The organism is Streptomyces mayteni (genome assembly GCF_054783955.1).
Window position 1 is genome coordinate 1 of record NZ_BAAGPR010000055.1, and the last position, 51,546, is coordinate 51,546.

General features: G+C 74.5%; 47 protein-coding genes. 20 read left to right on the plus strand and 27 right to left on the minus strand.

Annotated features, from left to right (window positions below):
- Positions 1-5,938, plus strand: a 5,938-nt coding sequence (locus ACYVPE_RS22890) for an amino acid adenylation domain-containing protein (RefSeq protein ID WP_461035558.1), incomplete at its 5' end; no start/stop codon positions are given.
- Here the strand turns inward: ACYVPE_RS22890 and ACYVPE_RS22895 are convergent.
- Positions 5,904-6,320 carry a hypothetical protein gene (locus tag ACYVPE_RS22895; protein WP_461035559.1) on the minus strand — a complete coding sequence of 139 codons (417 nt, stop codon included), beginning with the start codon at positions 6,318-6,320 and terminating at the stop codon, positions 5,904-5,906. The genes ACYVPE_RS22890 and ACYVPE_RS22895 overlap by 35 nt on opposite strands.
- Before the next feature lie 67 nt (positions 6,321-6,387).
- Between ACYVPE_RS22895 and ACYVPE_RS22900 the strand changes: the two genes are divergently transcribed.
- From ACYVPE_RS22900 to ACYVPE_RS22915, 4 genes are all read left to right on the plus strand, one after another.
- Positions 6,388-7,086, plus strand: a complete 699-nt coding sequence (locus ACYVPE_RS22900) for an NAD(P)H-binding protein (protein ID WP_461035560.1) — start codon at positions 6,388-6,390, stop codon at positions 7,084-7,086.
- 122 nt (positions 7,087-7,208) lie between these two features.
- On the plus strand, positions 7,209-7,886 hold the full coding sequence (locus ACYVPE_RS22905; RefSeq protein WP_461035561.1) for a lytic polysaccharide monooxygenase auxiliary activity family 9 protein: 678 nt from the start codon (positions 7,209-7,211) through the stop codon (positions 7,884-7,886).
- Positions 7,887-8,119: 233 nt separating this feature from the next.
- A complete protein-coding gene (locus ACYVPE_RS22910; protein WP_461035562.1) occupies positions 8,120-8,713 on the plus strand; it encodes a TetR/AcrR family transcriptional regulator in 594 nt (197 codons plus the stop codon).
- A gap of 108 nt (positions 8,714-8,821) precedes the next feature.
- Positions 8,822-11,176 (plus strand): MMPL family transporter, encoded by a 2,355-nt coding sequence (locus tag ACYVPE_RS22915; protein ID WP_461035563.1) that lies wholly within the window; start codon positions 8,822-8,824, stop codon positions 11,174-11,176.
- A gap of 61 nt (positions 11,177-11,237) precedes the next feature.
- On the opposite strand, the gene bla is transcribed toward ACYVPE_RS22915, so the two are convergent.
- Both bla and ACYVPE_RS22925 read right to left on the minus strand, forming a co-directional pair.
- Entirely contained in the window at positions 11,238-12,167 is a 930-nt protein-coding gene (gene bla, locus ACYVPE_RS22920) for a class A beta-lactamase (RefSeq protein WP_461035564.1), read from the minus strand.
- 180 nt (positions 12,168-12,347) lie between these two features.
- Positions 12,348-14,279, minus strand: coding sequence for a penicillin-binding transpeptidase domain-containing protein (locus ACYVPE_RS22925; RefSeq protein WP_461035565.1), 1,932 nt, complete (start codon positions 14,277-14,279; stop codon positions 12,348-12,350).
- Positions 14,280-14,400: 121 nt separating this feature from the next.
- On the opposite strand from ACYVPE_RS22925, the gene ACYVPE_RS22930 reads away from it, so the two are divergent.
- Both ACYVPE_RS22930 and ACYVPE_RS22935 read left to right on the plus strand, forming a co-directional pair.
- Positions 14,401-15,306 carry a LysR family transcriptional regulator gene (locus tag ACYVPE_RS22930; protein ID WP_461035566.1) on the plus strand — a complete coding sequence of 302 codons (906 nt, stop codon included), beginning with the start codon at positions 14,401-14,403 and terminating at the stop codon, positions 15,304-15,306.
- Positions 15,303-16,214, plus strand: a complete 912-nt coding sequence (locus tag ACYVPE_RS22935; protein WP_461035567.1) for a serine hydrolase — start codon at positions 15,303-15,305, stop codon at positions 16,212-16,214. The genes ACYVPE_RS22930 and ACYVPE_RS22935 overlap by 4 nt, the downstream gene beginning before the upstream one ends.
- Before the next feature lie 21 nt (positions 16,215-16,235).
- On the opposite strand, the gene ACYVPE_RS22940 is transcribed toward ACYVPE_RS22935, so the two are convergent.
- Both ACYVPE_RS22940 and ACYVPE_RS22945 read right to left on the minus strand, forming a co-directional pair.
- A complete protein-coding gene (locus tag ACYVPE_RS22940; RefSeq protein WP_461035568.1) occupies positions 16,236-16,565 on the minus strand; it encodes a branched-chain amino acid transporter permease in 330 nt (109 codons plus the stop codon).
- Complete coding sequence (locus ACYVPE_RS22945; protein ID WP_461035569.1) at positions 16,558-17,265, minus strand: AzlC family ABC transporter permease; 708 nt, start codon at positions 17,263-17,265, stop codon at positions 16,558-16,560. The genes ACYVPE_RS22940 and ACYVPE_RS22945 overlap by 8 nt, the downstream gene beginning before the upstream one ends.
- A gap of 63 nt (positions 17,266-17,328) precedes the next feature.
- Between ACYVPE_RS22945 and ACYVPE_RS22950 the strand changes: the two genes are divergently transcribed.
- Positions 17,329-17,787, plus strand: a complete 459-nt coding sequence (locus ACYVPE_RS22950; protein WP_461035570.1) for an Lrp/AsnC family transcriptional regulator — start codon at positions 17,329-17,331, stop codon at positions 17,785-17,787.
- Here the strand turns inward: ACYVPE_RS22950 and ACYVPE_RS22955 are convergent.
- Positions 17,771-18,712, minus strand: a complete 942-nt coding sequence (locus ACYVPE_RS22955) for an NAD(P)-dependent oxidoreductase (protein WP_461035571.1) — start codon at positions 18,710-18,712, stop codon at positions 17,771-17,773. The two genes, ACYVPE_RS22950 and ACYVPE_RS22955, sit on opposite strands and share 17 nt — an antisense overlap.
- A gap of 104 nt (positions 18,713-18,816) precedes the next feature.
- Between ACYVPE_RS22955 and ACYVPE_RS22960 the strand changes: the two genes are divergently transcribed.
- Entirely contained in the window at positions 18,817-19,650 is an 834-nt protein-coding gene (locus ACYVPE_RS22960) for a MerR family transcriptional regulator (protein WP_461035572.1), read from the plus strand.
- 21 nt (positions 19,651-19,671) lie between these two features.
- Here ACYVPE_RS22960 and ACYVPE_RS22965 read toward each other — a convergent pair whose 3' ends face one another.
- The gene (locus tag ACYVPE_RS22965) at positions 19,672-20,766 is read right to left on the minus strand and encodes a serine hydrolase domain-containing protein (RefSeq protein ID WP_461035573.1); all 1,095 of its coding nucleotides are present in this window, start codon (positions 20,764-20,766) and stop codon (positions 19,672-19,674) included.
- A gap of 136 nt (positions 20,767-20,902) precedes the next feature.
- Between ACYVPE_RS22965 and ACYVPE_RS22970 the strand changes: the two genes are divergently transcribed.
- Positions 20,903-21,025: a putative leader peptide gene (locus ACYVPE_RS22970; protein WP_461035574.1), complete on the plus strand. Its 123-nt coding sequence runs from the start codon at positions 20,903-20,905 to the stop codon at positions 21,023-21,025.
- Positions 21,026-21,146: 121 nt separating this feature from the next.
- A complete protein-coding gene (locus tag ACYVPE_RS22975; protein WP_461035575.1) occupies positions 21,147-21,743 on the plus strand; it encodes an OsmC family protein in 597 nt (198 codons plus the stop codon).
- A 4-nt stretch (positions 21,744-21,747) separates the two neighbouring features.
- Here ACYVPE_RS22975 and ACYVPE_RS22980 read toward each other — a convergent pair whose 3' ends face one another.
- The 7 genes from ACYVPE_RS22980 to ACYVPE_RS23010 all read right to left on the minus strand — a co-directional run bounded on the left by ACYVPE_RS22980 (position 21,748) and on the right by ACYVPE_RS23010 (position 28,410).
- Positions 21,748-22,575: a DUF1684 domain-containing protein gene (locus tag ACYVPE_RS22980; protein WP_461035576.1), complete on the minus strand. Its 828-nt coding sequence runs from the start codon at positions 22,573-22,575 to the stop codon at positions 21,748-21,750.
- Positions 22,572-24,212 carry a dipeptide ABC transporter ATP-binding protein gene (locus ACYVPE_RS22985; RefSeq protein WP_461035577.1) on the minus strand — a complete coding sequence of 547 codons (1,641 nt, stop codon included), beginning with the start codon at positions 24,210-24,212 and terminating at the stop codon, positions 22,572-22,574. Before ACYVPE_RS22985 ends, ACYVPE_RS22980 begins: the two co-directional genes overlap by 4 nt.
- The gene (locus tag ACYVPE_RS22990) at positions 24,209-25,078 is read right to left on the minus strand and encodes an ABC transporter permease (RefSeq protein ID WP_461035578.1); all 870 of its coding nucleotides are present in this window, start codon (positions 25,076-25,078) and stop codon (positions 24,209-24,211) included. The genes ACYVPE_RS22985 and ACYVPE_RS22990 overlap by 4 nt, the downstream gene beginning before the upstream one ends.
- Complete coding sequence (locus ACYVPE_RS22995; protein WP_461035579.1) at positions 25,078-26,022, minus strand: ABC transporter permease; 945 nt, start codon at positions 26,020-26,022, stop codon at positions 25,078-25,080. The genes ACYVPE_RS22990 and ACYVPE_RS22995 overlap by 1 nt, the downstream gene beginning before the upstream one ends.
- Positions 26,019-27,677 (minus strand): ABC transporter substrate-binding protein, encoded by a 1,659-nt coding sequence (locus ACYVPE_RS23000; protein WP_461035580.1) that lies wholly within the window; start codon positions 27,675-27,677, stop codon positions 26,019-26,021. The genes ACYVPE_RS22995 and ACYVPE_RS23000 overlap by 4 nt, the downstream gene beginning before the upstream one ends.
- A gap of 202 nt (positions 27,678-27,879) precedes the next feature.
- On the minus strand, positions 27,880-27,951 hold the full coding sequence (locus tag ACYVPE_RS23005; protein ID WP_425086191.1) for a putative leader peptide: 72 nt from the start codon (positions 27,949-27,951) through the stop codon (positions 27,880-27,882).
- Positions 27,952-28,023: 72 nt separating this feature from the next.
- Positions 28,024-28,410: a VOC family protein gene (locus tag ACYVPE_RS23010; RefSeq protein ID WP_461035601.1), complete on the minus strand. Its 387-nt coding sequence runs from the start codon at positions 28,408-28,410 to the stop codon at positions 28,024-28,026.
- Positions 28,411-28,552: 142 nt separating this feature from the next.
- Between ACYVPE_RS23010 and ACYVPE_RS23015 the strand changes: the two genes are divergently transcribed.
- The 3 genes from ACYVPE_RS23015 to ACYVPE_RS23025 all read left to right on the plus strand — a co-directional run bounded on the left by ACYVPE_RS23015 (position 28,553) and on the right by ACYVPE_RS23025 (position 30,514).
- Complete coding sequence (locus tag ACYVPE_RS23015) at positions 28,553-28,798, plus strand: hypothetical protein (protein ID WP_461035602.1); 246 nt, start codon at positions 28,553-28,555, stop codon at positions 28,796-28,798.
- A gap of 74 nt (positions 28,799-28,872) precedes the next feature.
- Positions 28,873-29,676, plus strand: a complete 804-nt coding sequence (locus ACYVPE_RS23020; RefSeq protein WP_461035581.1) for a hypothetical protein — start codon at positions 28,873-28,875, stop codon at positions 29,674-29,676.
- Positions 29,677-29,854: 178 nt separating this feature from the next.
- On the plus strand, positions 29,855-30,514 hold the full coding sequence (locus tag ACYVPE_RS23025; protein WP_461035582.1) for a hypothetical protein: 660 nt from the start codon (positions 29,855-29,857) through the stop codon (positions 30,512-30,514).
- A 485-nt stretch (positions 30,515-30,999) separates the two neighbouring features.
- Here ACYVPE_RS23025 and ACYVPE_RS23030 read toward each other — a convergent pair whose 3' ends face one another.
- On the minus strand, positions 31,000-31,593 hold the full coding sequence (locus ACYVPE_RS23030; RefSeq protein WP_461035583.1) for an RNA ligase family protein: 594 nt from the start codon (positions 31,591-31,593) through the stop codon (positions 31,000-31,002).
- 142 nt (positions 31,594-31,735) lie between these two features.
- On the opposite strand from ACYVPE_RS23030, the gene ACYVPE_RS23035 reads away from it, so the two are divergent.
- Both ACYVPE_RS23035 and ACYVPE_RS23040 read left to right on the plus strand, forming a co-directional pair.
- Positions 31,736-32,359, plus strand: coding sequence for a DUF2975 domain-containing protein (locus tag ACYVPE_RS23035; protein ID WP_461035584.1), 624 nt, complete (start codon positions 31,736-31,738; stop codon positions 32,357-32,359).
- Entirely contained in the window at positions 32,359-32,583 is a 225-nt protein-coding gene (locus ACYVPE_RS23040) for a helix-turn-helix domain-containing protein (RefSeq protein ID WP_461035585.1), read from the plus strand. Before ACYVPE_RS23035 ends, ACYVPE_RS23040 begins: the two co-directional genes overlap by 1 nt.
- Here ACYVPE_RS23040 and ACYVPE_RS23045 read toward each other — a convergent pair.
- Positions 32,574-33,005 carry a winged helix-turn-helix transcriptional regulator gene (locus ACYVPE_RS23045; RefSeq protein ID WP_461035586.1) on the minus strand — a complete coding sequence of 144 codons (432 nt, stop codon included), beginning with the start codon at positions 33,003-33,005 and terminating at the stop codon, positions 32,574-32,576. The genes ACYVPE_RS23040 and ACYVPE_RS23045 overlap by 10 nt on opposite strands.
- A gap of 74 nt (positions 33,006-33,079) precedes the next feature.
- On the opposite strand from ACYVPE_RS23045, the gene ACYVPE_RS23050 reads away from it, so the two are divergent.
- Entirely contained in the window at positions 33,080-33,910 is an 831-nt protein-coding gene (locus ACYVPE_RS23050) for an SDR family NAD(P)-dependent oxidoreductase (protein ID WP_461035587.1), read from the plus strand.
- 53 nt (positions 33,911-33,963) lie between these two features.
- On the opposite strand, the gene ACYVPE_RS23055 is transcribed toward ACYVPE_RS23050, so the two are convergent.
- The 3 genes from ACYVPE_RS23055 to ACYVPE_RS23065 form a co-directional block, all read right to left on the minus strand.
- On the minus strand, positions 33,964-34,998 hold the full coding sequence (locus tag ACYVPE_RS23055) for an RNA polymerase sigma factor (RefSeq protein ID WP_461035588.1): 1,035 nt from the start codon (positions 34,996-34,998) through the stop codon (positions 33,964-33,966).
- Positions 34,999-35,006: 8 nt separating this feature from the next.
- Positions 35,007-37,877 (minus strand): excinuclease ABC subunit UvrA, encoded by a 2,871-nt coding sequence (gene uvrA, locus ACYVPE_RS23060; protein ID WP_461035589.1) that lies wholly within the window; start codon positions 37,875-37,877, stop codon positions 35,007-35,009.
- Between the two features lie 165 nt (positions 37,878-38,042).
- A complete protein-coding gene (locus ACYVPE_RS23065; protein WP_461035590.1) occupies positions 38,043-38,684 on the minus strand; it encodes a TetR/AcrR family transcriptional regulator in 642 nt (213 codons plus the stop codon).
- 54 nt (positions 38,685-38,738) lie between these two features.
- On the opposite strand from ACYVPE_RS23065, the gene ACYVPE_RS23070 reads away from it, so the two are divergent.
- Positions 38,739-39,440 (plus strand): SGNH/GDSL hydrolase family protein, encoded by a 702-nt coding sequence (locus ACYVPE_RS23070; RefSeq protein ID WP_461035591.1) that lies wholly within the window; start codon positions 38,739-38,741, stop codon positions 39,438-39,440.
- Positions 39,441-39,660: 220 nt separating this feature from the next.
- Positions 39,661-40,656 (plus strand): helix-turn-helix transcriptional regulator, encoded by a 996-nt coding sequence (locus ACYVPE_RS23075; protein WP_461035592.1) that lies wholly within the window; start codon positions 39,661-39,663, stop codon positions 40,654-40,656.
- Here the strand turns inward: ACYVPE_RS23075 and ACYVPE_RS23080 are convergent.
- Positions 40,597-41,889, minus strand: a complete 1,293-nt coding sequence (locus tag ACYVPE_RS23080; RefSeq protein WP_461035593.1) for an amidohydrolase — start codon at positions 41,887-41,889, stop codon at positions 40,597-40,599. The genes ACYVPE_RS23075 and ACYVPE_RS23080 overlap by 60 nt on opposite strands.
- Before the next feature lie 153 nt (positions 41,890-42,042).
- Here ACYVPE_RS23080 and ACYVPE_RS23085 point away from each other — a divergent pair, with 153 nt between their 5' ends.
- Positions 42,043-42,219: a thiazolylpeptide-type bacteriocin gene (locus tag ACYVPE_RS23085; RefSeq protein ID WP_132821261.1), complete on the plus strand. Its 177-nt coding sequence runs from the start codon at positions 42,043-42,045 to the stop codon at positions 42,217-42,219.
- Between the two features lie 46 nt (positions 42,220-42,265).
- Here ACYVPE_RS23085 and ACYVPE_RS23090 read toward each other — a convergent pair whose 3' ends face one another.
- The 7 genes from ACYVPE_RS23090 to ACYVPE_RS23120 all read right to left on the minus strand — a co-directional run.
- A complete protein-coding gene (locus ACYVPE_RS23090; protein ID WP_461035594.1) occupies positions 42,266-44,185 on the minus strand; it encodes a TOMM precursor leader peptide-binding protein in 1,920 nt (639 codons plus the stop codon).
- On the minus strand, positions 44,182-44,937 hold the full coding sequence (locus tag ACYVPE_RS23095) for an ABC transporter permease (RefSeq protein WP_461035595.1): 756 nt from the start codon (positions 44,935-44,937) through the stop codon (positions 44,182-44,184). The genes ACYVPE_RS23090 and ACYVPE_RS23095 overlap by 4 nt, the downstream gene beginning before the upstream one ends.
- The gene (locus ACYVPE_RS23100; protein WP_461035596.1) at positions 44,934-45,935 is read right to left on the minus strand and encodes an ABC transporter ATP-binding protein; all 1,002 of its coding nucleotides are present in this window, start codon (positions 45,933-45,935) and stop codon (positions 44,934-44,936) included. The genes ACYVPE_RS23095 and ACYVPE_RS23100 overlap by 4 nt, the downstream gene beginning before the upstream one ends.
- Positions 45,936-45,967: 32 nt before the next feature.
- Positions 45,968-47,068, minus strand: a complete 1,101-nt coding sequence (locus ACYVPE_RS23105) for a metalloprotease (RefSeq protein ID WP_461035597.1) — start codon at positions 47,066-47,068, stop codon at positions 45,968-45,970.
- Positions 47,065-48,120 carry a lantibiotic dehydratase C-terminal domain-containing protein gene (locus ACYVPE_RS23110; RefSeq protein WP_461035598.1) on the minus strand — a complete coding sequence of 352 codons (1,056 nt, stop codon included), beginning with the start codon at positions 48,118-48,120 and terminating at the stop codon, positions 47,065-47,067. The genes ACYVPE_RS23105 and ACYVPE_RS23110 overlap by 4 nt, the downstream gene beginning before the upstream one ends.
- Positions 48,117-50,954, minus strand: coding sequence for a lantibiotic dehydratase (locus ACYVPE_RS23115; protein WP_461035599.1), 2,838 nt, complete (start codon positions 50,952-50,954; stop codon positions 48,117-48,119). Before ACYVPE_RS23115 ends, ACYVPE_RS23110 begins: the two co-directional genes overlap by 4 nt.
- Before the next feature lie 17 nt (positions 50,955-50,971).
- The coding region (locus ACYVPE_RS23120) for a nitroreductase family protein (RefSeq protein ID WP_461035600.1) at positions 50,972-51,546 on the minus strand (575 nt) is incomplete at its 5' end.

The following is a 51,546-nucleotide window of genomic DNA, read 5'->3' on the forward strand; positions in this document are numbered from 1 at the left end:
CGCCGCCTCCGGCGGCGCGGCGCGGCCGGCCGACGCCGACCCCGCCGCGGCCGAAGCCGCCGCGCCCGGTGGGCCGCCCGTTCGCGGCGTTCTGCGGCGCCTCGTGGGGGAGGCGTTGCGGCGGCCGCCGCAGGAGGTCGGGGACGACGAGTCGTTTCTCGGCATGGGGCTGGACTCGCTCACCGCCGTGGATCTCGTGCGGCGGTTGGAGGCCGAGCTCGGCCGGACGCTGCCGGCCACGTTGTTCTTCGAGCACCGGACGATCGCCGAGCTGGCCGCCCGGCTGGCGGCCGAGCCGCCCACCACTGCCGAGCCGCCGGCGCCCCACCGCGGCGCGGCGACGCGGCTGCCCCTCACGCCGGTGCAACGCGCCTTCCACACCAACGGCCGGCTGTACCCGGACGTCACCGCCTACGCCTATGTGCGGCAGACCGTCGAAGGCCCCCTGGACAGCGGTCTGCTCGGCCGGGCGTTCGCGGTGGTCGCCGAGCGGCACCCGATGTTGCGGCTGCGGATCGACGACGACCACCAGCGCGTGGTGCCGCCCGAGCCGCATCCCGCGCCGTCCTGGTACGAGGTCCGGGACGCGGATCGGCCGCTCGCCGCGCTCGAAGAGGCGCTGTGCAACGGGCCGTTCGACCTGGCCGTCGAGGCACCGGTGCGCGCCGTGCTGGTGCGGGAGCGGGCCGACGTGGCCCAGTTGCTGCTCCTGCTGCACCACGCCGCAGCCGACGGGTACAGCCTCAACGTGCTGAGCGAGGAGCTGTGGTCGGTCTACACCGCCCTCGCCCACGCCAGGGCACCCGAACTGCCGCCACTCGCGGCCGACTTCGCGACGGATGTCGTCGCGGCCACCGAGGCGGAGCGCGCCACGCCCCGCTTCGAGGAGGACCGCAGGTACTGGCGGGACCGGCTCGCCGCGCCCGCCCCGCACGCCCCGCACGCCCCGCACGCCGGCCCGCCCGAACTGCCCTGGGACGGCGACCCCACCGCACCACCGGCCGCGCCGCTCGCCGCGCACGAGTCGGCGGCCACCGACCCCCGACTCACCACCGTGCTCCGCGAGTTGGCCGCCGCCCACGGTGTCACGCCGTTCCACCTGCTGCTCGCCGCGTACGCGCGCTGCCTGGCGCGGTGGAGCGGGCGGCGCGAGATCGCGGTCAACGTGGCCCGCGCGCGCCGCGAGAACCTGCCGGCCACGGCCGCCCGGCTGGTCGGTCCGCTCGCCGACACGTTGCCGCTGCTGGCCGCCGTCGATCCGGACGAGCCGCTGCCCGCGCTGGCCCAACGGCTCCGCGCTACCTGGCTGGAGGCCGAACGGCACGCCCGGCTCGGCAGCCTCGACATCGCCAGGCTGCTGCCCCCCGCCGGCGCCGGGCCGCGCACCGCGTCGCCGGCCGGGTTCAGCTTCGCCCGCTTTCCCGTCTCCGTGGACCCGGACTGCCCGGTCACCGTCCGGCCGACCGCCGCCCGCACCGCGTCCGCCGCCACCCGCCTGGGCCTCCTCTGCTGGGAGAGCGACGGCGCCCTCCGGTTCTCCTGGAACTACCCGGCCCAGCTGTTCGAACGGGCCACCGTGGCGCGGCTGGCCGACGAGTTCCTTGCCGAACTCGCCCAACTCCCCGAGCCCACCGAGGAGATCGGGCCGCGCGGCGGGATCGTCGAACGCCTCGGCGCCCGGTTCCTGGCCGCCGCCGACGACGTCGCGGTGGACACCGGCACGACCACCCTGACCTACGGCGCGCTCGACCGCGCCTCCGCCGCGCTCGCCGCCCGGCTGCGCGCCCGCGGCGTCGCGCCTGGGGACCTGGTCGGCCTGCTGGTCGAGCCGGGCGCGGACACCGTCGTCGGCGTCGTCGGCGTCCTGCGCGCCGGCGCCGGATGGGTACCGCTCGACGCCACCCACCCGGCCGCCCGCCTGGCCGAGCAACTCCGCCGCACGTCGGCCACCACCGTCGTCTGCCACGCCGCCACCCACGGCACCGCCGCCGCGCTCGACGGCGTGACGGCGGTGGCCGTCGACGACCCCACACCAGCGCCGGCCACCGGCGGAGCCGGCCAGGACCCCGCCCCCGACGCCATCGCCTACACCCTCTTCACCTCGGGCTCCACCGGCCACCCCAAGGCCGTGCCCATCACCCACCGGGCGATGGCGAACTACCTGGACTGGGCCGTCGACACCTTCGGCTACCGGCCAGGGGACCGGCTGGCCCAGACCGCCTCCGTGTGCTTCGACGCGTCCGTGCGGCAGTTGCTCGCCCCGCTGCTGGTCGGCGCCACCGTGCACACCCTGCCGCGGGATCTGGTCCGCGATCCCGAGGCGCTGCTCGACCGGGTCGTCCGCGACCGGATCACCGTGTGGAGCTCGGTGCCGACGCTGTGGGAACGGCTGCTGACCGCCGCCGAGACCCGGGTGCGGCGCGGCGGGCCGCGTCCCGACCTGGCGGCGCTGCGCTGGATCCACGTCGGCGGCGAGGCGCTCCCGGCCGACCATGTCCGCCGCTGGTACGACCTGTTCGGGACCGGTCACCGCATCGCCAACCTGTACGGGCCGACCGAGGCCACCATCAACGCCACCTACCACCTCGTCGACGCCCGCCCGGGCGACGACGTGCGCCAGCTGCCCATCGGCCGGCCCGTGGCCGGCGCCCGGGTGGCGGTGGTGGCCGAGGACGGCCGCCGCCTGGCCCCCGGCGAGGCCGGCGAACTGCTCATCGGCGGCCTCGGGTTGACGCCCGGATACCTCGACGACCCCGAGCGCACCGCGGCCGCCTTCACCGTGCTCGACGACGGCGGCCGCTGGTACCGCAGCGGCGACCGGGTCAGGCAACGGCCGGACGGCGTCCTCGAGTTCCTCGGCCGCCTGGACGACCAGGTGAAGATCCGCGGCCACCGGGTCGAACCGGGTGAGATCGAGGCCGCGTTGGCCACCCATCCCGCCATCGCGCGGGCCGCCGTGCTGCACCGGGACGGCCGGCTCGTCGCCTTCGTGGAACCCCGCGGGGACGGGCCGGCGCCGGAGCCGACGCGACTCCGCGCCCACCTGGCCGGCACGCTGCCCGAGTACCTGCTTCCCGGCCGGTTCCACGTGCTGGCCGCGCTGCCGCTGACCGACACCGGCAAGGTCGACCGCCGCCGACTCGACGCGCCGGCCGTGCCCGTTGAGGAAACGGCCGGCACGGACGCCGGCACTCCGCCGGCCACGCCCACCGAGCGCGTCCTGGCCCGGATCTGGTCCGACGTGCTCGGCGTCGCGCACGTCCACCGCGAGGACGACTTCTTCGCGCTCGGCGGCGACTCCATCCTCGTCCTGGAGGTGTTCGCGCGCCTGGAGAAGGCGAACGAGCGGGAGCGGCCTGGCGCCGCCCTGCCCAGGCCGACCGTCGTCTACCGGCACAGCACGCTCGCTGCCCTCGCCACCGCCGTCGACCAGGCCGTCCCCGCCCCCACCCCCACGCCCGCCGACCACGAGTCGGCCGCCAGCCCGTACCGCGTCACCCCCACCCAACGCGGCTTCCTGCTCGCCGAGGCCATCGCGCCCGGCTCCGGATCCGCCTGGCTCGCCCGGCTGCGGCTGCGCGGCCCGCTGCGCCCCGAGCCGTTCCAGCGCGCGGTCGACGCCCTCGTCGCCCGCCACCCCATGCTGCGCACCGTGTTCCCGGCCGGCGCCCGCCCGCCCGTCCAGCAGGAACTGCCGCCCGCGCTGCGGCTCCCGGTCGAGTTCGAGACGCTGCTGTCGCCCGAGCTGATCGACGAACGGGTCGCCGACGAACGCGCGCGCCGGTTCGAACCGTGGGCCTGGCCGCTGCTGCGGCTCCGGGTGCTGACCACCGCCCCCGAGGAGCACACGCTCCTCGTCCATGCCCACCACCTCATCGGCGACGGCTACAGCGCCGCGCTCTTCGGCCGCGAACTCCTCGCCGCCTACGACCGGTTCGCCGGCCACGGCGATCCGGCCGAACCCCCGCCGCCACGCGCCACGTTCCGCGAGTACGTCGCCCTGCTCCAGCACCACGATCCAGGCCGGGACCCTGGCCAGGACCCGGCGGCGGCCCACGCCTGGCGGGCCCGGCACGACGCCCCCTACCGACGCCCGGAACTGGGCCCCGGCGGCGGCGAGTTCGGCTCCGCCGCCCTCACCCTGGACGCCGAGCTGACGGGCCGGCTCCGCCGCCTCGCCGCCACCGTCGGCGCCACCACCCACGCCCCCGTCCTGACCGCCTACTACCGGGCGTTGGCCGCCCTCACCGGGCAGCGGGACCTCGTCATCGGACTCGCCGTCACCGGCCGCGACCACCGACTCCCCGACATCGACCGGCTGTTCGGCCCACTGGCGACCGTCGTGCCGCTCCGCCCCGCCGCGCACCCGCCCGCCACCCCCCGCCCCGCGACCTTCCAGCAGGACCTGCGGCAGATCGCCGAGGAGGCCGTCGCCGCCAGAACCCACGGCGTCGGCGGCGAGCGGCCGGCCGAGGGGCTGCCGAGGACCACCCAGTTCCTCTTCAGCCACCTGGACTTCTCCGCCCTCGGCCCGACCGCCGGCGCGACCCTGACCCTCGACTGGGACGACCATGACCCCGACCCCGAGCTGGCCGCACCGCCCGCCGGCACCGACCTGTTCCTGGCCGCCCGCCCCGTCGGCGACGGGCTACGCCTCACCGTGCGCGCCCCCGCCACCGTCCTCGACCCGCCCGCCCTCGCCGCGTTCACCCGCACGCTGCGCGACGAGCTCGCCGCCGCCGTCGCCCCGCCGCGCCGTGCCGGGGGCGGGCGCGGAACCCGGGCCGACGCCGCGCTCGTCGGCTACCTGCCGGCCCCTGGACACCTGGCGGCGCTCGCCGGACTGCCGGAACCGGCGCTGCCCCGCGAGCGGTTGCGGACCCTGCTCTTCCCGGACGGCGGCCCCCGCCTGCTCGAAGAGATCGACACGCCGCTCGGCCGCTCCGCGTTCGTCGCGCTCCCGCTCTTCGCCGACGAACTCGCCCCGGGACCCGCCCTCACCAACCACGCCGCCCGCGCCGTCACCCACGCCGCCGCCCTCGGCGCGCGCCGCGTCTCGCTGGCCGGCATGATCCCCGCGCACACCGGCTACGGCTTCGACGTGCTGCGCGCCACCAGGGGCGCCACCCCGGCGACGACGATCACCACAGGACACGCGGCCACCGCCGTCTCCGTGGTCAGGACCGTGCACGCCGCGCTCGCCGCCACCGGACACGACCCCGCCGATCCCGCGGACCTCGCCGACCTGACCGTGGCCGCCGTCGGGCTCGGCTCCATCGGCACCTCGTCCCTCCGCCTGCTCCTCACCCGCGCCCCGCGCCCGCCGGCCCACCTGCTGCTGTGCGACGTCGCCGGCAGCACGCCCCGACTCCGGGCGCTCGCCGCCGAGTTGCGCGCCGAGGGACTGGCCGGCCCGGTGGACACCGCCGAGTCCACGCCAGGACTGCCCGCCGCCGGCTACGAGGCCGACCTGATCGTCACCGCCGTCAGCGGCACCACCGCCGTCCTCGACGTCGACCGGCTGCGCCCCGGCACCGTCGTGGTCGACGACTCGTTCCCGCACTGCTTCGACACCGCCGCCGCCCTCGCCAGGATGCGCCGCCGGCGCGACGTGCTGATCCTCGGCGGCGGCCTGCTCTCCGTCGACACCACGGAACGACGCATCGCCCCCGACCTGCCGCCCGCCGCGGCCGCCGGCTACGCCGCCCAGCCCTGGCTGCCCGACACGATCGCCTCCTGCCGGCTCGAATCCCTGCTCCACGCGGCCCTGCCCGACCTGCCACCGGTCCACGGCCTGGTCGACGCCGCCCACGCCCACGCCTACTGGGACGCCACCGAGACCACCGGCGTCCGCGCCGCCCCGCTCCACCTCCTCGGCCACGCCGTCGAACCGGGCCCCGCGGCTACAGCCGGCCGAGGGCGGCCCAGACCACGATGACGAGGGACGGGGCGCACGACACGAGGCAACTCGTCGCCCAGTACCGCCGCCCGGGCAACGACCGCGCCGGAGTGCCCCTGCGCACCGCGACGTTGCTCAACGCCCAGACCGCGAGGAACCAGCCGCCGACGAGCAGCAGGACGAAGGCCGCGACGCCGATCCCGTCGTTCTCGGTCGGCTCACGGGAGGTCAACCCCAGGTCGTGGAGCGGGTAGTTGGAGAGGAAGTACCACAGCACGAAGCACGGCACGACGCCGACCACGCCGAGCACGGCGTTCACGCCGACCGGCGCGAGCCAGGCGAGTCGGCCGGGACGGGGCGTGGACCCGGTCGCGCGGGTCGCGTTCGGTGAGGACCCGGGACGCGTACCGCCGTCCGACATCCGCCACCCGCCCCAACTCGCCCCGCCGAAAAAGGCTTTGACGCCCACCGGCCCTTACCCTGATCGTATGTCCGATCTTCGCGGCCGGCCGAGCGACTACGACGACCCCGCCGGCCTGCGCGCCGCCTTCGCCGACGCCGACCGGCTGCTGCTGATCTCCTCGCCTGAGCTCGACCCGGCCCGCCGGGTCGCCCAGCACCGGGCCGCCATCGAGGCGGCCCGCGCCGCCGGCGTCGCCTCGCTCGCGTACACCAGCTTCCTCGGCGCCGACGCCCGGGCCGACGGGGTCACCGCGGCCCACCACGCCACCGAGGCCGTCCTGCGCGCCGGCGACCTCCCGCACACCCTGCTGCGTCACCCCTTCTACAGCGAGGCGTTCCTCAACGCCGGGCTGCGGGCCGCCGTCGCCGCCGGCGAGCTGCCCGACGGCACCGGCGGGCGCCGCATCAACACCGCGTTCCGCCGCGACCTGGCCGAGGCCGCCGTCCGCGTCCTGACCGAGGAGCACCACCTGGGCCGCGCCTACGACTTCACCGGCGAGCCCTGGACCCACCCCCGGCTGGCGGCGACCCTCACCCGGCTGGCCGGCAGCCGCGTCGCGCACCGGCCGCGCCCCGAGCCGGCGCCGGGAGCGCTTGGCTGGCTGGAGGAGCAGGCCAGGTCCGGGGCGCTGGAGCGGGTGACCGACGACCTGGAACGGGTGCTCGGCCGTCCGGCCACCACCCTCCACGAGGCCGTCGCCGGCATCCTGGCCGACCCCGCCTGAACCGCCGCGCCCGACGACCCGGACCGAGAACGTTTCAATCCCGTATCGCGGAGGAAAAGGACCCATCAACTGGGAGCGCTCCCAAAGCCGGACATCCACCCCCCTCCGGATCAGGAGTCGCAGTGTTAACGCATCGATACGACCGCACCGCCGCGCGCGGCTGGACTCTGCGCGCGCTCCTGGCGGCCCTGGCCGCCGCCCTGCTCCTCGTGACGCCCTGGTCGAGCCCGAACGTCTCCGCCCACGGCTCGACCTCCAACCCGGTCTCCCGCAACTACGGTTGTTGGCAGCGCTGGGGCAACGACTTCCAGAACCCGGCCATGCAGCAGCAGGACCCCATGTGCTGGCAGGCGTGGCAGTACGACACCAACGCCATGTGGAACTGGAACGGTCTGTACCGCGAGGGCACCGGGGGCAACTACCAGGCCTTCATCCCCGACAACCAGCTGTGCAGCGCCGGCCACACGCAGGACGGCCGGTACAACTCCCTCGACAACCCGGGCGCCTGGAAGACCTCGGCGATCTCCACCAACTTCACGGTCAACCTGGTCGACCAGGCGTTCCACGGCGCCGACTACCTCCGGATCTACGTGACCAGGCAGGGGTACAACGCCCAGACGGACGCGCTCGACTGGGCGGACCTGGAGCTGCGGACCTCGACCGGCAGCTACGCGCCCGCCGGCAACTACACCGCGAACGTCACCGCGCCGGGACGCTCGGGACACCACGTGGTCTACACGGTCTGGAAGGCGTCGCACGCCGACCAGATCTACTTCCTCTGCAGTGACGTGACCTTCTGAGCCACCCGCACCCCGGTTCCACTCGGGCCCCGTCCGGACGCGCGCCGCGTCCGGGCGGGGCCTCGCTCGTCGGCGCCCCTCGACACGGTGAGTGTCGGACCGGTTCGTTTGCGTTCCGGTGAGGCGAGGGCCTACTCTCGCAGCATCCACGTCATCGAAACGGTCGCGGATCGAATCGCCACCGTGTCGATGACACAGGGCTGAGCGACGTGTGCCCCCCGGAGGCGCCGGTGATGACGGTCAGGGCGGAAACCAGCAGGCGTTACAGCCGCCTCACCGCGGAGCGCGAACGGGCCCTGTTGGAAGCCACGTTGCAGATCATCAGGGAGAAGGGCTACGAGGGCCTGACCCTGGAACAGGTGGCGGCCCGCACCAGGAGCAGCAAGGCCACGCTCTACCGCCAGTGGGGCGACAAGCCCACGCTGGTGGCCAGCGCGCTGCGCGCCTCGGGGCCGATGACGGCGGCGTACGCCGACGCCGGATCGCTCGCCGGCGACCTGCGGCACTGGCTGACGCACTTCGCGGACCGGGAGTCCGACCTCCAGGTGCTGGTGGGCCTCTACCGGACGGCGCTCACCGACGCCGAGGCCCTCTCGGTGCTGCGCGAGGTCGTGATCGACCGGGACTTCGCGCCCGTGCGGCAGGCGGTGGCGGCGGCCGTCGAGCGCGGGGAGATCCCCGCCGACGGGCCCGCCGTTCCCTATCTGACGCACATGCTGATCGGTTGTCTGCTCGCCGGCCCGCTGGTCGACGCGGGCGACTGGGACCTCGACGCCATCACCAGGTACCTCGACCGGGTGATCCTCCCCGTTCTCGCCCTGCGGTAGCTCAGCGGCGGACAAGCTCCCCCCACCGGGTCGACGGCGGCACTCCCGGGTGCCGGGCCCGCTCTTTCCTCGCCAGGCCGATTTATCACCCGATAGGAGACATTCGCGGTGGCTACCCTTCTCTACCGGCTCGGGCGCTGGTCCTTCCGGCGTCGCTGGCTGGTGTCGTTCGTCTGGGTCGTGGTCCTCGGGATCGCCGGTGCCGGCATGCTCACCGGTTCCGGCGCCGCCACGACGACGTTCAGTGTGCCGGGCACCGAGGCACAGCGGGCCTTCGACCTGCTCGACGAGCGCTTCCCAGGACCGGCGGCGGACGGGGCGAGCGGCCGTGTCGTCTTCCGCGCGCCGGACGGCGAGCAGATCTCGACGGACCGGTATCGGACCGCCGTCGAGGACGTCGTCGCCGCGCTCGGCCAGAGCTCGCCCAAGGTCGCGGGGGTGACCGATCCGTTCGAGACCGAGGGGTCGGTGAGCGGCGACGACTCCACCGCCTACACCCAGGTGAGCTACACCGAGCCGGCGACCGAACTGACGGACGCCGACCGGGACGGTCTCGCCGAGGCGATGCGGGAGGGCCGGGACGCCGGCCTCACCGTGGAGGGCGGCGGCGACGCGTTCAGCGTGGAGCCCGAACTGCTCGGCCCGACCGAGGTGGTGGGCGTGGTGGTCGCGGCCGTGGTGCTGGTGGTCGCGCTCGGCTCGCTGGTGGCGGCCGGGATGCCGCTGCTGACCGCGCTGGTGGGCGTGGGGATCGCCTTCGCCGGGGTGGCGGCGCTCTCCGAGGCGCTGGGGCTCGACAGCCTGACGCCGATCCTCGCCGTGATGATCGGCCTGGCCGTGGGCATCGACTACGCGCTGTTCATCGTCTCGCGGTACAAGTACGAGCGGTCGCGGGGGCGTTCGGCGTACGACGCGATCGGCGTCGCCGTCGGCACGGCCGGGTCCGCGGTCGTCTTCGCCGGGCTGACCGTGGTCATCGCGCTGGGCGGCCTGGTCGTGGTGAACATGCCGATGCTCACCAAGATGGGTCTGGCCGCGGCCGGGGCCGTGGTGATCGCCGTCGCGGTGGGGCTCACCCTGCTGCCGGCCGTGCTGGGCTTCGCCGGCGACCGGATCCTCGGCCGGCGCGAGCGGCTCGCGGCCGACCGGTCCTGCGACCCGGCCCCCGAGCGGGCCGAGGAGACGGCGGACGAGGCGGGGGAGGCGGCGAAGGAAGAGGCGGGGGACGAGACGGCCGACGAGCCGGGCGCGGAGGGGGCCGGGGAGGCCGCGGAGGCCGGGGAGGAGACGGGCCGGCAGCCGCTCGGTGCCCGGTGGGTGCGGTTCGTGACGCGCCGTCCGCTCGCCGTGCTGCTGACCGCGATCGTCGGGCTCGGGATCGTCGCCCTGCCCACCGCCGACCTGCGCCTCGGGCTGCCCGACGACGGCTCCCAGCCGGGGTCGACCACCCAGCGCCGGGCGTACGACATGCTGGCCGACTCGTTCGGCCCCGGCTTCAACGGCCCGCTGCTCGTCGTGGTGGACGCGACCCGCGCTCAGGAGCCGCAGCGGGTCGCCGAGGGCGTCGCCGCCACGCTCGGCGGGCTCGATGGGGCGGTGACCGCGAGCCCGGCCACGATGAACCCGGCCGGCGACACCGCCACCGTCACGGTGATCCCGGCGACCGGCCCCACCACGGTCGGCACGGAGGACCTGGTCGACGCGATCCGCGGCGACGTGGCGCGGGACGCGGCAGCCGAGGGCGCTGACGTGCTGGTCACCGGGCAGACGGCGCTGAACATCGACGTCTCGCAGCGGATGCAGGAGGCGCTGGTGCCCTATCTGGCGCTGGTCATCGGGCTCGCGTTCCTGCTGCTGATCCTGGTGTTCAGGTCGATCCTGGTGCCGCTCAAGGCGGCGCTCGGCTTCCTGGTCTCGGTGCTCGCGTCGCTCGGCGTCGTCGTCGCCGTCTTCCAGTGGGGGTGGGCCGCCTCGCTGTTGGGCGTCGAGGAGCCCGGGCCGATCATGAGCCTGATGCCGATCCTGCTGATCGGGATCGTCTTCGGCCTGGCGATGGACTACGAGGTGTTCCTGGTCAGCCGGATGCGGGAGGCGTACGTCAACGGCTCGGGGCCGCGCGAGGCGGTCGAGTCCGGCTTCGCGCACGGCGCCCGGGTGGTCGCCGCGGCGGCCGTGATCATGATCAGCGTCTTCGCGGGCTTCATCGGCTCCCCGGAGGTCATGATCATGATGGTCGGTCTGGGGCTCGCGGTGGCGGTCCTGTTCGACGCCTTCGTGGTGCGGATGACGATCGTCCCGGCCGTCCTGGCGCTGCTCGGCGACCGGGCGTGGTGGCTGCCGAAGCGGCTCGACCGGGTGCTGCCGAACGTGGACGTCGAGGGCGAGGGCCTCAGGAGCACCCTGGCCGCCGCCGACGACGACCGCGCGGAGGAGAGCCGCGACGGCCTGAGCCGCTCGCGCTAGCCGGCTCCGGCGCCGGAGAGACGGTGGTCGGCGGCGCGGCCGATGACCACCGTCTCCGCCGTCAGCGGCCCAGGCCGGCCACGGCCGCGGTGGCGGCGCGGGCGATCAGGGCGTCGTCGCGGGTGGCGCCCTCCTGGTCGCGGCTGGACAGGACGGCCATGACGATCGGGTTGCCGCCGTCCTCCGGCCAGAGCACGGCGATGTCGTTCCGGCCGCCGTAGCCGGCGGTGCCGCTCTTGTCGGCGACGGTCCAGCCGTCGGGGACGCCGGCGTCGATGAGGGTCTCGCCTGTGGTGTTGGTCGCCATCCAGGTGGTGAGGAGTTCGCGTTCCTCCCGCTCCAGGGCGTCGCCGAGCAGGTAGGCCCGCAGGCTGCCGGCCAGGGCGCGCGGCGTGCTGGTGTCGCGGATGTCGCCGGGCACGGCGTCGCTCAGCTCCGGCTCGTAGCGGTCCATCTCGGTGACGTCGTCGCCGAGTTCCTCCAGCGCGGCCTCCAGTCCTTCCGGTCCGTCGAGCGCGTCGAAGAGCAGGTTGGCCGCCGTGTTGTCGCTGTACCAGAGGGTGGCGGCGCTCAGCTCGCGCAGGCTCATCCCGGTCTCGACGAAGTTCTCGGTCACCGGGGAGTTGGGGACGATGTCGTCCGCCGAGTACTCGACCACCTGGTCCATGCCCTCGACGCCGTAGCGCTGGAGCGTGGCGCCCACGGCGAGGGACTTGAACGTGGAGGCGAAGGCGAACCGGTCGTCGGCCCGGTACTCGACCTCGCGGCCGGTGCCGGTGTCCAGCGCGTAGACGCCGAGGCGGGCGTCGAACTCCCGCTCCAGGGCGGCGAACTCGCGCTCCGTGTCGGCGGCGGACACCGGGGCGACCATGGCGGCGCCCTCGGGCGAGGGCGCGGGCGCGGCGGTCTGGCCGCAGGCCGGGAGCGCGACGAGCGCGAGCACGCCGGCCAGCCGGGCGGCGTTGCGGCGCAGGCGCGGTGGGGTGGTCATGGATGGGCCTCCGGACGTGGGAAGGGAACTGCGGTGGGTGGGGTGGGGGTGGGGGGACTGCCGTGATCACCGGTCGGGACCACCCTCCGGCCGGCGGCGCGGCGCCGTCCAAGACGTCGCGGCGCCGTTCCATGCCGTTCCGGCATAGCGGGTGGAGTGGGTCCGGCTCGCTGAGCGGTCCTAGAGGGCGTTGAGGAAGGCGGCCGCGACCGGCCCGGCGTCGCTGCCGCCCGAGCCGCCGTCCTCCAGGACCACGGCGAAGGCGAGGTCGCGCTCGCCGAGGAAGCCGATGATCCAGGCGTTGGTGGAGAGTTCGCCGTCCTCGTCGGCGAACTCGGCGGTGCCCGTCTTGCCGTGCGGTTCGCCGGGGACGCCGGCCAGCGCGGAGGCCGAGCCCGCCGTGACGGTCTCGCGCATCATCGACCGCAGCGCCTCGAACGTCTCGGGGGCCAGCTCGGCCGACGCCCGGTGCGGCTCGTCCACGGCCGCCGGCACGAGCACCGGCTGCCGGAAGGCGCCCTCCGCCACGGTCGCGGCGACCGAGGCCATCACCAGCGGGCTGGCCTGGACCCGCGCCTGGCCGATCATCGAGGCGGCCAGCTCGTTGTCGCTCTCGGCCGCCGGCACCGAGCCGTCGAAGGTGGCGGCGCCCACGTCCCACGCGGCGCCGATGCCGAACGCCTCAGCGGTGCGGCTCAGCGTGTCGGGCGCGAACCGGTCGCGGTGCGCGATCAGGCCCGTGTTGCAGGAGGCGGCGAACGCCTCGCGGAGCGTGGTGTCCTCGCCCAGTTCGAACTCGTCCTGGTTCTCGAAGGACTGGCCGTCGACGGTGACGGTGCGCGGGCAGCCGAGCACGTCGTCGGGCGTGGCGCCGCCCTCCAGGAACGCGGCCGCGGTCAGCACCTTGAACGTGGAGCCTGGCGCCAGCTGCCCGCGCAGCGAGCGGTCGAAGCCGTCCGCCGGCCAGTCGGCGGCGGCCAGCACAGCTCCGGTCGAGGGGCGGACCGCGACGACGGCGCCCTCCCGCCCGGCGTCGTCGAGCGCCGCCTCGGCGGCCCGCTGGACGGCCGGGTCGATCGTCGTCTCGACGGGGCTGCCCGCCTCGCCGCCCGGCCAGTCGTGCAGGGTCTCCACCGCGGCGCCCGAGGCGCGGTCCGCGATCACCATGGCCGCCGAGCCGGTGCCGGCCAACTGCTCGTCGTACCGCTCCTGGAGTCCTGAGACGCCGGCGCCCGACTCCGGGTCGAGGCCGCCGACCACGGCCCGCGCGGCGAGCGCCAGCTGCCGGGTGCCCTCCACGGACTCCACTCCGGGCACGGCGTCCAGCTCCGCCGCGTGCTCCTGGTGGACCGCGTCCCGCAGCGTCACCACCGGGACGGCCTGCTGGGGCTCCGCCTCGGCCACCCGGTCGGCCAGGGCGTCGGTGTCGATGCCGACGTCCAGCGCCTCCAACGCGGCCCAAGCCGCTGCCTGGTCGGTCAGCTCAGCCGGCCGGACCGCGATGTCCCAGACGGTCGCCCGGCCGGCCAGCTGGCTGCCGTCCGCCGCGAGTATCGGCGCCCGCTCGGCTTCCGGCCTGGACAGCACCAGCGTCTGTCCTTCGGCCAGCTCCGGGTGGACGAGCGCCGACTCCCAGACGACGGACCAGCCGTCGTCGCCCCCGGCGTCGTTCCCTTCGTCGGGCCGGAGCAGCGCGGTCGAGTCGTAGGACCACGCGTCGAGGCCGGCCAGGGTGAACGTCGCGGTGAACGGCACGGCGAGCTTGCCCTCGTCGGTCTCGCCGTTCTCGCCGGCCGCGTCCGGCGCCGGTTCCGGCTCGCCGGTCACGGTGAACTCCACCGCCTCGGGGCGGGTGTTGTCCCGCACCGACTCCAGCAGCGAGCGGGCCGCCTCCGGGTTGTCGGTGAGCCCGGCCGCCCCTTCCTGATCGTCGGCCGCCCAGGCGTCGAGGAACCGGCGGGCCGCGTCGGCCGCCGCCGCGCGCCCGTCGTCCCCTTCGTCCCGCCGGTTGAGCGCCAGCGCCACCCCCGCCGCCAGCACGGCGAGGACGAGCGCGAGCACCGCGCCCACCCCGGCCCTGCCACGCGGCCACCCGTACCGTCTCGTGCTCATGCGATCCTCCGCGCGCTCCGGGAACCCCCGCCGTCGTACCGGCTCACTCTCCGTCCGGGCCGTCGGCGGCGTCCAAGCCCCGAACGCGCGGTTCCATGCCGCTTTGGCATAATGCGGACCCATGGATCTCGTCGGGGCGTGCCGCGCGTTCGTCAACGTGAGCGAGCGCGGCAGTTTCACGGTCGGCGCGGCGGCGGCCCGGATGGCGCAGTCCGTCGCCAGCCGGCGGATCGCCGCGCTGGAACGGCATCTCGGCGAGCGCGTGTTGGAGCGGTCGTCGCGGCCGGCCGCGCTCACCCCCTTCGGCCGGGACATCCTGCCGCTCGCCGCCCAGCTGGTGCGGCTGGCCGACCGCCTGGAGCAGGAGGCGGAGGCCGCCAGGCACGCGCCGCTGCGGCTGGCCGTGCCCGACACCTGCCCCACCGGCTCCCTGGCCCGCTTCATCGCCGAGGCCCACGGCCACGGCCTCCGCCTCGACCCCCGCCCCGCGTCGCCCGCCGACCGCGCCGAGCTGCTGCGGTCCCGCCAGGTGCGGGCCGCCCTGCTCGCCCTGCCGCCGGCCGAGGCGACCTGGACGGTGCCGCTCGGCCTCGCCGTCGCCGGCGATCCGGGGAGCGGCCCGATCTACCTGGACACCCTCCGGCCCGGCCGCGCCGACCGCGACCGGCGGCCCCGCCGCGTCTGGCTCCAGTCCGAGGACGACGTGCCGCACATCAGGGACGGCCTGACCCGGCTGCGGGACGCCGTCGGGCTACGCCCGGCGCAGCTGGCCGTCGCCCACACGGTGGCGGCCGCCACGGCCGACGTGCTGAGCCACGGCGACGCGCTGCTCTGCTCGCCCGCGCAGGCCAGGGAGCTCCGGCTGCACTGGCGGCCGCTCGGCGAGCTCGACTCCGGGTTGGCCAGGGGCTTCTCGCTGGTGGTGGCGGACGAGGCGGACGCGGACGCCACGCGCGTCAGGCAGGCGTGCGGGGACGGGATCGCCCGCTGCCTCGGCGCCACCGAGCCCGCGGGGGTGGCGCGATGAGCGGCGGCACCAACGCGGTGCTCAGGGAGCTGCGGCAGGCGCTGCGGGACGGCGGGCTGCGCGGCTCCTTCCTGGTGCGCGACCTGGAGACGGGCGACGAGCTCGGCATCGACCCGGACATCGAGTTCCCGGTGGCCTCGCTGGTGAAGGTGCCGCTCGCCCTGGCGACGCTGGAGCGCGTCCGGCTGGGCGAACTCGACGGCGCCACCGCGCTCGAGGTCGCGCCGGGGCGCGTCACCGCGCCGGGACCCACCGGGCTCAGCCGCTTCCGCCATCCGGCCCGGATCGCCGTCGACGACCTGCTCTACCTCTCCATGGCGATCAGCGACAGCGTCGCGGCCGACGCGCTGTTCGAGCTCACCCCGCCGGCCAGGGTCGCGGCGATCATGGACGGCCTCGGGCTGCGCGGCATCGTGATCCGCCACCTGATGGACGACCTGATCGGCACCCCGTGGATGCAGTTCCAGGGGGACGAGGCGCACCTGGCGCAGGCCCTGGCGATCGACGCCGGCACGGCCGGCCGGGGCCACCGGCTGCCGCACTTCGACGTGGCGCGGGCCAACATCGGCACGGCGCGCGCCTTCGTCGACCTGCTCCAGGCGGTGTGGACCACCCCATCGGAGGTTCATCCGGACGTCGCTGAGCGGCTGCGTGGCCTGATGGCGGACAACCTGCTGCGCCACCGCCTCGCGCCGGACTTCGTCTCCGACACCTCCACCTGGTCGTCCAAGACCGGCACCCAGCTCAACCTCCGGCACGAGGTGGGGGTGGTCAAGCACGCCGACGGGCAGGCGTACGCGGTGGCGGCGCTGACCGAGTCCCAGGTGGCGGCGAGCAGCCAGCCGGCCGCCGAGGCCCTGATGGGCCACGTCGCCCGCCAACTCCGCGACTGGCTCCGCGCGGCCTGAACGCTCCGCCCGAACCGCGTGTCAGCCCGCGAGGACCGTGCTGGCCAGGGTCACGTGGACGACGGTGCCGCCGAGGATGCTGAGCAGGGCGTCGCGGCGCCACAGGTGGAGGCCGACGGTGGTGGCGAGGGCCGCCAGCGGGACGAGCGCCCGGGGTTCGGTGACCGGCAGGTCGCGCAGGCAGTAGACGACCAGGATCACCATCACGCCGGCCGGCATCCTGGTGGCGAGGTGGCGGACCGTTTCGCTGGCGCGCAGCGGGGCGAGGACGGTGAAGGGGAGGGCGCGGAGCGCCCAGGTGACGGCGGCGGAGAGGGCGACCGCGGCCAGCAGGTAGGGCGTCTCAGGCATCGGCCGGCCTCCGGCGGTGGGTGACGACCCGGCGGGCCAGCAGCCCGGTGGTGAAGAGGGCGAAGGCCACAAGCAGCAGCTGGTCGGGGGCGACGAGCCGGGCGACCAGCGCGCTGAGCAGCGCGAGCAGCGGGGTGGGGAGGTCGCCGCGCCGGTCCCGGAGGGCGTCCAGCGCCAGCACGGTGAACAGGGCGGTCAGCGCGAACTCGAGACCGGTGACGCTCGCCGGGATCAGCGCGCCGAGCAGCGCCCCCGCGGTGGCGCCCCCGACCCAGTAGACGTGCAGGTACGCCTGGAGCCAGAGGACGCGCCGGCCCGACCAGCTCCCGGCGCGCTCGCCGGTGGTCAGGGCGTACGCCTCGTCGGTCAGCGCGAAGGTGCTGTAGGCCCTGGCGAGGCCGCCCTCGACCCGGTGCAGCGGGAAGGACAGCGCGTAGAAGACGTGCCGGATGTTGACCAGGAACGCGGTGAGGGCGACGGTGCCGAGCGGGGCCAGCGCGCCGACCAGGCCGACCAGCAGGAACTCGAACGAGCCGGCGTAGACGGCGAGCGTGAACAGGCTGGCGTACCACCAGTCGAGTCCTGACTGGGTGACGAGCATCCCGAACGCGACGCCGAGCGGGACCAGGCCGAGCCCCACCGTGCCGGAGTCCCGGAGGGCGGCGGCGCGGTCCTCGGGCTCGACCGTGGAGAGGGGCATGCCTGAAATTCTAGGAAGAAACGCCCCTCATATGGTTGCCATCTATGACCCTATGATCGTCAGGTGAGCAATGAAGTGAGCCTTGATGCCCTCGATCGCGACATTCTGTTTCACCTGCGCCGGGACGGCCGGCTCACCAACGTCGAGCTGGCCAGGCGGGTCGGCCTGACGCCACCGCCCTGCCTGCGCCGGGTCAAGCGGTTGGAGGAGGCCGGCGTCATCGCCGGCTACCGCGCCGTGATCGATCCCGAGGCCGTCGGCCGCGGCCTCGAGGTGCTGGTGGACGTCGAGGTCTCCGCGAACGACCTGCGGACCATCGAGGTGTTCGAGGAGACCGTGGCCGGCTACGAGGAGGTCGTCGAGTTGCGCCGGATGTTCGGCCGGCCCGACTACTTCCTCCGCGTCCAGGTCGCCGACCACGACGCCTACGACGCCTTCGTCGTCGGCCGGCTCACCGGCCTGCCAGGACTCCTGCGGGTCACCTCGCACCTGACGATGCGGAAGATCAAGACCGAGGGCTGACCGGATCTCCTGCGGCCACCTCCAGGGCCTCGGCCGCCGCCCGGGTGCGGGCCTCGACGGCCTCGATCACCGACACCATGTCGAGCCGGCCGTTGCCGAGGCCGACGCTCTCGCCGTAGAGCTCGCTCGCCAGGTCCAGGAGCGGGGTGGCGATGCCGGCGGCGCGCGCCGCGTCCGCGATCAGCCGGGTGCTGTTGAAGGCGTCCGCGGTCGCGGCCTGCACCGAGAACTCGCGCTCCACCAGCTTGGGGACCTTCACCCGGCTGAGGTCGCTGGCCAGCTGGCCGGCGTCGAGCGCGGCCCGGAACGTGCCGAGGTCGAGGCCGATCCGGTCGGCGAAGTGCGTCGCCTCGGCCAGTCCCGCGACCATCGTGTTGAGGTACAGGTTGACCGCCAGCTTCGTCAGCAGCCCGGCGCCGACCGGGCCGCAGGGCACCGTCTCCCGGCACATCGGGCCCAGCACCGGGCGCACCTCGGCGACCGTCTCCGGATCGCCGGCCAGCAGCGCGACCAGCCGGCCCTCCTCGGCCGGCCGCCGCGAACCCGACACCGGCGCCTCGACATAGCGCCCGCCCGCGGCGAGGACGTCCGCCGCGAGCCCCCGCGAGTACTCCGGCGCGTGCGAGCCCATCGAGACCAGCACCCGGCCGTCGACCAGCCCCGCGAAGCCGGGCGTGCCGCGCCCCAACACCGCGTCGAGTGCCGCCTCGTCGTACAGCATCACGATCACGATCCCGGCCCGGCCGAACACCTCGGCGACGCTGCCCGCCACCGCCGCGCCGGCCGCCCGCAGCGGCTCGGCCCGCTCGGCCGACCGGTTCCAGACCACCAGACGGGTGCCGGCCGCCGCCAGGTTCAGCGCCATCGGCTGCCCCATCACGCCGAGGCCGACGAAACCGATCTCCTCCTGGGGGGTGGCGGCCATGCTCGACGCTCCTCGCTCGCGGGGACGCCGGCAGCGTAGCCCGTGCCACGAGACCCCGGTGGCTTGACTCTCACACCGTGTGAGACGGTCGACTCGGAGACGTCATGTTCACCATCGGAGACTTCGCCCGCCACGGCCGCGTGTCGGTCCGGATGCTGCGTCACTACGACGCGACCGGACTGCTGCGCCCGGCCCATGTCGACCCCGCCACCGGCTACCGCCACTACACCGCGGCCCAGCTCGCCCGCCTCAACCGGATCATCGCCCTGAAGGACCTGGGGTTCACGCTCCAGCAGGTGCGGGACATCATCGACGAGCGGGTGGACGTCGCGGAGCTGCGCGGCATGTTGCGGCTGCGGCGCGCCGAGCTGGAGGCCACGATGGCCGCGTCGGCGCGTCGGCTGGTCCAGGTCGAGGCGCGGCTCCGATCGATCGAGAGCGAGGGGCACATGCCCACCGACGACGTCATCCTCAGGACCGTGCCCGCCGTGCGGGTGGCCGAGCTGACCGGGACCGCCGCCAGCTTCGGGCCCGACGACATCGGCCCGGTCATCGGCCCCCTCTACGAGGAGCTGTTCCGCCGCCTGGCCGCGGCGGGCGTCACCCCCACCGGGCCCGGCGTCGCCTCCTACGAGGACGCCCCCGAGGGCGGCGGCCGGATCACCGTGCACGCCGCCGTCCAGGTCTCCGCGCCGCTCCGGGACGGGAGCGCGGACGGCGACTTCCGGGTACTCGACCTGCCGGTACTCGACCAGGCGGCGACCATCGTGCACCGCGGCTCGATGGACGCGGTGGTGCCCACCGCCCAGGCCCTGGGCCGCTGGATCGACGCCCACGGCTACCGGTCGACGGGCTATCCGAGGGAGGTCACCCTGGAGTGCCCGGAGAACCGGGACGACTGGGTGACCGAGCTCCAGGCCCCGGTGACCCCGGCCTGACGGCCCGGCGCCCCACGGGGGTCAGTCCTCGCCGACCACCCGCAGGTCGTCTCCCAGGGCGGTCGCTATCGCGGCCGCCCTGGAGTGGTCGTCGAGCCGGCGCGTCAGATAGGCGGCGGCGTGCCCGTGGCGGAGCGACCACCAGGCGGCCGAGCCGCCGATGCCGCCCTTGGCTATCTTGCCGCGGTCGCGGACCAGGCCGAGCGTCCAGGTGAGCCGGGTGCCGAAGACCTCGTCGAAGCCGGTGACCTGGGAGGCGAGGAGTTCGGCGTGCAGCTCGGGGCCGAGCAGCCTCGCGACCGGGCCCGCCCCGTCGGTGAGTTCGGCGAAGAACCCGGCCATCGCGGTCGCGGTGGTGTGCAGGTTGACGGCGCCGAAGACCGACCGCCGCCAGCCGGGCGAGTTGGTCAGCGCGAGGTCGAGCGGGCCGGCGGGGATCCGGAGCCAGGGCGCCGCGTGCAGCCGCTCCGGCCAGTCGGGGTGCGCGAACTCCAGCTCCGCGACCCGCCCCGACGCGGCCTCCGGCACCCCGAACCACGCGTCGAGCCCGAGCGCCGGCCGCACCACCCCGTCGTACACCTCGCCCAACGTGGCGCCGGTGGCGGCCCGCAGCGCGCCGTCGACGAGGTGGCCGTAGGTCAGCGCGTGCTCCCCGAGCCCCGTGCCCGGCGGATACTCGGGCGCGGCCGCGGCGAGCGACGCGCGCAACCCGGCGTCGTCCAGCGGGTCGAGACCGGCGGCCTCGGCGGGGAACCGCGGCTGCCCCGACCGGTGGACGAGGATCTGCCGCAGCGTGGTGCGGTCCTTGCCGCGCGCGCCGAACTCCCGCCAGTGCCCGGCGACCGGCTCGTCGAGCCCGATGGCCCCGTCCCGGACGGCGACCAGCGCGGCGAGCGTGACGAACGTCTTCGACAGCGAGTACGGCATCACCAACGTGTCGGCGGACCAGGGGCGTTGGCGCCCCGCGTCGGCCCAGCCGCCGCCGAGCCGCACGACCTCCCGCCCGTCCCGCCAGACCGAGACGCCCGCCCCGGTCTCCCGCCCCTCGTCCACCAGCCCCTGGAAGACCTCCCGCACCCGCTCGTACCCGCTCGCGACGAACCCCTCGACATCCATGCCCCGGACGATACCCCCATGGGGTATGCGCGGCAATGGTTCGCCACGATGTCCACGGGCTGGAACGGCGCTTGACGTGCGGAGGGGCCCCTGGTTGGCTTCGGAGATATCAGGCTTTGTGCGGGGATCGGATCGCATGGGAGGACACGTCGTGGCATGTCGCTCGTGTGACGCCCCCGCCCGACTGGCCGGCCTGGCCCGGGTGTTGCGCCGCCACATCGACCTGCTGCGGGTCTCCGGCTCCCTCTGTCGCGCCTGAACTCCCGTGCCCGCGTCGCCCGTTGAGGGCGGCTCGCCGCTCACCCCCTTCTCCCCATCGCATTCCCTCTCTCGTGCCGTGCGCGCCCGCGCGCCCGGCCGTCATGGAAGGACGTCATCACGTGACCACCACCCCGCAGACGGACGAACCGATCCTCGACACCGCCGACGACCCGCAACCCGGGCTGCGCGCCTATCTGGAGGTCAAGCGCGCCGCGCTGCTCGCCAGGCGGGAGGCGGCGAAGGCCACCCCGCGCGAGGGGGCCAACCACCTCCGCGCCACCGCCACCGCCGAGTCCCGCAGCGGCGTGCGGCGCATCCGGATCCGGCACCACCAGATCATCAGCGACTCCGGCGCCGACTTCGCCGGCTACGATCTGGGGCCCGCCTCCCCGGAGATCCAGCTGGGCGTGCTCGGCAGCTGCCTCACCCACGTGTTCCTGATCCAGGCCGCCGACCTGCGGATTCCGCTGGACGCGCTGGACGTCGAGGTGGAGGCCGATCACGAACCCCGGGGTGGAACGCCGGGCTTCGAGGAGGTGCCGATCTACCCGCACCACATCACCTACACCGTGCGGGTCACGTCCCCGGCCTCGGCGGAGCGCATCCGCGAGCTGCACGAGGCCGTGGAACGCAACTGCCCGATCTACAACCTGCTGCTCAACCCGCAGCAGATCACCGGCAGGGTGGTGCTGAACGGCGGCCCGCAGGAGGGCTGACGCATCAGGCGGCGGGCCCACCCCGCTCCCTCGGCAGTCTCTCGCCCGCCTCCACCGCCACCGGCAGCCGGTTCCCCGCCGGTGGCAGTGGGCAGGTGGCGAAGTCCGTGTAGGCGCAGGGCAGGTTGACGGCCCGGTTGAAGTCCAGGGTGACGCGGCCCGCGTCGTCGGGCGGGCCGATCGACAGGGAGCGGACCGCGGCATAGGTGGTCACCCCGGACGTGGCGTCCGTGAACAGCGCCGTCAGATGCCCGGATCGGTGGCCGTTGAACACGGTGAGCCGGTGGGTGCCGCCGCCGTCCGGCGGCTCGAACTCGACCCGGCCCGGCGCGTCGTAGACGTGCTCAAGGCCCTCCGCCACGGCGCCGACCGTCACCGCGCGCGGCGCGTCGAACGGCAGGTAGCGGCCGCGCAGCGCCCACCGCTCGTCCGGGGCGTACGCCGGGGTCTCCACATGCCCGGTACGGAGGGCGTGGTCGGGGTCGCGGGGGCGGAGGATCGCCTGGCCGCCACGGATCGCGACCTCCAGGGCACGCTCCCCGTGGCGGGCGAACACGCTGGCCCGCTCGGCGAGTTCGGCGAAGACATACCGGCCGTGGACCGGGGTGCCCTCGACGTCCAGTTCCTCGCCCTCGGCCAGTTCGACCACCACCCCCTCGGCCGTGCTCGACCAGCTGCCCGGGGCGTCGTCGAAGCGGGTCGGTTCGGGGGTCAGCCAGCGCAGGCTGGTGATGGCGAGAAAACCGTGCGGGGCGGCGAGGTTCCGTTCGCGCTCGGCGTGCCACCGCGCCCAGTCGTCGGCGAACCGGGTGGCGTCCGTCCTGTCCGTCATGGGGAGGCTCCTTCGGAGACGGTGCGCGGGCCGCCGGGCACGGCGGCCAGCAGTTCCTGGGTGTAGGGGTGCCGGGGGCTGGAGAACACCTCGGCCACCGCGCCCTGTTCCACGGCCCGGCCGTGCCGCATCACCAGCACCCGGTCGCAGACCTGCCTGACCACCGCCAGGTCGTGCGAGATGAACACGTACGCGAGACCCAACTCCTCGCGCAGCTCGGCCAGCAGCGTCAGGATCCTGGCCTGCACCGACACGTCGAGCGCGGAGACCGGCTCGTCCAGCACCAGCAGCCGAGGGGTGAGCGCCAACGCCCGGGCGATGCACACGCGTTGACGCTGGCCGCCGGACAGCTCGGTCGGGCGACGGGCCCCCGCGGCGGCCGGCAGCCGCACCAGGTCGAGCAGGTCGGCGACCCGCCGCGCGCGGCCCGGGACGCCGAAGGCGCGCAGCGGTTCGGCGATCGCCTCGGCGACGGTGAAGGTGGGGTCGAGCGAGCCGTAGGAGTCCTGGAAGACCGGCTGGACATGCCGCCGCAGTCGCCGCAACCGGCCGGCCGGCACGGACGTGAGGTCCACGCCGTCCAGCACGATGCGGCCGGCGTCCGGCCGGTCGAGGCGCAACAGCAGCTGCGCCAGCGTCGACTTGCCCGAGCCGGACTCGCCGACGACGCCGAGCGAGCCGCCGCGCGGCAGCGTGAAGCTCACGTCGTCCACGGCCGTGGTGACCTGGCGTCCGCCCTGCGGCAGCCGGGTGCGGAAGACCCGCCGCACGTTCTCCACGGCGAGCAGCGGCTCGGCGGCCGGCGCCGCCTGCGTGGCGGGCGGCGCGGTCAGCGAGGGCGCCGCGGCGACCAACTCCCTGGTGTACGGGTGCGAGGGCGCGCCGATGACGGCCGCGCTCGGGCCCGTCTCCACCACCCGCCCCTCCGACATGACGGCGACGCGCTCGGCGCGCTCCGCCGCGACGGCCAGGTCGTGGGTGATCAGCAGCAGCCCGGTGCCGGTCCGCCGGGTGACGTCGGCCAGATGGTCGAGGATGTGCCGCTGCACGGTGACGTCCAGCGCGCTGGTCGGCTCGTCCGCGATCAGCAGCCGTGGCCCGCCGGCCAGCGCGACGGCGATGAGCACCCGCTGGCACATCCCGCCCGACAGCTCGTGCGGGAATCGCTCGGCCACCCGCTCGGGTTCCGGCAGCCCTGCCTCGCCCAGCAGCTCCCGCGCCCGCCGCGCGACGGCGGCCCGGCCGCGCTCCAGACCGTGGACGCGCAGCACCTCGGCCACCTGGGCGCCGACCCGCTGCACCGGGTTGAGGGACGCCTTCGGGTCCTGCGGGACGAAGCCGATCTCGCGGCCCCTGATGCCGCGCAGGACTCGGTCGGGCAGCCCGACGAGGGGGCGCGCGTCGAGCGCGACCGAGCCCGCGACCGGCTCGGTGCCGTCTGGCAGCAGGCCGAGCACGGCCAGGCCGACGCTCGACTTGCCGGAGCCCGACTCGCCGACCAGCGCGACGGTCTCGCCCGCCGCGACCGTGAGCGAGGCGCCGCGCACCGCGGGCACGCGGCCGCCGCGCCGGGTGCGGTAGGAGACGTGCAGGTCGCGGACGGCGAGCAACGGGGGTTGGTCGTTCGGTCGGTTCATGACGGGACTCCGGTGCGTTCCAGTGCGCGGGCGACGCGGCTGGTGGCCAGCACGACCAGGGCGATCGCGAGGCCGGGGAAGGTGGTGACCCACCAGGCGGTGGTCAGGTAGTCGCGGCCGTGCGAGACCATCGCGCCCAGCTCGGGCGCCGGCGGCGCCGCCCCGTAGCCGAGGAAGCTCAGCGCCGAGATCGACAGCACCGCGCCGCCGACGTCCAGCGCCGCCAACACCAGTACCGGCGGGGAGGCGTTGGGCAGCACGTGCCGCCGCAGGATGGTCGGGGTGCGGCTGCCGCCGGCGACCGCGGCCCGCACATACGCGCTGCCCCTGATCCGCAGCACCTCGGCCCGCACCACCCGCGCGAAGTTGGGGATGCCGGCGATGCCGACGGCGATCGCCACGTTGGTCGTGCCGAAGCCGAGGATGGACACCACGGCCAGCGAGAGCAGCAACCCGGGGATCACGACCAGTACTTCGACCACCCGCATCAGCAACTGGTCGAGCCAGCCCCCGAGATAGCCGGCGAGCGTCCCGAGGAACGCGCCGACGGCCAGTGCCAGCGCGACGGCCAACAGGCCGGCGACGAGCGAGACGCGGGTGCCGTGCACCACCCTGGCGTGGATGTCGCGCCCCAGGTTGTCGGTGCCGAACCAGTGCTCCGCGCCCGGCGGGACGAGGCTGCTGGCCGGATCGGTGAGCAGCGGGTCCTGGCCGGCGAACAGGCCGGGGGCGACCGTCCAGCCGAGGACGAGCAGCAGGTACAGCACGGCCAGCAGCAGCCCGGGCCGCCGGCCGACGCGCCGCGCCCACCCGCGTCCCGCCCCGCCGGCGGTGGTGAAGGACGCCGACGTCGCGTCTCCCGCCATCACGCCCCCCGCAGGACGATCCGCGGATCGACCCGCGGATAGATCAGGTCCACGGCCAGGTTGACCAGCACGTAGAGCGCCCCGGCCAGGAAGACCAGCGCGCGGATCACCGGGAAGTCGTGACCGCCGATCGCGTGGGCGGTGAGCGTGCCGAGACCCGGCCGCGAGAAGACCGTCTCGGTGATGACGGCCCCGGCGACGATCCCGCCGATCATCAGGCCGAACAGCGTCATCGCGGGGATCGCCGCGTTGCGCAGCGCGTGCGCGGTCGTGGCGCGCAGCCGGCTCGCGCCCTTGGCGCGCGCCGTCCGCACATACGGCTCCGCGAGCGCCGTGCGCAGGCTCCGGCTGAGCACCTGGGCCAGGGTGCCGATGCCGGGCAGGGCGAGCGCGAACGCGGGCAGCACCAGCTGCGCGAGATCGCCGGCGCCGTACGCCGGGAACCAGCCGAGCCCGAAGGAGAACACCTGGAGCAGCACGATGCCGGTCCAGAAGCTCGGCACCGCGTTCCCGACCACCGTGGCCGACAGCACGGCCGACCGCAGCGGCGCCTTCGGCAGCAGGGTGCCGGCCACCGCCGCCGCCACGCCGATGACCAGGGTCAACAGCAGGGCGGCGGCGGCCAGTTCGAGGGTGGGCCCGAGCGATCTGCCGAGCACGGCGCGCACCTCGTCGCCGGTGGTGAAGGAGGTGCCGAAGTCGAGCCTGGCCGCCTGCCACACGAAGTCGAGGTACTGCTCGTGGATCGGCCGGTCAAGGCCGAGTTCGGCGCGGAGCGCGTCCGCCGCGGCCGGGTCGACGGACGACGCCTCGCCGCCGCTGCCGCGCAGCATCACCGACACCGGGTCGCCGGGCACCAGGTGCAGCACCAGGAAGGACACGGTCAGCGCGGCCCACAGCACGAACAGGCCGTTGCCGAGCCGGACCAGGACGTAGCGGGTCACGGCGCGAGCCACACCTCGTTGAGCAGCGGCTTGGCCTCCAGGTCGGTGCGGAAGCCGCCCACCGCGTCGCCGAAGCCGTAGGCCGAGACCCGGTCGTAGACGGGGATCGTGTACCCGCGCTCGACGATCAGCCGCTGCGCCCGGTCGGCGATCTCGCCGCGCTCCGCCGGGTCCACCGTGGTCTGGAGGGCGTTCAGCAGCTCGTTCAGCTCCTCGTCCGGGTTGCCGTACCGCATGCTGTACGCCGGGTCGAAGGAGGAGTAGACGAGGCGCAGCACGTCGACGTCGCCCCGGGTCTGGCTCCAGGTGGTGATGTCGCCCGGGTACTCGTCGATGGTGACGTCCGGGAACGTCGCGACCGGGTCGAGGACGAGTTCGATCCCGACCTCGGCCCACTGCTGCTGGACCAGCTGGTGCTGCTGCTCGGCCAGCGGGTCGGTGGACTCGTAGGTGATGGTGAGGCTCAGCCGCTCGCCGTCCGCGTTCCGGCGGATCCCGTCGTCGCCGACCGTGTCCCAGCCCGCCCCGTCGAGGAGTTCGGCCGCGGCCTCCGGGTCGTACCTGATCTCGTCCGACTGGTCGAGGTAGCCGGGGTTGGCCGTGGTCAGCACGCCGGTGGCCGTCTCGTTGACCCCGTTGTAGACGGCCGCCACGATCGCGTCCCGGTCCAGCGCGAGGCTGAGCGCGCGGCGGGTGTCCTCGTCCCGCAACCTGGGGCTCAGCGGCAGCGGGATGTAGGGGATGGCGATGGCCGGGAGCGCGGAGGTGGCCACGGTGAACCCGGGGGTGTCCGCCAACTGGGCCTGGGTGGCGGGCTGTACGGCCTCGATGAGGTCGACCTGCCCGCTGGTGAGGGCGCCCTGCCTGACGCTGCCCTCCGGTATCGAGTCCAGCTGCACGGCCTCGACGTGCGCGGCGCCCTGGTTCTCGGCGAGCGGCGACGCCCACGCGTAGTCGTCGCGCCTGACCAGCCGCACCGAGGTCTCCGGGGTGAACTCGTCCAGCGTGAAGGGTCCGGACGCGGCGAAGTCGCCGAGGCACAGCTCGGCCGGGTCGTTGCCGAGCGAGGCGGGGGAGTACTGCACCAGCGACTGGGTGGCGGTGGCCTGGAGGAACTGCGCGTTGGGCTCCTCGAACACGACGGTGGCGGTGTGCGCGTCCTCGACCACCGTCTCCCGGTAGCCGGCCAGGAAGCTGAAGCCCTGCGGGGCCTGGACGCCGAGCTCGATGATCGCGTCGAAGTTGGCCCGGACGGCCTCGGCGTCGAACGCCGCGCCGTCGCTGAACGTCACGTCGTCGCGGAGGTGGAACGTGAAGCGGGTGACGTCGTCGCTCACCTCCCAGGAGGTGGCGAGCCACGGCAGGATCTCGCCGGTCGCCGGGTCCTGCTCGGTGAGCGTGTCGGCCAACTGCCGGCCGATCATCCGGGAGTTGAGCTGCGGCCGCTGCCGCGAGTCGACGCAGTCCGGCGCCGCGTTGAACGCGTACCGCAGCGTCCCCCCGTCGACCGGCTCCCCGGCGTCCGCCGTCTCGGCGGCGCCACCACCTCCGCCGCCGCAGGCGGTGAGCAGCACGACGAACGAGACGGCCAGCACGGCGGCGGAGTTCGACCCCCGCGATCTGGCCCGTGATCCGGGCAGGCGTGTGGACAACACGGCAGAAGGTTCCTTTCGAGGCCCGGCCCCCCGCGCGGTCGGGCGGGCAGGCCGGCGCGGCCGTCGACGAAGGACGGCAGGCGTCAGAAGATCAGGAGATCAAGCTCGGAAGAGTTCGGAAGAGCTCGGAAGAACTCAGCAGAGAGAGGACCGCGCGCGGCTCGGGGCCGGGGCGACGGTGCAGGCGCGAGGAAGACGTCCGTCAGGCGGAACAGGAGGCCGTCGTGACACGACCGAGGTCGACGTGTCGACGTGACGTCAAGAGCGAGCGCATGGGGACGAGAATGAGCCAGCCCGCGACATTCGTCAAGGGCGTGGCTCACCATGTGGACACGGTGTCCGGCGATCAGCGCGCCAGGGAGAGACAGAACTCGTTTCCCTCGGGATCGGCCAGGACGACGTTCTGCGCGTGCTCGGCCCGAACCGTCGCCCCGAGCGCGGTGAGGCGCCCCACCTCCGCCGCCAGGTCCTCGGCCAGCAGGTCCAGGTGTACCCGGTTCTTCACGCGCTTGGCCTCCGGCACCAGTTGGAACCACAGACGCGGACCGCCAGCCGCCGCCTCGACCAGAACGGTGGGATCGTCCTCCGGCCGCGTGATGCCGAGCGAACGCAGGCGCGCGAGTCCCGCGTCGTCATAGGGGGCGACCGCGTACCCGTCGAGGGCGGCGGCCCAGAAACGGGCCACGCCGGCCGGGTGCGCACAGTCGAAGACGATGTCGTGAAGCCGCGCCATCCCCCCATGGTGCGCGCGAGGACCGGACGGCGTCGCGCGAGTCACTTCGTCGTCCGGATCCTGGGCGCGGGCTACCTGGTGGTCCTCGGCCTCCAGGCGCCCGATCCTGACGGGCCTGACCACCAATCTCCTCAACCCGAAGATCGCCGTCTTCCACACGGGGCTGCTGCCGCCGCTGGCCCCGGAGGCGCTCCCCACCACAGCCGGCCTCGGGCTGCTTGTCCTGCTGCACGCCGCCCTCACCCTGACCTGGCTCGGCGGCTATGTCCACGTCGTCTCCAGGGCTCGCTCCGTCTTCGAACGGCCCTCCGTCCGACGTCTGTTGGACCGGGCCACCGGCCTGCCGCTCATCGCCTTCGGAGCGCGGGTCGGCGCGGACGTGGCCTGACGCGGGGCAACCAGAAGGGGTGTTCACCTGTCCAACAGGGTGAATTCACCTACCAACGCTCCGAGGTGCATACCGTGAGGCAACGTCGCACACGTCGGGCCGCCGCCGCGGTGGCCGTCGCGCTCGTCCCGTTCTTCCTGCTCAGCGCCGCTCCGGCCCACGCCGACGGCACGGCCATCGAACCGATCGACCTCCCCGAACTGCCCTACTGCGACGACGCCGTGGCCGACGGGTCGCTCCTCGTGGAGCTCCTCGACGTGCCCGAGGGTGCGCCGGCCACCGAGTGGCAGGAGTTCACCTACCGCGTCACCAACCTCGGTGACGAGCCGGCGGCTCCGGTGTACGCCCAGGCCGACATGTGGACGTACCCGGACGACGGCGCGGACGATCCGTTCCCGTTCGCCTTCGAGTGGAACGTCAACGGCGCCTGGCGGGAGTTGCAGTTCGAGAGCGACTACGCGAACGGCTACTTCGGCATCGTGCGGGACCTTCAGCCCGGCGAGTCCGCCGAGGCGCGGCTGCGGGGGCGTTCGCGGGTGGACCGGTCGGGTTGGGCCGAGCTGACCGCCAGGGCCAGGCACGACGTGGCCGAGGGGCAGTGCGTCACCGCGAAGGCCGAGGCGGAGCTCATCCTGGAGTCCGCCGGCCCGGGCCCCACCGAGCCCACCCCCGACGACCCGTCGCCCACCGAGCCCACCCCGGAACCGACGGCCCCTGAGCCGACCACGCCACCGGTGGACAACCGCGCCGCGCCGCGGGGCGACGAACTGGCCGACACCGGGGCCGACGCCCGCCTCCCGGTGGTGGCCGCGCTGGCCGCCGGCACCGTCGCGGCCGGCGCCGGCGTGCTGGTCGTGGCCCGCCGGCGGAACCGGTAGCGAGCCGCGCGGGCACGGCCGAGAAGATCCATCACGTCCTGCCCGCACGGCATCGTGGCGGACGACGACCGCGCCGTCGACCGCTGTGACACGGCGGTGACGCCAACCGGGGCAACCGGAAGATGTGTTCACCCGTCCCACGAGGTGTATTCACCCCCCGCATCGTGAGGTGCCCACCGTGAGGCAACGTCGCCCACGCCATGTCACCGTGGCCATCGGACTCGTTCCCTTCGTCCTGTTCAGCGCCGTTCCCGCGCACGCCGAGGGGGTGAGCATCGAGCCGATAGAGGTGGCCGAGCTGCCCTACTGCGAGGACGACGGGGAAGACGAGTCGCTCCTCGTGGAGTTCGTCGACGTGCCCGAGGGCGGGCCGGCCACCGAGTGGCAGGAGTTCACCTATCGCGTCACCAACCTCGGTGACGAGCCGATGACATCGGTGTACGCCTTCGCCGACATATGGGCGTTCCCGGACGACGAAACGGTCGACCCGTACTCGGCCGTCCTCGAGTGGAACGTCAACGGTGAGTGGCGGGAGGTGCAGTTCGAGAGCGACTACGCGAACGGCTACTTCGGCATCGTGCGGGACCTTCAGCCCGGCGAGTCCGCCGAGGCGCGCATGCGGGGACGGGGGTTCGAGGATTCGTCGGGACGGGCGGACCTGATGGCGTCGGTTCACCACCACTCGGGCCCGGAGCTCTGCCTGGACAGCGCGGCCGAAGCGGAACTCACCCTGGAGTCCACCGACCTCGGCAGCGCGCTCCGGGCGGTGGCCGCGGTGGCCGCGACAGTCGTCGTCGTGGCCGGTGCGCTGATCCTGGTCCGCCGCCGGAACCGATGACGACGCCGACCGGCTGATCGACCCGAGCCCCGGGAAGACCCGATGCGGCCGGCCGTGCCCGTCACGCGCCGGAGTGGCTGCCGCACCCAGCGGTACGCGAAGGAGGTGCTGGCCCGCATAGCGGCCAGACTCACCGATCCGGAGGCGCTGCGTGACGCGTTGGCTGTGACGCTGCGCCCACTGGCCCACCCGGGTAGTGGGCCTGACGTCACAGTGGTGACCGGCCTCGAAGGACCCGTGCGGCCGGCCCTGCCGGTCACCTGCTCCTCCTGCCTGCACGGCATCGTCGCGGGCGATCTCCTCCGCCACCCTCTCCACGGCGGTGCGGGGGCCGAGCTTGCTGACGGCCGCCGCGGCGCGGGCCGGGGTGAGGAGGGCCGTGGCCTGGAGCAGGAGCCAGGCGGGGATTCCGGCCGCGCCCTCGGGCGGCGGGAGGTAGGGGCGGGAGCCGTCGTAGCGGGCGTCCTCGGCGAAGGACGGGTGCTTCACCTTGGCCACCGGGCGTTCGCTCGACTCCGGCCAACTGCCGGCCGGCCGCAGGACGTAGCCCTCGGCGAGGTTGTCCGGCAGCTCGGGCAGGCCGAAGAGGGCCGGGACCCGGGTCGGGAAGGCCGGCGGCAGGTCCTGGAGCCGGGACAGCGGTCCGCGAGCCAGTGGCCGTCGGCCGTGGCGTCGAACAGCAGCCAGCGCGGGTCGGGCGCGTACCAGACGCCGGTCTGCACCGGCTCGGCGCCGGGCACGGCGGGCACGTCCGGGTGCGGGTAGTGGCCGCCGGCGAGTTCGCCGTAGAGCGTCACGACGACGGCGTCCGGCAGCGTCGCCGCGAAGCGGGCCGCGGCCACGGACAGCGCCGGCCAGATCCGGCTGACGCCGAAGAAGCCGTCGAGCGCGGTCTCGCCCAGCGATTCGCGCCGCTTCGCCGGGCGGATGCCCGCCGGGTCGCAGACGACGGCGAAGTGCGCGCCATGCACCTTCTCCAGCGCGATCCACTCGCGCGCTCCGACCTCGCCGAGCCGGGCCCGGGAGGGGATCTTCGGGTACGGGCGCGGCGGCGGGCCCCCGGCGGTGGTGTCGGCCATGGCGGAGATCATCGCCACGCGAACCGGCGCCGGGCAACCGGGATTTCCCCGCGGCGAAGGCGGTGGCCGGGCGCCCACTTGACCGCGCCATATCGTTTAACGATACGATCGATAAACGATATGGCGCTGAAGGGTGAGACGCATGAACGACGCATCGTGGTGGACCAGGGCCGAGAACCACGTTCTCGAAGGGACCATAGGCATCGGGCTGCTGCTCGTCGGGCTGTTCCAGGTGCTCTTCCCGGTCCTGGCCGTGGTCGGGCTCCTGCCGCTGACGGACGAGACCCGCGGGGTGCCCGTGGAAGCCCTCGCGGACGGCCCCGGCCTCGCGGCGTCGGCGTCGGCGTCGGCGTCGGTGACACTGCGCGCGGCCGACCAGGCCCAACTCGCGCTGACCGACCCCGGTCTCGTCGACCGGGCCCTGTTCGTCCTCCCCGGCCTGACCAGCGCGATCCTCCTCGTGGTGATCCTGGAGGTGCTGCTGCGGATCGTCCGCACCTTCCGGCACGGCGACTTCTTCCAGCCGCCCAACGTGCGGCGCCTGGCCGTGATCGCCTGCGCCCTCGTGCTGATCGGCCTGGTGAGCCCCCTGGTCGACGTCGTGACCACCGAACTCCTCGTCGGCGGCACGCCGGCGGAGGACGCGGTGCGCACCCTCTACGAGCTGGACGTCCCCATGGTGTTCCTCGCCCTCCTGGTGGCCGCCGCGGCCGTCGCCTTCCGGCACGGCGCCCGGCTGCGCGCCGACACCGAGGGGTTGGTCTGATGCCGTCGGAGGAACCTCACGAGATCTCCTGCCAGCTGGACCGGCTGCTGGCCGACCGCGGCATGACCCTGGCCGAACTCGCCGACCGCGTCGGCGTCACCGTCGCCAACCTGTCCATCCTCAAGAACGACCGGGCCAAGGCCATCCGCTTCAGCACCCTCAGCGCCGTCTGCCGCGAACTCGACTGCCAGCCGGGCGACCTGCTCACCTTCGGTCAGCGCTGAGCGCGCCGGTCGCGGACGGCGCGGGAGCGGGCCCCGGCGATCTCCGCCTCGTGGCGCACCGCCCAGTCGGCCAGGGCCGACAGCGGTTCGAGCAGGGTGCGGCCGAGCGGGGTCAGGCGGTACTCCACGCTCGGCGGCACGGTCGGAAACACCTCGCGCTCCACCAGACCGTCGGTCTCCAGGTTGCGGAGCGTGCGGGTCAGCATCCGCTGGCTGATGCCCTCGACGGCACGGTGCAGCTCGTTGTACCGGTGCGGGCGGCCGCCGAGCAGGATCACCAGCAGCATGCTCCACTTGTCGCCCACCCGCCGGAACGTCTCGCTGACGGGGCACGCGGCGAACTCGTCGGCCGGCACCGGGCGGGGCAGCTCGTGGGCCAGCACGGAGGGGGGCGGGGGCACATCGGTGTGCGTACCGGACATCAAACTGCCTTCTTTCGGGCCTCGTCGGGGCGGCTCACGATGGACCAGTCGATGCCGAGCCTAGGGAGGACGCCGTGCCGAACCAACCACGGAAGACCGTGATCATCAGCGGCGGGACCGACGGCATGGGCCGGGCCACCGCCCTGGAACGGCTCGCCCGTGGGGACCGCGTCACGGTGATCGGCAGCAACCAGGCCAAGGGCCGTGCGCTGGTCGAGGAGGCCGCCAACCCCGACCTGCGGTTCGTGCCGGCCGATCTGTCGTCGATCGCCGAGGTCGAGCGGGTCGTCGCCGACCTCGGCGCACGGTACGAGGCGGTCGACGCGCTGGCGCTGTTCGCCAACCGGGTCAGCCCGAAGCGGAGGGAGACGGCGGACGGCCTCGAGCACACCTTCGCCCTCTACTACCTGAGCCGCTACCTGCTGAGCCACCGGCTCGGCCCGCTCCTCGACGCCGCGCCCGCGCCCGTCGTCGTCAACGTCGCCGGGGTCGGCAACACCGCGGGCCGGATCCACTGGGACGACCCCCAACTGACGCGCCGCTACGGCCAGGTGCGCGCCCAACTCCAGGCGGGCCGGGCCAACGACCTGCTCGGCGTGGCGTTCGCCAACGCGGGTGCGGGCAAGGCGCGTTACGTGCTCTACCACCCGGGCTTCACCAGAAGCGGCCTGGACGGTCACGAGCACCCGCTGGTGCGTGGCGCGCTCAGAATCCTCGGCCGGTTCTTCGCCCGCCCCGTGGCCGAGTCGGTGCGGCCGGTCGTGGAGTGGATCGACCGGCCGCCGGCGGAGCCGCTCACCGCCGTCGACCGGGGCAGGCGGCTCGACCTGTCACTGAAGACCCTCGACCCGGACCGCGCGGCCCGACTCGCCACCTACACCGAGGAGTTGCTGGGCGGGCGCTGAGGGAACAGGGCGACGGCGCGTGGCACGACGGGTTTTTCCGGTGGGGCGCGAGGTCAGTCCGGGTCGAGATAGTCCCGCAGGACGTGGGAGCGCGCCGGGTGGCGGAGTTTGGACATGGTCCTGGCCTCGATCTGGCGGATGCGTTCGCGGGTGACGCCGTAGACCCGGCCGATGTCCTCCAGCGTGCGGGCGCGGCCGTCCGCCAGGCCGAAGCGGAGGGAGATGATGCCGGCCTCGCGGGGCGACATCTCGGTGAGCAGGGTGCGGATGGTCTCCTGGAGGAGGGAGAACGTGACCATCGTCCAGGGCGAGACGGAGTCGCCGTCCTCGATCAGGTCGCCGAACTCGGTGTCGCCCTCGTCGCCGAGCAGGGACTGGAGCGAGAGCGGTTCGCGGTCGTGGCGGAGGAGTTCGGTCAGCTTCTCGACGGGGACGTCCGCCTTCTCGGCCAGCTCCGCCAGGGTGGGGTCCGCGCCGGTGTCGCGGATCAGGTCGCGGCGGGTGCGGGAGATCCGGTTGATGATCTCGACGGCGTGGACCGGGACCCGGATGGTGCGGCCCTGGTCGGCCAGGGCGCGCGAGGTGGCCTGGCGGATCCACCAGGTCGCGTACGTCGAGAACTTGAAGCCCCTGCGGTAGTCGAACTTCTCGACGGCCCTGATCAGGCCGGTGTTGCCCTCCTGGACCAGGTCGAGGAACGGGAGCCCTCGCCCGACGTAGCGCTTGGCGACGGCGACGACGAGCCGCAGGTTGGCCTCGATGAGGTGGGTCTTGGCGCGGTGGCCGTCCTCGGCGATCAGGGACAGCTCCCGGCGGAAGTGCCGGTCGAGGTCGGGTTCTTCGGCGAGCCGCTGTTCCGCGTAGAGGCCGGCCTCGACGCGCTTGGCCAGCTCGACCTCCTGTTCGGCGGTCAGCAGCCTGACCCGGGCGATCAGCCGCAGGTAGTCCCGGACCTGGTCGACCGTGCCGCCGCCGGTCTCCAGCCGGGGCGGCGGGGCGTCCGACTCGTCGTCGAACGGGGAGTCGGCGGCGAGGGATTCGGAGCCGGGCGATGCGGAGCCGGGGGGAAACTCGTCGGGATCGTCCATCGGGGCCGTCAGCCGAGGAGCGGGCGGAGGAAGCGCCCGGTGTGGGAGTGGGGGTGGGCCGCGACGTGCTCGGGGGTGCCCTCGGCGACGAGCAGGCCGCCGCCCGAGCCGCCCTCGGGGCCCAGGTCGATCACCCAGTCCGCCGACTTGATCACGTCGAGGTCGTGCTCGATCACGACCACCGTGTCGCCGCCGTCGACGAGGCGTTGCAGCACCGTCAGCAGCCGGTGCACGTCCGCGACGTGCAGGCCGGTGGTGGGCTCGTCCAGCACGTAGAGGGTGCGGCCGCGGGTGCGGCGCCGGAGTTCGGCGGCGAGCTTGACGCGCTGCGCCTCGCCGCCGGACAGCGTGGTGGCGGGCTGGCCGAGCCGCACATAGCCGAGGCCCACGTCGCGCAGGGTGCGCAGGTGGCGGGAGAGCACCGGGTGGCCGTCGAAGAAGCCGAGGCCCTCGTCGACGGTCATGGCGAGGACGTCCGCGATCGACCGGCCGCGGTAACGGACCTCCAGCGTCTCGCGGTTGTACTGCGCGCCGTGGCACACCTCGCACGGCACGTACACGTCGGGCAGGAAGTTCATCTCGACGCGCACCGTGCCGTCGCCCTGGCAGGGTTCGCAGCGCCCGCCCCTCAGGTTGAACGAGAAGCGGCCCGGCTGGTAGCCGCGCACCCTGGCCTCGGGGAGTTCGGCGAACAGCCGGCGCAGCTGGTCGAACAGGCCGGTGTAGGTGGCCGGGTTGGAGCGCGGGCTGCGGCCGATGGGGGCCTGGTCGACCTGGACGACCTTGTCCAGCGCCTCGACGCCGGTGAGGTCGCGGTGCCGGCCCGGCGCCTGGTGCGCGCGGTGCAGCCGCCTGGCCAGGGCGGTGCGCAGGATGTCGTCGACCAGCGTCGACTTGCCGGAGCCCGAGACGCCGGTGACGGCGACGAACAGGCCGAGCGGGAACGAGACGGTGAGCCCCCGCAGGTTGTGCTCCGACGCGTCGTGCACGGTGAGGTGGTGGCCCTCGGTGGGTCGCCGCCGCTCGGCGGGGACGGGTATCGCGCGCCGGCCTGAGAGGTAGGCGCCGGTCACGGACTCGGGGTGGGCGGCGAGTTCGGCGACCGGTCCTGAGTGCAGCACCAGGCCGCCCCGCGTGCCGGCGCCCGGGCCGATGTCCACGGCCCAGTCGGCGGCCCGCAGGGTCGCCTCGTCGTGCTCCACCACGATTACCGTGTTGCCGCGGTCGCGGAGCCGGTGCAGGGTCGCGATCAGCCGCTGGTTGTCGCGCTGGTGCAGGCCGATGGACGGCTCGTCCAGCACGTAGAGCACCCGGGTGAGGCCGGTGCCGATCTGGGTGGCGAGCCGGATCCGCTGGGCCTCGCCGCCGGAGAGCGAGGCGGCGGGGCGGTCGAGGGAGAGGTAGTCGAGGCCGACGTCGAGCAGGAAGCGCAGCCGCTCGGCGGTCTCGGCGAGGACGGCGCCGGCGATCCGGCGTTCGGTGTCCGTGAGGGAGGTCGGCAACGAGCCGAGGAACGCGTCGAGTTCGTCGAGCGGGAGGGCGGTGGCCTCGGCGATGGAGCGGCCGCCGATGGTGACCGCGAGCACCGCGGGCCGCAGCCGGGCGCCGCGGCAGGCGGGGCAGGGCGTCTCGCGCAGGTAGCCGGCGAACCGGCTGCCGACGCCGCCGTTCTCGGCCTCGGCGTGCCGGCGTTCGATGTGCGGGACGACGCCCTCGAACCTGGCCAGGTGGTCGCGCCGGCGGCCGAACCGGTTCTGGTAGCCGAGGTGGAGCCGGCGGTCGGTGCCGTGCAGCACCATGTGGCGGACGTCGGGCGGGAGTTCGCGCCAGGGGGTGGCGGTGTCGAAGCCCACCTCGGCGGCGAGCGCGTCGAGCAGGTGGGCGAAGTAGTCGGCGCCGCTGGTGTTGGTCCAGGGCGCGACGGCGCCGCCGGCCAGCGACTTCTCCTCGTCGGGGACGACGAGTTCGGGGTCGACCTCGAGACGGGAGCCGAGGCCCGTGCACGTGGGGCAGGCGCCCCAGGGCGCGTTGAAGGAGAAGAGCCGCGGTTCGAGCGATTCGAGGCCGAGCTCGTGGGAGCGCGGGCAGGCCAGCCGCTCGGCGAACACCAGCTCCCGGTCGGGGGAGTTCTCGGCCCGGTCGGGGAACGCGACCCGCAGCATGCCGCCGGCCAGGGCGAGCGCGGTCTCCACGGACTCGGTGAGCCGCTGCCTGATGCCGGTCCTGACGGTGACGCGGTCCACGACCACCTCGATGGTGTGGGCGCGGCGCCGGTCGAGCGCCGGCGGGGTGGCGAGCGGGAGGATCCGGCCGTCCACCCGGACCCGGCTGAAGCCGTCGGCCGACAACTGGCGGAAGACCTCGGCGTGTTCGCCCTTGCGGTCCCGGACGACGGGGGCGAGCAGCAGGAAGCGGGCGCCCGTGCCCCCGACCGTGTCGGGCCCGGCGGCTTCGGCGAGCAGCCGGTCCACGATGCGCTGTGGGGTCTGCCGGCTGACCTGCTCGCCGCACTCGGGGCAGTGCGGCCGGCCGATCCTGGCGTAGAGGAGCCGCAGGTGGTCGTAGACCTCGGTGACGGTGCCGACCGTGGAGCGCGGATTGCGGCTCGACGTCTTCTGGTCGATGGCGATGGCCGGGGACAGCCCCTCGATCGCGTCGACGTCCGGTTTGTCGAGCTGGCCGAGGAACTGCCGCGCGTAGGCCGAGAGCGATTCGACGTAACGCCGCTGCCCCTCGGCGAATATGGTGTCGAATGCGAGGCTGGATTTGCCGGACCCGGATACTCCGGTGAATACGATCAGGGCGTCTCTCGGCAGCTCGACCGAGACGTCCCGCAGGTTGTGCTGGCGGGCACCCTTGACGACGAGCTGATTTCCCACGGCGTGAAAACCCCGTCCCTGAAGTGGTGGATGGAATCCACGCTAGCACCGCGTGATCGCGTGTTAAGGCGCCTGTTCGCCGAATATCCGGTGTGGTGAATATCGCGCTTGACAAGCGGATCGAAAGTGTGGGCAACGGAATTCGACGGGAGCGGCGAATCGCCCTTATCGCGGGGCCTCGCCGCGCGGCTGGAGCCGTGCCACGGAGGCGGTGGCCGCCTCCAACGTGTCGCCGGCGCCGACTGCGAAGTCCCGCAGGTGGGTCTCCAGATAGGGGGTGCCGGGCGGCACGAAGGCCGGGCCGAAGTAGCCGGCCCGCTCCAGCTGGATGAGGCCGTGGATCTGGCACCACAGGTGCCGGGTCACCAGCCACGGCTCGGCCGGCCTGAACCGGCCGGCGGCGACGCAGCGTTCGACGGTGTCCCTGGCGATCCGCAGCGCGTGCGCGCCGATCCGCAGGTCGTCATCCGACATCTGGAACCCGGCCAGCGGCGAGCCGCTGAACATGACGGTGAAGTGGTGCGGCTCGGCCCGCGCGTACTCCACCGTGACCCGGCACTCCTCGAACAGGTCGGCCACCGGGTCGTCGGTGGTCGGCAGCGCGCGGAGCCGTTCCGACACCCGCTGGAACCCTTCGTGGATCACGGCGCGCACCAGGTCGGGCAGCGAGCCGAAGTGGGTGTAGACGGCCATCGTGGAGGCGCCGACCTCCCTGGCCAGCCGCCGGGTGGTCAGCGCCGCTGGCCCCTCCTCCGACAACAGCCGGGCGGCGGCGGCGAGGAGACGGGTGGCGACCGGGCTTGACACGGCCGTCAGCATAACGGTGTCATGAGGACATAACAGTGTTATGGAGGTGGGGTCATGTGGGTCTCACGACGGCTGACCGCCGGCATTCCGCGGCTGCCCGAGGCGGCCGGCGCCGGCGGGGGTGAACTGCCCGGCGCGGGGCCCGTGTTGCGGGTGGTGATGATCGGGGACTCGGTCGCCGCCGGCGTCGGGGCCGCCACCCAGGAGGAGGCGCTGCCCGGCCAGGTGGCCGCCGGCCTCGCCGCCCTCACCGGCCGCCCGGTCTCCTGGCGGGTGGTGGCCAGGCGCGGCGCCACCGCGCGGCGGATCCGCGCCGGCCAGCTGGGCCAGCTCACCGACCCCACCCGCCGCTGGCAGCCCGACCTGGTGCTCGTCGTGGCCGGCGCCAACGACGCGATCCGACTGCGCCGGCCGGCCGCCTTCCGCCGGGACGTGGTGGCCCTGGTCGGGTCGATCCGGCACCGGCTGGGCCGCGACGTGCCGGTGATGCTCGTCGGGCTGCCGCCCGTGCACCGCTTCCCGGCCCTGCCGCTGTGGGGGCGTTGGCCGCTCGGGGTCTACGCCCGCCGGCTCGACGCCCAGCTGCGCCGGGTGGCGGCCCGCGAGACGGACGTCTCCCATCTGCCGGTCGGCGCCCTGCCGATCAGCCCGACCGTCGGCCTGGCGTCCGACCGCTTCCATCCGAGCCCGGCCGGCCACCGGGCCTGGGGCCGTTCGGTGGCGGCGTCGGTGGCCACGGTGCTCGACGCGGGCTGACACTCCGAGGGCGGCGAGGGGCGGCCCGGTTCGCGGGGGCGGGAAGTGTTCACCGCGGTGTCGACGGGCGTTGGCCCGGGGTGGCGGTCGGGTGTTCAGTGTCATGGCCGAGCGGGCAGGTACAACGGGATTCCGAGTCGTTCACGGCACCATTCCGGTCTCTGCCCCCACCGTCCCCCACGCCCGTGTCCCCCGGGCGCCCCGACCAGGAGTGTCAGACGTGCAGACCCACGAGATGGCGGATTTCGGCGTTTCCGAGGTCGAGGAGGCGGTGTACCGCCACTTCCTCCGTCACCCTGAGACCCGCGCCGACCACCTCCACCTGCTGCTGCGCGTCGGCTGCGAGGAGGCCGGCGCGGCGCTGGCCAGGCTGATCAGGCTCGGCCTGCTCAGACCCGGAGACACGGCCGGCCGCCTCGTCGCCACCGATCCCGAGACCGCGCTGGCCCGCCTCGCCGAGCTGCGGTTGCGCGAGATCTACGAGGAGATGCACCGCGTCACCCAGTACCGACACGTGCTGGCCACGCTACGCGCGGAGACGGACCGGCGGCCGACCACCGCCCAGGGCGTCGAACAGCTCGACGACTCGAGCGAGATACGCGGCCGGATGGACGACCTCGCCTTCTTCGCCCGCGAGGAGATCGTCTCCGCCGAGCCCCGGGTGCGGCTCTCCGCCGAGCAGGTGGGGCAGTGCGGGGCCCGCGACTTCCGGGCGCTGAGCCGCGGGGTGCGGCGGCGGGTGGTGGTGCGGGGCGACGCGCTCGAACACCAGCCGACCGCCGGCTACCTCGGCGAACTCGCCTCGCGCGGCGCCCGGATCAGGGTCGCCAGGGAGATGTCCGACCACGTCGTCGTCTACGACCGCCGGGCCGCCCTGATGCCGCTCGACCCGCGCAACGACACCCGGGGCGCCCTCGTGGTGCACGGCGGGGTGCTGGTGGCCAGCCTGTTCGGCCTCTTCGAGCGGATCTGGGAGCAGGCCGAGGACGTCCCGCTCGAACTCCGCGACCCGGCGGACCGCGGCTCCGACCTCTCCGAGGCGGAGCTGCGGGTGCTCGCCCTGATGTGCACGGTCGGCAAGGACGAGACCGGCGCCCGCGACCTCGGCGTCTCGGTGCGCACCTATCGACGCCACATTGCGGATGTCATGCGCAGGCTAGGAGCGTCGTCCCGGGCCCAGGCCGCCCTGTTGGCCCGCGAGCGCGGCTGGATCTGAGCCCGCGCCCAGCGCGTGGCGGGCGGCGAGCGTCAGCGCCCGGACGCCGGTGGGCAGCGCCGTCCTCACGTCCGGCGCGAACGCCGGCGAGTGGTTGGACGGCAGCGGCTCCCCGCCGGGGGTGAGCGCGGCGCGCCAGCGGGCGGCCGGCACCGTGCCCAGCATCCAGTACGCCAGCCGCACCCGCTCACCGCCGTGCAGCCCGGCGCCGGCCGGGCCGAACCAGGGGAAGTCCTCGGTGGCCGTGGCCGGTTGCCACTCCAGCACCCGGCCGGCGCCGAGCGCCTCCGCGTGCGCGCCGCGGACGTCCGCCGTCAGCCCGGCGTCCGGGACCAGCGCGGGGGAGCGGCCGACCTCGGTGAGCTCCGGGGGCCGCGGGCAGCCGGACGCCTCGCTCTCGGCGCGCAGCACCCGGCGGGTGGCCGCCGCCATCCGGTCCAGCGTCTCCTCGCCGAACGCCCGCATGCTCAGGGCGAGTTCGGCCCGGTCCGGTACCACGTTGGCCAGTTCGCCGGCGCGCAGCCGGCCGATGGTCAGCACGGCCTGCTCGGCCGGCGCCGTCTCGCGCGACACCACGGCCTGGAGCCGCAGCACGGCGGCCGCCGCGGCGACCACCGGGTCCACCGTGAGGTGCGGGGTGCCGCCGTGGCCGCCCGAGCCGTGCAGCACGGCCTCCAGCGTGCGGCTGCCCGCCAGCACCGCGCCCCTGGCGTGCGCCACGGTGCCGGCCGGCAGCGGGGCGGCGTGCTGGGCGAGCACCGCGTCCGGCACGCCGCAGCGCTCGTAGAGGCCGTCGTCCAGCATGGCGCGCGCCCCGGTCAGCGTCTCCTCGGCCGGCTGCCCGACCACCACCACGGTGCCGCGCCAGCCGTCGGTCGCCCCCGCCAGCAGGCGGGCCGCGCCGGCCAGCGCGGCCAGGTGCAGGTCGTGGCCGCAGGCGTGCATCAGCCCCGGCACCTCGCTGGCGTACGGCAGCCCGGTCAGCTCGGTGACCGGCAGCGCGTCCAACTCGGCGCGCAGCAGCACCGTCGGTCCCGCGCCGCGGCGCAGCACGCCGGCGACGCCGTGGCCGCCGAGCCCGGTGTGCACCTGGTAGCCGTCGGCGCGCAGCCAGTCGGCGAGCCCGGCCGCGGTGCGCTCCTCGGCGCCCGACGGCTCGGGGCGGGTGTGGAGTTCGAGGTACAGCTCGACGGCGGCCCTGAGCACGTCGGCCGGTACGGGCGGCACGGACACGTGGGTGTTCTCCTTCGGTCTGCTGACAGGTGGTGTCAGCGGGCTGACAGCGGAAGCGGGGGCGGGCTGCCAGCGGCTGCCGCTGGAATGGATCCGTGCCGGGCCACCGCCGGAAGCATCCGGCGCCCGCACTTCGTCCCCCGAGGAGGAACCATGTCCAAGAAGCCCGAGCTCGCCACCCTCGCCGACGAGATCCTGGAGCTGGAGTCGGAGACCTTCGAGATCTCCGACTACTCGGACGAGGCCGAGGTCGTCCTCGCCGGTTCGACCTCCTGCTCCTCGACCTCCACCTGTTCCAGCACCACCAGCACCACCTCCTGCAGCGCCTGATTCGGGCCTGCCCCTGATCGTCCTCCGCGCCGTACCCCGGCTCCCCTCAGGGGAAGGGGTGCGGCGCGGGGTCGTTGCCGGCCGTGGGGCCGCCGACCCGGTGCAACCTGGGCATCCGCAGGGCGCGTTGCCGGTGCCAGCCGAAGTCGAGCGGCAGCAGCCCGGGGACGACGGTGGCCACCGTGGCGAGGCCGGCCGCCCGCTGCTCGGGCGCGGTCTGGTCGACGGCGATGACGTCGTGCCCGGCGCCGGCCAACTCGTCGCGCAGCCGCGCCAGATCGTCCAGCAGGTCGGTGGTGCGCGGCCGCACCGCCTCCCAGTCGGCGAAGACCTCGGTGATCGGCCTGGCCGGTGACGGTTCGAGGAACGCCGCCGCGTGCCGCGCCATCCGCGGCAGCCCGTAGAGCTGGGCGTGGTCCTTGAGCTGCCGTACCAGGCCGAAGTCCTGGGCCATCGCCTCCAGTTCGGCCTGCCGCTCGCGGACCTGGAACGGCAGGTGCGGAATGTAGGTCAGCACCTCGCTGAGCGCGCCGGCGACCGTCTGTTCCGGGTCGAAGCCGGCGGCCGCGCCGAACGACAGCAGCCCGAGGCCGCCGTCCCGCCGCACGGCGAGCGCGGTGACCACCGGGACCGTCAGACCGGCCCTGGTGTCGAAGGCGTGCACGTCGTAGCCGAGCAGCGCGGCCCGGTCGAGGGCGGCCCTGATCCCGGCGTCGCGGCAGGTCGACAGGTCGATCCTGGGGGGCCGGGTCCGCCCGTACCAGGCGACCAGGAACGCGTCGCGCTCGACGAGTTCCAGCAGCCCGTGCAGCACCGCCTCGGCCGGATGGCCGCCGGTGGCGCAGCCGTTGGAGCACTCGAAGACGAAGTTGTCGGCCTCGACGCCCGCCCCGTAGTGGACGAACCGCGCCGGCACCAGGATCGGCCGCTCGTCGCGCAGCGACCAGCCGTGCAGCCAGGGGATCGGGCGGTCGGGGTCGAACGGGGAGACCAGCGGGTCGTCCCGGTAGGTCTCGGGCGGGTAGCTGCCGCAGTCGGCCGGGTCGAGGACGGCGCCCCGGCCCGGGTCGGCGAGCAGTTCCCGGTAGGAGGCGGTGACCGGGGTGAGGCCGCGCCGGTTGTGGGTGCCCGCGTAGCGCTCGAGTCCCTCCAGGTAGGCGAGGGTTCGGCTGGTGTCGTACCTGTCGCCCTGCCCGCTCCAGGTGACGTCGTTGAGGCCGGCGTAGCCGCGGACGAAGTTGCTGCCCGAGATGGGGGCGGTGGTGGTGGACGTCGGGTTGAGGTGGGTGCGGGCGCCGAGCACGCCGCAGACCGGGTTGGCGAGCGCCGCGTCGGGGAGGGCGAACGAGGCGGCGGAGCGCACCCGGTAGCTGCCGGGCGCCGGCTTGGGCGCGTCGGTCAGCGGCGGCAGCCCGTCCGCCGGGCGGTCGGGGCGCGGGGTGACGCAGTGCGGGCAGAGCGGTTCGGGCAGCAGCGGGAAGCTCACCAGGGCGAGGGTGCCCAGGTCGACCCGGGTGACCCGGGGCAACTCGGCGCCGGCCGTGGCGCGTTCGGCGACGGCGCGGGCCGCCGCCCACACGGCGTCGGCGGCGTGCGGGGTGAGCACCGGCCAGCCGGTGGCGCCGGCCGGCTCGCGGCAGCCGGCCTCCAGCGGCTCGCGCTCCGAGCGGGTGCGCAGCCGCTGCCAGCGCATGCCGAGGCACCGGCCGCAGGCGGCCCGGGTGCCGCCCCAGGGGCCGACGAGCACCGCCCGGGAGGAGAGGTGGAAGGTGGCACCCGGGCGGGCGGCGGCCAGCGGGTCGGCCGCGGGGTCGGCGGTCAGCACGTCGGCGGCGCCGAGCGGCACCACCACGGGCTCGGGCCCCGGGCCATGGCCGGCCGCCGCCCAGCGGGCGCGCAGCGCCGCCTGGAGCCGGCCGCGGGCGGCCTCCAGGGGCGGTGGCGGCGCGGTGGCGGTGGTCGTCACGTCCGGTCGCTCCAGCGGAAGGTGCGGAAGGCGACGGCGCCGAACACGGCGGCGAACGCGACGAGTCCGGCGGCGGCGAGCCCCATGTCCGTGCCGGAGCCCGAGCCGGTCAGGGCGGCCGAGATCCCGTCGTTGAGGTGGCGCAGCGGCAGCACCACGGAGATCGTCTGGAGCCAGGACGGCATGGCGTCCAGCGGGTAGAACGAGCCGGAGAGGAACGCCATCGGCACCATCAGGCAGTTGGCGACCGCGGCCACCGCCTCCGGGGTGCGGGAGAACGAGCCGACGATCGCGCCGAGCGCCAGGAACGCGGTCACGCCGAGCACCAGCAGCGGCACCGCCAGCGGCCAGCCGCCGGAGAGTTCGAGGCCGAACATCGGCAGCATCGCCACCGCCACGAACACCACGCCCTGCACCACGCCGATGCCGACGGCCAGCGCGTAGCGCGAGCCGAGGATCGCGGAGAGCGGGGTCGGGGTCATCCTGATCAGCCGCAGGATGTCGTCCCGCCGCCACTGCATCAGCGTGAAGCCGACACCGAACACGGCCGCGTTGGCCACGCCCCAGGAGAGCACGCCTGGCGCGATGTAGCTGATGTAGGGCCGGCCGCTCTGCTCGACGTCCTGGCCGCTGAAGATCAGCCCGAAGACGACGAGGAACAGCAGCGGGAAGGCGAAGGTGAAGAACAGGGTGGTCTTGTCCCGGGTGTAGGCCCGGTAGCCGGCCTCCCCCAGCGCGGCGAAGGCGCTCATGTGCTGCTCCGTTCGATGGGCTCGTCCGCCGGCCGCTCGCCGGCGGCCCGCTCGTCGCCAGGGTGCTGGTCGGCGCTGAGGTCGGTCAGGCGCAGATAGACGTCCTCCAGGCTGGCGGTGCGGGTCCGCACGCCCTGTAGGCCGGCGATCTCGGCGATCTCGGCCAGCAAGGGGCCGGCGTCCAGCGTCTCCAACACCACGACGTCGCCGTCGAGTTCGGCGTGCCGGACGCCCGGCAGCGCGCTGGCCGCGGCCACCGTGAGACGCTCGGCGGGCACCAGCAGCCTGGTCACCGAAGTGCCCTGGGCGACGAGGCGGTTGGGGGTGTCGAGGGCGGTCACCCGGCCGCTCGCCACGATCGCCACCCGGTCGCAGAGCGCCTCGGCCTCGTCCAGGTGGTGGGTCGTGTAGACGATGGTGCGGCCGGCCCGCTTCAGGTCGCTCAGCACCCGCCACAGGCCGCGCCTGGCCTGCGGGTCGAGGGCGGCGGTCGGCTCGTCGAGGAAGATCAGCTCGGGGTCGTGGACCAGCGCCGAGGCGATGGCGAGCCGCTGCCGCTGGCCGCCCGACAGGTCCTCGACGCGGACGTCCGCCTGCTCGGTGAGGCCGACGGTGGCCAGCGTGCGGTCGACCGCCGCCCGGTCGGCGCGGTAGAGGGCCGCCACCGTCCGTAGGTGCTCGGCCGCGGTGAGCCGGACGAAGAACGCGGAGGACTGGGTCTGCACGCCGAGCCTGGGCAGCAGCGCGGTGTCGCGCGGCCACGGCCGGGCGCCGAGCACGTTGACCGTCCCCGAGTCGGCCTGCCGCAGCCCCTCCATGATCTCGATCAGGGTGGTCTTGCCGGCGCCGTTCGGGCCGAGCAGGCCGAAGAACTCGCCCCGGGCGATGGTGAACGAGATGCCGTCCACGGCCCGGACGGCGCCGTAGCTCTTGCGCACGTCGGCCAGGACGACGGCCGGCGGCGGCGCCTCGCCGTCGGTCTCGGGTGGGTGGGGCACGGGGATCTCTCCTTCGGATGGCACGGTGGGGGTCAGGTGACCAGGAGGGCGTGGACGAGCAGGACGAGCGCGGCGAGCAGCAGGCAGCCGGCCAGCACCGCGCACAGGCCGTAGCCGAGGTAGGCCCGCCTGGCCTCCCGCGGGTAGCCGGCGGCCGCCGGGTCGCGGCGGGCCGCCAGGGTCAGGAACTCCCGGCTCGAGGTGGCCAGTCGGGTGGCGCGCAGCACCTGGCCGACGATGGTGTAGCCGTCGAGCGGCGGCAGCGGCACCAGCATGGCGAGGGCCTGGAGGGTGCCGAGGAACAGCAGCCCGGCCAGCGCCTCGCGGGTGTCGCCGGCGGGCGCCAGCAGCCACCAGACGCAGAACGGCGTGAGGAACAGCAGGTTGGTGACGGCGCCGGCCGCGGCGACCACGATCCGCTGCCGGCGGGTGCCGAGGTAGGGGTAGTCGTCGACGACGCAGTACATGATCACCACCGGCAGCCGCCAGCGCAGGCCGATCTCGCCGACCCGGCCGCCGTGGTGCCGGGCGGCGACCGCGTGCGCTAGCTCGTGCAGCGCGGTGCTGAACCAGAGCGCGGTGGCCACGGCGAGCAGCAGCACGGGGTTGGTGAACACCGTGGCCGCGCCGTCCACCAGCTCCGGCAGCCGAGCCAGGAACAGCGCCAACATGCCGCCCAGCAGCGCGAGTTGTGCCGCCTGCCAGCCGGGTGCGAGCAGGAAGCCGGCGGTCCGGTGCAGCCGTCCCGCGGTGGCGTGCGCGTCCGAGACCAGCCGCACGCTGCCGCGCAGCAGGCCGTTGGCCGGCCGCTCCACGGCGTCCTTCGGCGCGGCAGGGGCACCGTCGAGCAGGCCGCGGCCGCCCAACAGGGCGAGCAGCTGACGCCAGTTGGCGTCGCCGAGCCGCCTGCCGAACGCCTCGGCGTACTCCGCGCCCAGCTCGTCCAGGGTGCGGCTGCCGTCCATCCTGGCCATCAGGAACCGCTCGCGCGGCCCGACCTCGAACGACCGGCCGCCGGCCGGCTCCTTCACCAGGTGCACGGTCCTGGGGCCGAGCAGCAGCGGGTCGCTGATCAGCACGCCGGGGCGCAGCCGGGGGCGGAGGCCGGCCAGCGAGTGCCCTGGCGCGGTCACCGTTCGCCGCCCGCGGGCGCCGGCAGCCGGCGGCGGAGCGCCCGGCCCAGGACGTGCGAGAGGTACGCCTCGTCCTGGATGGTGACGTGCAGCCGGTTGTTCGTCATGTGCATGTAGGGGGAGAGCAGCCGGACCAGCGCCTCGTGCCGGTCGGTGACCGGCTCCTCCCGCTCGCCGTCCCAGGAGCGGAACACCAGCTCCCCGCGCTCCGCCAACTCACCTGCTTTGTCGGCGAGTTCGGTGCAGTGCTCGACCCAGCGGCCCAGGAAGTCGGGCAGCAGCCCCGGGTCCTCGGCCTGCACCGCGCCGCGGATCCGCTCGTACCAGCGGGTCAGCGGCGGCCCGACCTCGTCGGCCTTCCGCTCGTACTCGGCGCTGCCGATGAAGCCGGTGTCGGGGAACGCGCGGTGCCAGAACGCGTAGTAGCTGTCCAGGTAGTCGGCCAGCGGCTCGTCCTCCGCGACGAAGCAGGCGGCCATCACCGTCATCAGCTGGGCCGAGGTGCCGAGCAGCACGGTGCGCAGGTGCAGGTTCTTGGTGCGGAACGCGTCGATCACCAGCTCGCTCGACTGGCGGAAGTGCCATTCGGCGAGCGCGACGCCGGCCGGGCCGCCGTACTTGCCGAACTCGGGCTCGTAGGGCAGCCAGGAGCGGGAGTTGTTCGGCCGCAGGTTCATCCGGCCCTCGGCGTCCAGGTAGTCGACGCGCTCGGCCGGGCTGAACTCGATGTCGAAGAGCTGGTTGTAGAACTCGTTGAGGAAGCCGGAGTCCACCTCGTAGAGCGCCGGGCGGCGGGCGAGGAACTCGTCGATCGCCTCCTCGGCGCGTCGCCGCACCTCGCCCTCGGCGGCCGGGGACGAGGGCCGCAGCCGCAGCCTGACGTGCGGGCCCTCCAGCCAGTAGTTGATGAAGAACCAGCCGTCGAGCAGCACGTCCCGCTCCAGCTCGGCGACCAGCGGGCGCACGCAGTTCAGCAGCAGGGGGCGGGGGTTGGCCGCGTAGTAGACGTGCACGGCCTGCCACGCCCCCGGGGCCTGAGTCGGCTCGCTCACGACGCGCTCCCTTCCACGTGCGGCACCCGCACGGTCTCGACGGCGAACTCGGTGACGTGCGCGCCCTGTTCCGAGCCGAGCAGCGGCCCCTCCTGGTCGGGCAGCGCCTCGCGGAACACCACCCGGGCCTCCGGGCGGCGCACCAGACCCTCGAAGGCCAGCAGCGACAGCGGGCTCTCCAGGTCGACGTACTGCGGCTTGGCGCCCGTGGCGCCGCGCGCCCCGCCGTCGCTTACGGTGGCGAACACCCGCTCGGGCAGGCCGTGGTGGCGGCGCCAACGGCGCCAGCCCAGGTACCAGTCGGCGTCCCCGCCGCCCGTCGCGCGGGGCGGCAGCGCGGTGGCCGGCGCCGTCCAGCCGCGCCTGCCGAGCACCAGCCGGCCGTGCCGCACCCGGGGCCGGTGGGTCACGCCGTCCCGCTCGGGTCCCGCCGGGATGCCGCCCCACACGTCGAGCGGCGACATCGAGGTGGGGGAGAGCAGCAGCAGGGTGCGAGGCACCTCGGGCAGCGCGAGCGGCACCAGGTAGCCGAGGTAGACGGGCACCACCTCGCGGCCGAGGCGCGCCGAGCGCAGCACGAGACGGTCCGCGTCCCGGTCGTGGACCAGGGAGAGATCGGCCAGGTGCAGCTGCCGGTCGGCCGGCACCGAGCTGGTCTCGCCCGGGCAGACGATCTCGTGGTCGGTGAGCTCCCCGTGCAGGTTGAGGTTGCTGGTCACCGGGCCGCCGGTGACCTCCGCGAACACCGCGCCCGGCGGCTGGAGTCGGCGGGCCCTCTCCCGCAGCCGGGTGGACAGCCCGTCGTGGCAGTGGGTGAAGCGGCTGAACGGGAACGACAGGCCGCCGTAGGAGCGGTTGAGCACCACCAGCGGCTCGCCGGGGCCTGCCGCGGCCAGCTGCACATGGTGGCTGTACAGCTCAAGACCCTTGGGGAGCGGTTCGAGCTCGGCGGCCACCGCCGCCAACAGCGCCTCGTCCAGAACGAGTTCGCTGCCGCCGCTGTCCCGGTGCTCGGCCCAGCGGGCCCGCACCCCGTCCTGGAACACCTGCCTGGCCGCGTCGAGCGCCTTCAGCTGCGGCAGGCCGAGCCAGTTCTCCTCCGGCGTGTGCCGGCCCTCGGCGTCGAAACGTGGCCGGCGGGAGGTGAACGACAGGTACTGGTCGAAGAAGTCCTCGTGGAAGTCGTGGATCAGCCGCAGCAGGTCGTCGCAGCGGCCGCCGGCGCCGAACCTGGCGAGGAAGAAGCCCTTGAGGGTGAGGCGTTGCGGCAGCGTCAGGTCGAAGGCCGGCAGCACCCGCTCGATGGACCGCAGCGGCTCGGCGAGCGCGGCGGAGAACGCGGCGCGGGACGCCGACACGGTGGGGGCCGTCACGTCCTCGTAGAGCACGGTGCGCGGCACCCGCGGCTGCTCGACGCCCAACTCCCGCTGCACGTCCGCCAGTCGCTCGCGCAGTTCGGCGAGCAGCGCGCGCCGCTCGGGGGGCGAGGCCGCCGGGTAGCGGGCCAGGCAGTCGGCGGGACCGTCGAGCGCGGCGGCGGTGCGGATCGCCCAGGGCCGCTCCAGGGCGCGCAGCGACTCCTGGAAGGCGCGCAGCGGGTCCGTGTCGTGGGCGCCGGTGGACAGCGAGGGCACCTGCACCATGCCGACCTCGACCAGCGCCGCCAGATAGCGCTCGACGTCCGCCGCCGGCTCGCCGCGGTCGGCCGCCAGCCAGCCCACCAACTCGCCGTAGCGCAGCCCGGGGCGCTCGCCGAAGAGCGCCAGCATCCGCTCCAGGACGCCGCTGCGGCGCAGGAAGAACACCCGGTCCCGCACGGTGTCGAAGGTGACGGCGGTGTCGTCGTCGCCGGCCGTCACCCAGCGCCGCACGTACCGCACCCGGTCGTCCTCCCGGCCCCAGCCCGGCGCGGGCGCCACCGGCAGGTCGGCGCGGCGGCCGGGCTCCGCGACCACGGCCTCCGCGACCCGGCCGAGGACGAGGACGTTCAGCCTGGGGTGGCTGGTCCAGGGCCCGGCCAGCGCCAGGTGCTCCGCTGGTTGTGCGGGCGGGTAGCCGCGGGCTGTGGGTGGCCGGTCGCGCCCACGTGGCGGAGCCGGCCGGGGCAGGGCCCCGTGCCCCGGCCGGGGCACGGGGCCGCGTCGGACTTCACCCAGCCCGTCCAGGGGCCTTGCGGCGTCCCCGGCGTCGTGCAGGGTGCCGAGGGCGACGCCGGTGAAGGTGGAGAACGGGCTGGTCTTGCACGCCGTCCGGTAGAGGTACGCCAGCAGCGACCGCTCCGTCTTCCTGGCCCGCTTGCCGCCCTTCTCGGGGGCGGCGGCGAGGAACGCGTCGAGCTCGGCGTCCAGCGGCGGCGAGGCGAGCAGCACCCCGGAGCGCAGCCGCGGGTCGGCCGCGAGCCGACGCAACTCGGCCCGGCCGTACTGGAGTTCCTCGGCCAGCAGCCCGGGGCCCGCCGCCTCGCGGTCGGCCAGCAGCTCCCTGGCCGCCAGCCAGTCGGCCAGCGCCTCGGCCGCCGCCGGGTCGAGCCCCGCGACCAGTGCCAGGTCGGCCTCCGGGTCGCGCGGCCGCCGGTTGTTGAACACCTCGCGGCGCAGCCGCAGCAGCGCGCGCCTGGCGGCCTCGTCCTCGTTGCTGCCGACCAGGTCGTGCAGCAGGTCGGCCACCCGCTCGCCGGTCGCGGCCGACAGGCCCGCCGCGTCGAGCACCTCGTCCGCCCAGGCCCGGCTCGCCGGGGCCCGCAGCCCGCGCACCACGTCGAGCGGCAGCCCGGCGACGCGGGCCGTGAACAGCTCGCCCAACTCCCAGCCGGCCTCGGGCCTTTCCTCGCCCATCGGCTCCTCCCCGCCCCTCACGCGATCTCGAAGCGGAAGTCGGCGGGCGCGGGCCGCTCGGCGCCGACCATCATGATCAGCAGCGCCTGCTCGTCGGTGTCCAGCAGCCCGAGTTCCTCGCGGTAGGAGATGTTGTCGAAGCCGAGGGCCACCCCGCAGCCGGTCGACAGGGCGGCGGCGGCCGTGTAGGTGGCCTGCGCGACGCCGCCGATCATCGCGTTGACCAGCCGGTAGCCGCGGTCGCCCACGGCGTCGAGCACGGCGTGGGTGCGGATGGTCGGCACCAGCACGGCGGCGGCCTGCTCCAGGTTGTAGTTGGCCAGGAAGTAGTTCCGCTGGAGGAACGGCCCTGGCGCGCCGTCCACCACCGGGCGCAGCGCGTTCACCCCCGGCTCGTAGGCGTAGACCCCGGGCTCCACGCCGTCGACGTGGTTGACGAACGCGTACACCCGGGCGAGCGCGTCGGCGCCGGCCGCCTCGGCGTCGCCGCCGAGCCGCGCCCCGGCGGCCGCGGCCGCCAACAGGGCGGCCAACTCCGCGACCGGCAGCGGCCGTTGTGCGGCGGCGAAGCGGCCGAAGCTGCTGCGGCGGG

Excerpts from the sequence above, each read along its gene's own strand:
- ACYVPE_RS22895 (WP_461035559.1), bottom strand. The coding sequence starts at position 6,320 with ATGTCGGACGGCGGTACGCGTCCCGGGTCCTCACCGAACGCGACCCGC.
- ACYVPE_RS22900 (WP_461035560.1), top strand. The coding sequence starts at position 6,388 with ATGTCCGATCTTCGCGGCCGGCCGAGCGACTACGACGACCCCGCCGGC.
- ACYVPE_RS22910 (WP_461035562.1), top strand. The coding sequence starts at position 8,120 with ATGACGGTCAGGGCGGAAACCAGCAGGCGTTACAGCCGCCTCACCGCG.
- bla (WP_461035564.1), bottom strand. The coding sequence starts at position 12,167 with ATGACCACCCCACCGCGCCTGCGCCGCAACGCCGCCCGGCTGGCCGGC.
- ACYVPE_RS22925 (WP_461035565.1), bottom strand. The coding sequence starts at position 14,279 with ATGAGCACGAGACGGTACGGGTGGCCGCGTGGCAGGGCCGGGGTGGGC.
- ACYVPE_RS22930 (WP_461035566.1), top strand. The coding sequence starts at position 14,401 with ATGGATCTCGTCGGGGCGTGCCGCGCGTTCGTCAACGTGAGCGAGCGC.
- ACYVPE_RS22935 (WP_461035567.1), top strand. The coding sequence starts at position 15,303 with ATGAGCGGCGGCACCAACGCGGTGCTCAGGGAGCTGCGGCAGGCGCTG.
- ACYVPE_RS22940 (WP_461035568.1), bottom strand. The coding sequence starts at position 16,565 with ATGCCTGAGACGCCCTACCTGCTGGCCGCGGTCGCCCTCTCCGCCGCC.
- ACYVPE_RS22945 (WP_461035569.1), bottom strand. The coding sequence starts at position 17,265 with ATGCCCCTCTCCACGGTCGAGCCCGAGGACCGCGCCGCCGCCCTCCGG.
- ACYVPE_RS22955 (WP_461035571.1), bottom strand. The coding sequence starts at position 18,712 with ATGGCCGCCACCCCCCAGGAGGAGATCGGTTTCGTCGGCCTCGGCGTG.
- ACYVPE_RS22960 (WP_461035572.1), top strand. The coding sequence starts at position 18,817 with ATGTTCACCATCGGAGACTTCGCCCGCCACGGCCGCGTGTCGGTCCGG.
- ACYVPE_RS22965 (WP_461035573.1), bottom strand. The coding sequence starts at position 20,766 with ATGGATGTCGAGGGGTTCGTCGCGAGCGGGTACGAGCGGGTGCGGGAG.
- ACYVPE_RS22970 (WP_461035574.1), top strand. The coding sequence starts at position 20,903 with ATGGGAGGACACGTCGTGGCATGTCGCTCGTGTGACGCCCCCGCCCGA.
- ACYVPE_RS22980 (WP_461035576.1), bottom strand. The coding sequence starts at position 22,575 with ATGACGGACAGGACGGACGCCACCCGGTTCGCCGACGACTGGGCGCGG.
- ACYVPE_RS22985 (WP_461035577.1), bottom strand. The coding sequence starts at position 24,212 with ATGAACCGACCGAACGACCAACCCCCGTTGCTCGCCGTCCGCGACCTG.
- ACYVPE_RS22990 (WP_461035578.1), bottom strand. The coding sequence starts at position 25,078 with ATGGCGGGAGACGCGACGTCGGCGTCCTTCACCACCGCCGGCGGGGCG.
- ACYVPE_RS23010 (WP_461035601.1), bottom strand. The coding sequence starts at position 28,410 with ATGGCGCGGCTTCACGACATCGTCTTCGACTGTGCGCACCCGGCCGGC.
- ACYVPE_RS23030 (WP_461035583.1), bottom strand. The coding sequence starts at position 31,593 with ATGGCCGACACCACCGCCGGGGGCCCGCCGCCGCGCCCGTACCCGAAG.
- ACYVPE_RS23035 (WP_461035584.1), top strand. The coding sequence starts at position 31,736 with ATGAACGACGCATCGTGGTGGACCAGGGCCGAGAACCACGTTCTCGAA.
- ACYVPE_RS23040 (WP_461035585.1), top strand. The coding sequence starts at position 32,359 with ATGCCGTCGGAGGAACCTCACGAGATCTCCTGCCAGCTGGACCGGCTG.
- ACYVPE_RS23045 (WP_461035586.1), bottom strand. The coding sequence starts at position 33,005 with ATGTCCGGTACGCACACCGATGTGCCCCCGCCCCCCTCCGTGCTGGCC.
- ACYVPE_RS23055 (WP_461035588.1), bottom strand. The coding sequence starts at position 34,998 with ATGGACGATCCCGACGAGTTTCCCCCCGGCTCCGCATCGCCCGGCTCC.
- ACYVPE_RS23070 (WP_461035591.1), top strand. The coding sequence starts at position 38,739 with ATGTGGGTCTCACGACGGCTGACCGCCGGCATTCCGCGGCTGCCCGAG.
- ACYVPE_RS23085 (WP_132821261.1), top strand. The coding sequence starts at position 42,043 with ATGTCCAAGAAGCCCGAGCTCGCCACCCTCGCCGACGAGATCCTGGAG.
- ACYVPE_RS23095 (WP_461035595.1), bottom strand. The coding sequence starts at position 44,937 with ATGAGCGCCTTCGCCGCGCTGGGGGAGGCCGGCTACCGGGCCTACACC.
- ACYVPE_RS23115 (WP_461035599.1), bottom strand. The coding sequence starts at position 50,954 with ATGGGCGAGGAAAGGCCCGAGGCCGGCTGGGAGTTGGGCGAGCTGTTC.